This is a genomic window from Rhodococcus sp. As11 (assembly GCF_048957735.1).
Classification (GTDB): domain Bacteria; phylum Actinomycetota; class Actinomycetes; order Mycobacteriales; family Mycobacteriaceae; genus Rhodococcus; species Rhodococcus gordoniae.
On record NZ_JARDJE010000024.1, the window covers coordinates 1 to 57,671 of the forward strand.

General features: G+C 64.9%; 49 protein-coding genes and 8 pseudogenes. 23 read left to right on the forward strand and 34 right to left on the reverse strand.

The features are described 5' to 3' along the window. Window positions 1–1,042 precede the first annotated feature (1,042 nt). From PV766_RS21155 to PV766_RS21195, 9 genes and pseudogenes are all read right to left on the reverse strand, one after another. Window positions 1,043–1,735, reverse strand: coding sequence for an SDR family oxidoreductase (locus tag PV766_RS21155; protein WP_064059567.1), 693 nt, complete (start codon window positions 1,733–1,735; stop codon window positions 1,043–1,045). 123 nt (window positions 1,736–1,858) lie between these two features. Continuing rightward, window positions 1,859–2,182 (reverse strand): putative quinol monooxygenase, encoded by a 324-nt coding sequence (locus PV766_RS21160; protein ID WP_421097804.1) that lies wholly within the window; start codon window positions 2,180–2,182, stop codon window positions 1,859–1,861. Between the two features lie 55 nt (window positions 2,183–2,237). Next, window positions 2,238–3,062: an alpha/beta fold hydrolase gene (locus PV766_RS21165; RefSeq protein WP_421097805.1), complete on the reverse strand. Its 825-nt coding sequence runs from the start codon at window positions 3,060–3,062 to the stop codon at window positions 2,238–2,240. Between the two features lie 160 nt (window positions 3,063–3,222). Next, the gene (locus tag PV766_RS21170; RefSeq protein WP_421097806.1) at window positions 3,223–5,982 is read right to left on the reverse strand and encodes an ATP-binding protein; all 2,760 of its coding nucleotides are present in this window, start codon (window positions 5,980–5,982) and stop codon (window positions 3,223–3,225) included. A 641-nt stretch (window positions 5,983–6,623) separates the two neighbouring features. After that, window positions 6,624–7,640 (reverse strand): low temperature requirement protein A, encoded by a 1,017-nt coding sequence (locus PV766_RS21175; RefSeq protein ID WP_421097845.1) that lies wholly within the window; start codon window positions 7,638–7,640, stop codon window positions 6,624–6,626. A 220-nt stretch (window positions 7,641–7,860) separates the two neighbouring features. Continuing rightward, complete coding sequence (locus PV766_RS21180) at window positions 7,861–8,361, reverse strand: hypothetical protein (RefSeq protein ID WP_421097847.1); 501 nt, start codon at window positions 8,359–8,361, stop codon at window positions 7,861–7,863. Window positions 8,362–8,503: 142 nt separating this feature from the next. Continuing rightward, a pseudogene (locus tag PV766_RS21185) lies at window positions 8,504–8,587 on the reverse strand (short-chain dehydrogenase); the annotation flags it as partial. A gap of 66 nt (window positions 8,588–8,653) precedes the next feature. Further along, complete coding sequence (locus tag PV766_RS21190) at window positions 8,654–10,111, reverse strand: aldehyde dehydrogenase family protein (RefSeq protein WP_420162660.1); 1,458 nt, start codon at window positions 10,109–10,111, stop codon at window positions 8,654–8,656. A gap of 954 nt (window positions 10,112–11,065) precedes the next feature. Continuing rightward, window positions 11,066–11,779: an SDR family oxidoreductase gene (locus PV766_RS21195; protein WP_421097807.1), complete on the reverse strand. Its 714-nt coding sequence runs from the start codon at window positions 11,777–11,779 to the stop codon at window positions 11,066–11,068. Between the two features lie 75 nt (window positions 11,780–11,854). Between PV766_RS21195 and PV766_RS21200 the strand changes: the two genes are divergently transcribed. Then, a complete protein-coding gene (locus tag PV766_RS21200; RefSeq protein ID WP_421097808.1) occupies window positions 11,855–12,730 on the forward strand; it encodes a LysR family transcriptional regulator in 876 nt (291 codons plus the stop codon). A gap of 137 nt (window positions 12,731–12,867) precedes the next feature. On the opposite strand, the pseudogene PV766_RS21205 reads toward PV766_RS21200, so the two are convergent. Next, window positions 12,868–13,749: pseudogene (locus PV766_RS21205) on the reverse strand (IS256 family transposase); the annotation flags it as partial. Window positions 13,750–13,913: 164 nt separating this feature from the next. Between PV766_RS21205 and PV766_RS21210 the strand changes: the two are divergent. After that, a pseudogene (locus PV766_RS21210) lies at window positions 13,914–14,571 on the forward strand (transposase); the annotation flags it as partial. Between the two features lie 17 nt (window positions 14,572–14,588). Here PV766_RS21210 and PV766_RS21215 read toward each other — a convergent pair. Further along, window positions 14,589–15,128, reverse strand: a complete 540-nt coding sequence (locus tag PV766_RS21215; protein ID WP_421097809.1) for a TetR/AcrR family transcriptional regulator — start codon at window positions 15,126–15,128, stop codon at window positions 14,589–14,591. Between the two features lie 97 nt (window positions 15,129–15,225). Between PV766_RS21215 and PV766_RS21220 the strand changes: the two genes are divergently transcribed. From PV766_RS21220 to PV766_RS21235, 4 genes and pseudogenes are all read left to right on the forward strand, one after another. Next, window positions 15,226–15,633 (forward strand): nuclear transport factor 2 family protein, encoded by a 408-nt coding sequence (locus PV766_RS21220; RefSeq protein ID WP_421097810.1) that lies wholly within the window; start codon window positions 15,226–15,228, stop codon window positions 15,631–15,633. A 104-nt stretch (window positions 15,634–15,737) separates the two neighbouring features. Then, window positions 15,738–16,608 (forward strand): annotated as a pseudogene (locus tag PV766_RS21225) (integrase core domain-containing protein). Between the two features lie 155 nt (window positions 16,609–16,763). Further along, window positions 16,764–17,229: pseudogene (locus PV766_RS21230) on the forward strand (ABC transporter ATP-binding protein); the annotation flags it as partial. A gap of 153 nt (window positions 17,230–17,382) precedes the next feature. Continuing rightward, window positions 17,383–18,153 (forward strand): hypothetical protein, encoded by a 771-nt coding sequence (locus PV766_RS21235; RefSeq protein WP_421097811.1) that lies wholly within the window; start codon window positions 17,383–17,385, stop codon window positions 18,151–18,153. 211 nt (window positions 18,154–18,364) lie between these two features. Here PV766_RS21235 and PV766_RS21240 read toward each other — a convergent pair whose 3' ends face one another. From PV766_RS21240 to PV766_RS21260, 5 genes and pseudogenes are all read right to left on the reverse strand, one after another. Continuing rightward, a complete protein-coding gene (locus tag PV766_RS21240; protein WP_421097812.1) occupies window positions 18,365–20,515 on the reverse strand; it encodes an MMPL family transporter in 2,151 nt (716 codons plus the stop codon). Between the two features lie 31 nt (window positions 20,516–20,546). Further along, on the reverse strand, window positions 20,547–20,936 hold the full coding sequence (locus PV766_RS21245; RefSeq protein ID WP_064063769.1) for a DUF3817 domain-containing protein: 390 nt from the start codon (window positions 20,934–20,936) through the stop codon (window positions 20,547–20,549). Beyond that, window positions 20,933–21,397, reverse strand: a complete 465-nt coding sequence (locus PV766_RS21250; protein ID WP_421097813.1) for a DUF2871 domain-containing protein — start codon at window positions 21,395–21,397, stop codon at window positions 20,933–20,935. Before PV766_RS21250 ends, PV766_RS21245 begins: the two co-directional genes overlap by 4 nt. Window positions 21,398–21,566: 169 nt before the next feature. After that, window positions 21,567–22,198 (reverse strand): annotated as a pseudogene (locus PV766_RS21255) (response regulator). Continuing rightward, window positions 22,195–23,367: a sensor histidine kinase gene (locus PV766_RS21260; protein ID WP_064063766.1), complete on the reverse strand. Its 1,173-nt coding sequence runs from the start codon at window positions 23,365–23,367 to the stop codon at window positions 22,195–22,197. Before PV766_RS21260 ends, PV766_RS21255 begins: the two are co-directional and overlap by 4 nt. 34 nt (window positions 23,368–23,401) lie before the next feature. Between PV766_RS21260 and PV766_RS21265 the strand changes: the two are divergent. Together PV766_RS21265 and PV766_RS21270 are read left to right on the forward strand one after the other, a co-directional pair. Next, window positions 23,402–23,915 (forward strand): annotated as a pseudogene (locus PV766_RS21265) (transposase); the annotation flags it as partial. Between the two features lie 193 nt (window positions 23,916–24,108). After that, complete coding sequence (locus PV766_RS21270) at window positions 24,109–24,318, forward strand: hypothetical protein (RefSeq protein WP_255163183.1); 210 nt, start codon at window positions 24,109–24,111, stop codon at window positions 24,316–24,318. On the opposite strand, the gene PV766_RS21275 is transcribed toward PV766_RS21270, so the two are convergent. Continuing rightward, window positions 24,305–25,906, reverse strand: a complete 1,602-nt coding sequence (locus PV766_RS21275; RefSeq protein WP_421097814.1) for a molybdopterin-dependent oxidoreductase — start codon at window positions 25,904–25,906, stop codon at window positions 24,305–24,307. The genes PV766_RS21270 and PV766_RS21275 overlap by 14 nt on opposite strands. 201 nt (window positions 25,907–26,107) lie before the next feature. Here PV766_RS21275 and PV766_RS21280 point away from each other — a divergent pair, with 201 nt between their 5' ends. Then, complete coding sequence (locus tag PV766_RS21280) at window positions 26,108–26,764, forward strand: fasciclin domain-containing protein (protein ID WP_064063804.1); 657 nt, start codon at window positions 26,108–26,110, stop codon at window positions 26,762–26,764. Between the two features lie 217 nt (window positions 26,765–26,981). Here PV766_RS21280 and PV766_RS21285 read toward each other — a convergent pair whose 3' ends face one another. Further along, window positions 26,982–27,869, reverse strand: a complete 888-nt coding sequence (locus tag PV766_RS21285) for an alpha/beta fold hydrolase (protein ID WP_016934036.1) — start codon at window positions 27,867–27,869, stop codon at window positions 26,982–26,984. A gap of 347 nt (window positions 27,870–28,216) precedes the next feature. Between PV766_RS21285 and PV766_RS21290 the strand changes: the two genes are divergently transcribed. Then, on the forward strand, window positions 28,217–28,669 hold the full coding sequence (locus PV766_RS21290; RefSeq protein WP_255163056.1) for a MarR family winged helix-turn-helix transcriptional regulator: 453 nt from the start codon (window positions 28,217–28,219) through the stop codon (window positions 28,667–28,669). A gap of 1,081 nt (window positions 28,670–29,750) precedes the next feature. Here PV766_RS21290 and PV766_RS21295 read toward each other — a convergent pair. Continuing rightward, on the reverse strand, window positions 29,751–30,383 hold the full coding sequence (locus tag PV766_RS21295) for an AMIN-like domain-containing (lipo)protein (RefSeq protein ID WP_245207832.1): 633 nt from the start codon (window positions 30,381–30,383) through the stop codon (window positions 29,751–29,753). A gap of 251 nt (window positions 30,384–30,634) precedes the next feature. On the opposite strand from PV766_RS21295, the gene PV766_RS21300 reads away from it, so the two are divergent. Then, window positions 30,635–31,369, forward strand: coding sequence for a hypothetical protein (locus PV766_RS21300; RefSeq protein ID WP_421097815.1), 735 nt, complete (start codon window positions 30,635–30,637; stop codon window positions 31,367–31,369). Window positions 31,370–31,664: 295 nt separating this feature from the next. On the opposite strand, the gene PV766_RS21305 is transcribed toward PV766_RS21300, so the two are convergent. The 11 genes from PV766_RS21305 to PV766_RS21355 all read right to left on the reverse strand — a co-directional run bounded on the left by PV766_RS21305 (window position 31,665) and on the right by PV766_RS21355 (window position 41,589). Beyond that, window positions 31,665–31,865 (reverse strand): nitroreductase/quinone reductase family protein, encoded by a 201-nt coding sequence (locus PV766_RS21305; protein ID WP_421097816.1) that lies wholly within the window; start codon window positions 31,863–31,865, stop codon window positions 31,665–31,667. Between the two features lie 21 nt (window positions 31,866–31,886). Next, on the reverse strand, window positions 31,887–32,024 hold the full coding sequence (locus PV766_RS21310; RefSeq protein ID WP_421097817.1) for a hypothetical protein: 138 nt from the start codon (window positions 32,022–32,024) through the stop codon (window positions 31,887–31,889). Between the two features lie 255 nt (window positions 32,025–32,279). Then, window positions 32,280–32,627 carry an oligopeptide/dipeptide ABC transporter ATP-binding protein gene (locus PV766_RS21315; RefSeq protein WP_421097818.1) on the reverse strand — a complete coding sequence of 116 codons (348 nt, stop codon included), beginning with the start codon at window positions 32,625–32,627 and terminating at the stop codon, window positions 32,280–32,282. 125 nt (window positions 32,628–32,752) lie between these two features. Beyond that, window positions 32,753–32,881, reverse strand: coding sequence for a hypothetical protein (locus PV766_RS21320; protein WP_421097819.1), 129 nt, complete (start codon window positions 32,879–32,881; stop codon window positions 32,753–32,755). Window positions 32,882–33,180: 299 nt separating this feature from the next. Further along, complete coding sequence (locus tag PV766_RS21325) at window positions 33,181–35,439, reverse strand: NADP-dependent isocitrate dehydrogenase (RefSeq protein WP_421097820.1); 2,259 nt, start codon at window positions 35,437–35,439, stop codon at window positions 33,181–33,183. A gap of 833 nt (window positions 35,440–36,272) precedes the next feature. Then, complete coding sequence (locus tag PV766_RS21330; RefSeq protein ID WP_421097821.1) at window positions 36,273–37,493, reverse strand: pyridoxal phosphate-dependent aminotransferase; 1,221 nt, start codon at window positions 37,491–37,493, stop codon at window positions 36,273–36,275. A 477-nt stretch (window positions 37,494–37,970) separates the two neighbouring features. Beyond that, window positions 37,971–38,108, reverse strand: a complete 138-nt coding sequence (locus tag PV766_RS21335; protein WP_421097822.1) for a hypothetical protein — start codon at window positions 38,106–38,108, stop codon at window positions 37,971–37,973. A gap of 646 nt (window positions 38,109–38,754) precedes the next feature. Continuing rightward, window positions 38,755–38,910, reverse strand: coding sequence for a hypothetical protein (locus tag PV766_RS21340; protein WP_421097823.1), 156 nt, complete (start codon window positions 38,908–38,910; stop codon window positions 38,755–38,757). 413 nt (window positions 38,911–39,323) lie between these two features. Beyond that, entirely contained in the window at window positions 39,324–39,626 is a 303-nt protein-coding gene (locus tag PV766_RS21345; protein ID WP_421097824.1) for a hypothetical protein, read from the reverse strand. Between the two features lie 448 nt (window positions 39,627–40,074). Further along, window positions 40,075–40,467 (reverse strand): hypothetical protein, encoded by a 393-nt coding sequence (locus PV766_RS21350; protein WP_421097825.1) that lies wholly within the window; start codon window positions 40,465–40,467, stop codon window positions 40,075–40,077. A gap of 33 nt (window positions 40,468–40,500) precedes the next feature. Further along, entirely contained in the window at window positions 40,501–41,589 is a 1,089-nt protein-coding gene (locus PV766_RS21355) for a hypothetical protein (protein WP_421097826.1), read from the reverse strand. Window positions 41,590–42,558: 969 nt separating this feature from the next. Here PV766_RS21355 and PV766_RS21360 point away from each other — a divergent pair. Then, complete coding sequence (locus PV766_RS21360) at window positions 42,559–43,509, forward strand: SMI1/KNR4 family protein (protein ID WP_421097827.1); 951 nt, start codon at window positions 42,559–42,561, stop codon at window positions 43,507–43,509. A 301-nt stretch (window positions 43,510–43,810) separates the two neighbouring features. After that, the gene (locus tag PV766_RS21365) at window positions 43,811–44,521 is read left to right on the forward strand and encodes a hypothetical protein (protein ID WP_421097828.1); all 711 of its coding nucleotides are present in this window, start codon (window positions 43,811–43,813) and stop codon (window positions 44,519–44,521) included. Window positions 44,522–44,870: 349 nt separating this feature from the next. On the opposite strand, the gene PV766_RS21370 is transcribed toward PV766_RS21365, so the two are convergent. Further along, window positions 44,871–46,403 carry a hypothetical protein gene (locus PV766_RS21370; protein ID WP_421097829.1) on the reverse strand — a complete coding sequence of 511 codons (1,533 nt, stop codon included), beginning with the start codon at window positions 46,401–46,403 and terminating at the stop codon, window positions 44,871–44,873. A 370-nt stretch (window positions 46,404–46,773) separates the two neighbouring features. Between PV766_RS21370 and PV766_RS21375 the strand changes: the two genes are divergently transcribed. The 3 genes from PV766_RS21375 to PV766_RS21385 all read left to right on the forward strand — a co-directional run bounded on the left by PV766_RS21375 (window position 46,774) and on the right by PV766_RS21385 (window position 48,424). Beyond that, window positions 46,774–47,151: a hypothetical protein gene (locus tag PV766_RS21375; RefSeq protein WP_421097830.1), complete on the forward strand. Its 378-nt coding sequence runs from the start codon at window positions 46,774–46,776 to the stop codon at window positions 47,149–47,151. Window positions 47,152–47,216: 65 nt separating this feature from the next. After that, window positions 47,217–47,843, forward strand: coding sequence for a hypothetical protein (locus PV766_RS21380; protein WP_421097831.1), 627 nt, complete (start codon window positions 47,217–47,219; stop codon window positions 47,841–47,843). Beyond that, entirely contained in the window at window positions 47,840–48,424 is a 585-nt protein-coding gene (locus PV766_RS21385) for a hypothetical protein (RefSeq protein ID WP_421097832.1), read from the forward strand. The genes PV766_RS21380 and PV766_RS21385 overlap by 4 nt, the downstream gene beginning before the upstream one ends. A 224-nt stretch (window positions 48,425–48,648) precedes the next feature. Here PV766_RS21385 and PV766_RS21390 read toward each other — a convergent pair whose 3' ends face one another. Next, window positions 48,649–49,686 (reverse strand): hypothetical protein, encoded by a 1,038-nt coding sequence (locus PV766_RS21390; protein ID WP_421097833.1) that lies wholly within the window; start codon window positions 49,684–49,686, stop codon window positions 48,649–48,651. 69 nt (window positions 49,687–49,755) lie between these two features. Here PV766_RS21390 and PV766_RS21395 point away from each other — a divergent pair, with 69 nt between their 5' ends. The 4 genes and pseudogenes from PV766_RS21395 to PV766_RS21410 form a co-directional block, all read left to right on the forward strand. Then, window positions 49,756–50,115, forward strand: coding sequence for a hypothetical protein (locus PV766_RS21395; protein WP_421097834.1), 360 nt, complete (start codon window positions 49,756–49,758; stop codon window positions 50,113–50,115). Between the two features lie 93 nt (window positions 50,116–50,208). Next, the gene (locus PV766_RS21400) at window positions 50,209–51,318 is read left to right on the forward strand and encodes a transposase (RefSeq protein WP_421097835.1); all 1,110 of its coding nucleotides are present in this window, start codon (window positions 50,209–50,211) and stop codon (window positions 51,316–51,318) included. Between the two features lie 323 nt (window positions 51,319–51,641). Beyond that, window positions 51,642–51,815, forward strand: coding sequence for a hypothetical protein (locus PV766_RS21405; RefSeq protein WP_421097836.1), 174 nt, complete (start codon window positions 51,642–51,644; stop codon window positions 51,813–51,815). 98 nt (window positions 51,816–51,913) lie between these two features. After that, window positions 51,914–53,419: pseudogene (locus PV766_RS21410) on the forward strand (thioesterase domain-containing protein); the annotation flags it as partial. A gap of 289 nt (window positions 53,420–53,708) precedes the next feature. Here PV766_RS21410 and PV766_RS21415 read toward each other — a convergent pair. Then, window positions 53,709–53,945 carry a hypothetical protein gene (locus tag PV766_RS21415; RefSeq protein WP_421097837.1) on the reverse strand — a complete coding sequence of 79 codons (237 nt, stop codon included), beginning with the start codon at window positions 53,943–53,945 and terminating at the stop codon, window positions 53,709–53,711. A gap of 888 nt (window positions 53,946–54,833) precedes the next feature. On the opposite strand from PV766_RS21415, the gene PV766_RS21420 reads away from it, so the two are divergent. Beyond that, window positions 54,834–55,835 (forward strand): hypothetical protein, encoded by a 1,002-nt coding sequence (locus tag PV766_RS21420; protein WP_421097838.1) that lies wholly within the window; start codon window positions 54,834–54,836, stop codon window positions 55,833–55,835. Window positions 55,836–55,872: 37 nt separating this feature from the next. Here the strand turns inward: PV766_RS21420 and PV766_RS21425 are convergent, their stop codons facing one another. Then, entirely contained in the window at window positions 55,873–56,574 is a 702-nt protein-coding gene (locus tag PV766_RS21425; RefSeq protein ID WP_421097839.1) for a hypothetical protein, read from the reverse strand. Here PV766_RS21425 and PV766_RS21430 point away from each other — a divergent pair. After that, window positions 56,564–56,848, forward strand: a complete 285-nt coding sequence (locus PV766_RS21430) for a hypothetical protein (RefSeq protein ID WP_421097840.1) — start codon at window positions 56,564–56,566, stop codon at window positions 56,846–56,848. The two genes, PV766_RS21425 and PV766_RS21430, sit on opposite strands and share 11 nt — an antisense overlap. Before the next feature lie 139 nt (window positions 56,849–56,987). After that, window positions 56,988–57,137: a hypothetical protein gene (locus PV766_RS21435; RefSeq protein ID WP_421097841.1), complete on the forward strand. Its 150-nt coding sequence runs from the start codon at window positions 56,988–56,990 to the stop codon at window positions 57,135–57,137. Window positions 57,138–57,671: the final 534 nt, after the last annotated feature.

A 57,671-nucleotide genomic window follows, 5' to 3' on the forward strand; every position in this document is an offset into this window, starting at 1 on the left:
TCGACTACCGTGAAACCCCGGTCCTCGCTGAGGCCGGAACCAGATAGCCGAGCCTCCGCCGAACTCGGGGCGATTCAATATGCAGATGCACTTTCGTGCGGCATCGAGGTGGGTGGAGCGGGCGGGGGTTTCGCAATCAAACGCCCGCTCCGTCGATCTTGACGGAAGGATGGAGTGAAGTTTTGGCTACGCCGCTGTCAGCAATCGCCATCGGACCTGATTGGATTCGCGCTGCGGGAACCCTGCAATGCACGGTTTCGTGGGACGCGGCGCCTGCCTGTCGGCAAACGATCGTTTGGCGAACACTATTCAGCCAGGCGAGGCGTTAGAAGGCCGGCGGAACCAGGTGGGCGCGAAAGTTACTGGGCGCCAGTTAATTTCCTGGAGCGGCAGGCCCGTCGTGCGGCACCCTGGTCGACATGGGACACCGGCCGGTGTTCTGGCGACGCTGGGGGACCTGGTCGGCAGTCATCGCCAAAAGCTGACCGCCCCAGTGTGCTCACCGGCAGCAATTGGCTGGGGGCGAGTTCTGCTCTCCGTTTCGGCTTCGGCTGTGTCTCGGCTGACCCGTGCGTACGTGCCCGGCCGGGCGGCCCCGGGCCCGTGGGGTCCCTGGGTGCCCTCCGCCCAGCCGGCGTTGAACGCCTCGCCCACGGTCAGTGTCCTCGTACCCTGGTGCACAGCGGTACAGAGTTCAGATCTACGCCAGAGGCAACGCCATTGACTTGACGGGGTGCACTCTGAAGCGCTCGAGGACAACTTGATTCAGCGGTGGCAAACCGCTGAATCGGATCCTGCCCTACAGATGAAGAGCCTTCCTCTCGGGCAGGTAGTCCTGTGAGCTTGTCCTGTCGATGTGGTCCTTCGTCCCGAGTGACGGGTACATCGACAGGCTCGCCGAACGCGCACGGAGGCGGCAAGGAATCAGGCGGGCAGGAGCGATCGATGAGAGGCGCTCAGGAGCTGATGCGGTCCGCGCCCGGGAAGTGCGGTGCGGGTGATGGCGGTTGACAAGCCTGTCCTGGCGTCGGGCCTGCCGCCGTCACCAGGGGAGCACGCCGGTGCGGTCGGTCACCGTGCCGGTGGGCGTGTCGGGCCCAAGGGTGGCGATACGTACTGCCGCTTCGGCGCCCTCCTCGACGCTCTGTCCGATGTGGCCGGTGAACTCGGTCGCGGTCTGGCCGGGGTCCACCGCGTTGAAGTGGACGTCGGGAATCGTCCTGGCATACTGGGTGGTCAGCATGGTGACCGCGCTCTTCGACGAGCCGTACGCGGCGAGCGGGTACTGCGACTCCACCCGTTCCGGATCCTGGGTCAGCGTGAACGAGCCGAGGCCGCTGGTGACGTTGACGACGGACGGAGCGGCCGCTTTCCGCAGCAGGGGCAGGAACGCGTGCGTGACACGCACCAGTCCGAAGACGTTGGTTTCGTAGACGTGGCGGATCTGGTCGGCCGTCATGTCCTCGGGGGCCGTCACTTCACCGAGGATGCCGGCGTTGTTGACGAGGATGTCCAGGTGGCCGATCCGCGCGCGCAGCATCTTGACCGCCGCGTCGACCGACGCGTCGTCGGTCACGTCCAGCTGGACGAAGTCGGCGCCGAGCCGGTTGGCGGCCTTGCGTCCGTTCTCGGCGTCCCTGGCTCCAATCCAGACCGTCTGGCCCGCCTGGACGAGTCTGCGCGCGATCTCGTGGCCGAGGCCCCTGTTGCCGCCGGTTATCAATGTGGTGGTCACGTCGTGTCTCTCCTGTGCGTGTCGTCTGAGCGGGTGGTCCCGCAGAAGCGGTCACCGGGAGCACCCGTGGGGTAGGTTCGCGGTGGTGCGCCCGCCGGTGTCGGTGCCGGCGGGCGTGCGGTGCTAGTGGGCGGGACGGAACGGGCGCAGGAGGCGGATGCCGTCCTCGATGGATCCGTCGATCAGTTCGAGCATCTGCGGGACGAGTTCCCGCATTCGGGGCGCGGCGAGGTGGGCGTCGAGGTGGGCGCGGGTCTCCCAGCGTTCGTAGATGACGAATTCGCAGGGCTTGCCCTCGACTTCGTATGCCTCGTAGTCGATGTTGCCCGGGTCGTTGCGTGAGGGGGTGACGGCGGCGGTGATGAACGCCTTGAGGTCGGCCTCCTTGCCGGCCTTCGCCTTCGCGTCCCAGACGACGGTCACGTAGCTGGTGGGTGTTGCGGTCATGGTGATTCCTTTTCTGTTCCGTGCTGACAGGCTGTGTGTCGGTACCGGGTCGGTGTCAGCTCTCGATGAAGTCGAGGAGGTCGGCGTTGACGGTGTCGGCGTTCACGGTGCACATGCCGTGCGACAGCCCCGCGTAGACCTTCAGACGCGCGTTCTTGACCAGCGTGACCGCTGTCTCGGCGGAGTTGGCGATCGGGACGATTTGGTCGTCGTCGCCGTGCATGATGAGCGTGGGCACGTCGATCGCTCGGAGGTCGTCAGTGAAGTCGGTCTCCGAGAACGCCTGGATCCCCTCGTAGTGCGCCTGCGCACTACCGGTCATTCCCTGACGCCACCAATTCTGGATGACGCCCTGGGAAATATCCGCGCCCGGGCGGTTGAACCCGTAGAACGGCCCGGAGGCGAGGTCGAGGTAGAACTGGGAGCGGTTGGTGGCCACGGCCTCGCGGAAGCCGTCGAAGACCTCGGCCGGCAGCCCTCCTGGGTTCGATTCGGTCCGGACCATGAGCGGCGGCACCGCTCCGATGAGGACGGCCTTGGCGACCCGCCCCGCACCGTGCCTGGCGACGTACCGGGCGACCTCTCCACCACCGGTGGAGTGGCCGACGTGGACGACCTCGCGCAGGCCGAGGTGCGCCACCACGGCGGCGGCGTCCGCCGCATAGTGGTCCATGTCGTGCCCGTCGCCGACCTGGGCGGAGCGCCCGTGCCCGCGGCGGTCGTGGGCGATGACACGGTAGCCCCGCTGGACGAGGAACAGCAGCTGAGCGTCCCAGTCGTCCGAGCTCAGCGGCCAGCCGTGGTGGAACATGACCGGCCGGCCCAAGCCCCAGTCCTTGTAGAAGATTTCGGTTCCGTCGCTGACGGTGACGAACGGCATGGTGCGCTCCTCGTGGTCTCGCCCGGGTACCAGGCGGTTTCGATGTCTCCACGAGGATGGCTCGGCCACCGTACCGACAGCTTCCGTCAGCTGACTGACATCCGGCCGGCGGCTCGCCTACGTCAGTGCCGGGTCAGTGCTGAGACCCGACCGGTAGCTTTCACAGCTGGGTGGCCGAAGGCTCGGGAGGCAGCGTCTCCAGAGCGTCGCGGAGCTCGGCCCGCGACGTGATCCCCAGCTTCGGGAACACACGGTAGAGATGCGACGACACGGTCCGCGGCGAAAGGAACAGACGCGACGCGATCTGCGGATTGGACAGCCCCGTCGCCGCCAGCCTGGCGACCTCCAGCTCCTGGGGGGTGAGGGCCTCACCAGCCTTGCCCCGGCCGGTCCGCGTCATGCCGGTGGCGCGGAGCTCCGCAGCGGCCCGGGCCTCCCACAAACGGGCCCCGAGTTCCTCGAAGCGGTCACGGGCGGCGGCCAGCTGCACCCGGGCGTCACGGTTGAGTCCTTGCCGGCGAAGCGCTTCGCCGTACGCCAGACGAGCATGGCCGACCTCGAAGGGCCACTGCTCGACGCCCGGCAGTCCGAGTGCCTCCTCGAAGCACCTGACCATGTCCTCGGCAGTTGATGTCATCGCTGTGACCACGGCCGAGCTCAACGCGAGCCGCGACGAGAGGTGGCCGACACCGGCGTCGCGCAGCGCGTCCGCGTGCCGTCGCGCCTCCGCGTGCCGCCCGGTGCGCACGGCGGCCTCGACGAGGTCCGGCGCGGACCACACGGCCTCGGGGCTGAACGGCGGCAGCACACCCGGGGCGCAGATCGCTGTGGCGTGCCGGAAGGCCGTCTCGAAGTCGGCGGCGCCGAGGGCCCCCCGGGCGGCCGCCTGGTGGGCGCAGTTCTCCAGCCGTTGCAGTCCCCTGGGCCTCGACCACCCCCAGACTGCTTGACAGTGGCGGCGGCACGCGTCGAGGTCGCCGCGCTGGGCCGCGGTCATTGCGGCGACGTAGTGTCCCACCTGGGCGAACAAGTGGTATCCGGTCTCCTCGGACAGTGCGATGAGCTCGTCCGCGGCGTCGGCCGACGGCTGCCACCGGCCGGCGTACAGGTTGTCCAGGGCGACGAACATCAGGCCCGGCATGCTCGACCCCACCGCGCCGCCGTCGCGTATGACCCGGGACACGGCCTCGCGACAGCCCGGAAGCCGGTCGAGGTACGAGGCGGTCAGGGCGGTGCGGATGACCACGTCGGCGTCACTCTGGTCCCTCAGCCGCGAGATCTCCTCGTCCAGGCGGCGCAGCATGACGTCAGTGACGGAACCGAGGTCGTGGTGGACGCGCCCCAGCGATGCCGCGGCGGCGGGCGATGCCTGGGGGAACCGGTCGAGCACGTCGACGAGCGGCTGCCAGTGCTCGGGCCGGCCCGAGTACTGGCTGGCGAGGGTGAGAGCGAAGAGCGCGGTCTCCAGCTCCTCACGCGGCGGTTCGGGTATCGCTGAGGCCTGCCCGACCGCTTCCATCAGGAGCGCGTGCGCCGTATCGGCGTCGCCTTCCGTGACGAGCACGAGGAAGCCGGCCGCCGCGGCCGCCGAGAGCGACCGGGCCGCGGGATCGCCCTCGACCTCACGCATGATCTTGTGGCTGACATCCAGATGACCCGCGACCCAGGCGGCGACGTAGGCGGCTTTCGACAGGCGGCGCCTGCGGACCTCTCGGTCGGGACTTAGTTCGGCCGCCCGCCGCAGCCTCGCGATCGCGCCGTCGGCGTCACCGCGTCGCAGGCTGCTCCGGGCCGCCGACTCCACGACGGCGGCGACCGTCTCGTCGGGCGCCGTTGTGGCTCTCGCGAGGTGATCGCCGCGCCGCTCGGGCTGGTCGCCCAGCGCGTCGGCCAGTCGGCGGTGAGCGCTGCGCCGCTGCTCGCCGGTGGAACCGTCGACCACCGCGGACCTGACCAGCGGGTGCCTAAAGCGCACCGCGCGGCCGTTCTCCGCGACCATGACCAGGTGGTCACGCTCCGCGGGAGCGAGTTCCTCGAGGCCGCCCGGCCCGCCAGCCGCCTCGAGAACGCCGATGTCGCCGGAGCCTTCGAGAGCTGCGAGCAGCAGTACCTCGCGCGTTCTCTGCGGTAGTCGTCCGACGCGGGCGCCGTACAGAGCGCGCACGTCCCGCCCCGGGCCGCTCGCCCACCCCGCCCCGTGGCCGTGTTGATCGCCGGACGCGTCCGTGGACCCGGCAAACTCGAGCAGAGCCAGGGGGTTTCCCTGTGCCTCGTGCGCCACGGTCGAAAGGACCCGGCGGGGAAGGTGGGCGAAGCGCCGGGACAGCAGTCGCAGGGCGTCCGAGTCGTCCAGCGGCGCGATCTCGAGCTCTGGCAGACCGGTGGATCGGAAGGATTCGTCGGACTCGTCTCGTTGTGCTCCGAGCAGCCCGATGTGGCGACCGCCCAGTCTTCTGGCGACGAAACCCACCGCAGCCTGGCTCGCCTCGTCGAGGGCATGAAGGTCATCGACCACTAGTAGCAACGGCCGCTCCTTCGCGGCCTCGTCGAACAGGGCCAGTGCCGCGTTCAGGACGGCGATCCGGCTCGCCGCGGGACCAACGCCGAGACCGAGGGCGACCTCGAGGGCCTCCCGCGTGGACCGCGGCAGACGACCAAGCTCGTCCGGCAACGAACCGATGAGCTGATGGAGTCCCGCGAAGCTGATGTCAGTCTCGTACTCGACGCCGCTCCCGCGGACGACCCGCACTCCCTTCGCCACCGCCAGCTCGGCGGTCGCGTCCAGGAGTGCAGTCTTCCCGACACCCGGATCACCGGTGAGCAGCAGGGCGGCTCCGTTCGTCCCGGCCATATCCAGGAACGCCGCAAGCTCGGCGAGCTCGCCCTCCCGACCGACCAGTCCGGCCGGGCCGACGCTCATGTCTGCTGCTCTTGACTTCGTCCACATTCGCCGCGTCCTTCGTCGTACCTCGCGAAGCAGTCGAACCATCAGCCGCGCACTTGACCAGCCATTATCGCATCCACTGGCAAAGGGATCGTCAAGCCATTCGCTTCGCCGACACTCGCAGCTCCAAGGCGAAGGTCATGCAGAACACAGCCGGGCGCTGCAGCCTCACCGCAGCGACAGCACGAAGGTCACGCGGATCATCGCGCCGTCGTCCCCCTCCCGGCAAATACCCGGAGGACATGGTCGCCTCCGCCGGCAGCCTTCCCGAAATTTAGCCCGCAGTGCTGATGGAAGGCGTCACCATCGGACGGTGGCCCCAGCGCAGACCCAGCCGGGCACATGGGCGCCGCTGTCGACCGAACAGCAGGAGTGCGCTCGAGGACCGGGAAGGGCTTGTCGGCAACGATCAGGTCTGCCTCGGTGATGGTGACGTGGCCTTGCTAAGGAGCCAGAGGCTCCGTGAGGACGTCGTCCAGGGCCAGGTTCGCGGTGCCGAGCGGGTGCGTCCGCGTCGTCGGCGTGAACAACGTGCCGCCGTCGTTGAGCAGGAGCACCGGGCGCACGGCACGGGCGCCGGCGTTGCCGGCCAGGTTCCCGCGGCGGCGAGGGTTTCCTCACAGAATTGGCACCGCGGCGCTTTCCTCGCCCTTCCCACGCTCCGGGCTCGCCCCGAGCGCCGTCAGCGTCACCCCGGTTGCCACCGCCAGCGCCGCCACCAGCCCCGCCGCGAGCACCGCCCAGTGACCCAGGAACGTACAGACGACCACCAGCAGCGCCGTGGCCGGCAGCACCGACTGCTGGGCGATCCCCATCTTGTAGAAGCGCGAGTGCAGCGCCCACACCGTGAGCAGGAACAGCGCTGTCGGCAGCGTCACCGCCGCCGACGCCGACAGCGTCGAAAGGTGCGCCTTGCCCACCGCCTGCTCCACCGCCACCTCCAAGCCGGCCCCAATCGCGGCACCTGAGACGAAGATCAGGTAGTGGCCGTAGCCCCAGAGGAAGGACTGCCGGTTGGACCGGAGGTGCCCGTGGATGGGGACCGCGAAGTACACCCACCAGGCGGCGAAGATAATCAGCAGTCCGCCGGCGGCGATGGGCACCAACTCACCCAGGTCCTCGTGCTCGTCGATCCCCGACTTCACTGCGACCGTGGCCGCTGCGATGGTCTCGCCGAGCACGATGAGCGTGAGCAGCCCGTACCGTTCGGCGATGTGGTGGGGGTGCCAGGGCGTCGGATGTGCCCGCTCCGCATACAGCGGTACGACCATCTCCACCAGCGCCATCACCAGGAAGACCCATGTGCGGTCTGCCTCCGGCAGGGCCAGTAGCCCCAGCCAGCCGATCTGGCACAGCCCGATGGCGTACCGCAGCGCCATCGTCCGTTCGGGGCCCTGACTCGACCGCGCCACGCGCAGCCACTGCACCGTCATCGCGAGCCGCATGATCACATAGCCCAGAATGACGACTGGGTACGCGTGTTCCTCGAACGCCTGGGAGACGCCCGCCGTCACGACGAGCACGCCGGCTATCTGGATCAGCGTGACGATCCGGTACAGCACGTCGTCATTGTCGTAAGCCGAGGCGAACCACGTGAAGTTCATCCACGCCCACCAGATGGCGAAGAAGATCATCAAGTAGTTGAGGATGCCCTCGCTCGTGTGCCCCCGACCATGGCGTGTACCAATTGGGCGCCTGCCTGGGCTATGGCCACGATGAAGCACAGGTCGAAGAAGAGTTCCAGTGAGGAGACGCCGCGGTGGGTCTCGTCGCGGCCTCGCGCAGTGAGCCTGCGCAGTGGTCTGTGGTGTGCGGGCGCCGCGGGGCACACCGGCGGCGGAGCCGGGCTGCTTGTCATCTGGTGAGCCAAGTTCCGAAACGCCGCTGCAGTCGGGGATTGATCTGCCAGACCATCGCTGCTGCCGCCGCCGGGACGAGTACAGCGAGTCGCACCGGCAGGTACAGATCCTCCAGAACAGGGTTCGTAGCCAGGCCCAGCAGGACGATGGTGGGGTAGATAGCGCACACGGTGAGCAGCCACAGCTTCCAACGCCGGACGTCGGCTGGAACGGTGGGGCCGAGCCGGGGTTCGGCTTTCGCGAACGCGTTCCGGCTCTGCTCCCGGAGCGTGTGCCGGATGTCTGTCATTGCCGGTGGGCTTGGCAGCTCAGGATCGTCGGCACTGTAGGCATGGGAAACAATTCTCTCGTTCATGGACCACTCCAAATCGAAATGCTGCGTCTTGATTCCATCGGTTCCTGCGCAACCGAGGCGATGTTGGCGCTGCGTGATGGGCTGCCCGCGCAACAGCGGCAGCAGTTGCCAGGTGAGCAGCACAGGACTCAGATGGTTCACCGCCAGCCGCTGCTGGTGTCGTGCCGCCACTTCGGCCGCGTCGCTGGGTCTTGGCCGGAATGGACACATCTGCGATGTACTGCTCGGCCTTGAAACGTTGCGCGATCGGCATCGGTTGCTGCGGGTTGCGATCGTGCAGAAGCAACTGGTGCCCGGCTTCCGGAAGCTCCTCTGCCAGAGCGAGACCGAGACCGTTCGTCGCGCCGGTGATGAGAATCGACGGCATGGTGCGGCCTCCTTGTGCGGGGGCCGGGCCCGGAGCCCGGCGGGCGCCGGTCGGGTCATGATCTGATCAGTGAGTGGACTGGGTGTGGTCCTGTTCCACATACACCTTGAGGGCCTGGAACTCCTCAATCGCTCGCGGGCCGCACAGATAGCCGTAACCGCTGCCCTTGACGCCGCCCTCCTCAAAGTCCTCGCTGATGGCTCCCCAGGTGTTGATCCATACAGTGCCGGTGCGGATGCGTCGGGCGATCCGGCGGGCCTTCATCGAGTCCGAGCTGAACACCGAGGCGGCCAGGCCGTAGATGGTGGCGTTCGCCTTGGTCACGGCGTCGTCCTCGTCGTCGAAGATCTCGAACGTCTGGACCGGACCGAAGACCTCTTCCTGCACGATCCGGACGTCGGTGCGGTCGACCTCGATCAGGCTCGGCCGGTAGAACGCACCGGCGGCCAGGGGGCCGTCGGTGACCGCGCCGCCGCGCAGCAGTACCGTGCCGTACGAGGTGGCTTCCTCGACGATCGCGTCCACCCGCTGGGCGGACGCCCTGTCGATCAGCGGGCCGAGCTGGGCATCCTTGTCGTCGCCCGAGCCGAGCCGCACCTGAGCGAGCGCGTTGGTGAGTCGGGTGCGCACCTGGTCGGCGATGTCCCGGTGAACCAGTACACGGGAGCCGGTGCAGCAGAACTGCCCGTTCATCAGCACCAGCGACTGCACCACGGTCGGGATCACGATGTCCAGATCGGCGTCGGGAAGGATTACCATCGGCGCCTTGCCGCCCAGTTCCAGACCGAGCCGCTTGAGCGTAGTGGAGGCCGCGGCCGCGATACGGCGCCCGACCGGCGTGCTGCCGGTGTAGTTGATCACGTCGACCTTGTCCGACGAGACCAGGAACGGGGCCCCGGTGTTGCCGGACTCGGTGAACACGCTGACCACGCCCGCCGGGATCTCCGTGACCGAGGCCAGGACCTGCGCGAAAAGCTCATTGGTCAGCGCCGTCTGAGCCGGAAGCTTGACCACGACGGTGCAGCCGGCGGCCAGCGCCGGGCCCAGCGCCCGCACGGTCAGCATGACGGGAGAGTTCCAGGGAGAGATGATCCCGGCGACACCGAGCGGCTCGGGCACCGAGTGGGTGTACTGGCCAGGTGCTGTCTCGGCGGCGCGCCCGGCGTTCTGGGTGCGCGCAGAGGCCGCCGCGTACCGCAGCCACCCGACCGCACCGCTGACTTCCCACGTGGTCTCACCCAGTAGCTTGCCGTTCTCCCGGGACAACATGGCCGCAACCTCGGGCACCCGGGCCTCGAGGTTGTCGGCCAGTCGACTGAGTGCGGTCGCCCGAAGCGAGGGATTGCGCGACCATTCGGTGGTCTCGAACGCGGCGGCGGCGGCGTCCACCGCGGCCGAGGCCTCCGCCTCGCCACCGTCGTAGAACGAGCCGACGACTGTGCCGTCGGCCGGGTTGATCGATTCCAGAACCGAGTCGGAGCCGGTCCACTGTCCGTTGATCCAGTGCTGCGCGATGGTGTTCATGGTGTGCTCCTCGTGGTCTCGCCCGGGTACCGGGCGGTTTCGATGTCTCCACGAGAATGGCTCGGCCACCGTGCCGACAGCCTCCGTCAGCTGACTGACATCCGGCCGACAGCTCGCTTAGAAGCCGTTGTCTTTCCGAGAATGCAGGCGTGTCTCCGCTGATCAGGTGTGGAGTCGGTGTTTCGCGGCGGGGACGAGGTGTCGTGTCGTCTCTTCGGTGGAGGCGCTGGGATGCCATCAGGAACTGGAACAGGTCCAGGGCCTCGTCGATCGCCTTCTCCTCCATGTTCCGCATCACTGCGGTGAGCATCGCCGTGCGCTTCGGTTCCGCCGCCCGCGCGCTGGGCCACCCCGAACAGCTCGGTGGTGCCGACCGACCAGCTCCATCCGATCATCGATGGAATCCCCGTCGGCACCAACTACTGCGTGCGAGCCTGGCACGTTCATCATCTACGAGCGCTACGAGCAGCGCGAGCCGCTCGACGCTCATCTGGGGGCACCGCGGATGCGAGAACTGCGTCCCGCAGCTGTTCGAATTGATCGACGGTTCCATCGAGGACGGCATCCGGCTGCCGTTCCCGCCCCACCCACTAGAGGCGTCCTCGTCGGAGAGGACTTCCTCCAGATGACGACGGCGATAGCGCCACCACTTCCATCACGAACGTTTCCATCACGAACGTTGCAGGTGTCCCGCCCACTTCTTCGTGGGGCCGACCGCGGGCTGCACACCCGCCGGCCTGCGAGCTGTATGGCGTTCTAGCCGAAGCGGGTCATAGTTTTGTCTCTTAGGGTCCCGGTGGGGAGTGGGCGGGCGTTTGGTCGACCCTGCGTCAGTTCCTTCGAACGATCGGGCGCAGTCCGTGTCGTTGAGTGGGTAGTTCTTCACGTACGTGGCATAGGCGTGGCAACGTGGAATCTCACTTCATCTGATGGTTCGCGACAGCGTGTGGTGCTTCACCACGGCACGATTCCGTTGTCGTCGAAGAATCCTCCGCGTGGTCCGTCATCGGGGAGGGTTGCGAGCTTGATCGCAACAGCGGCGCCCTCCTCGGGCGTCCGCGCAGATTGGTGTCCGGTGAAGTCGGTGGCGACGTAACCCGGGCAGCACGCGTTCACGATGATGCCGGTGTCGGCGAGTTCTCGCGCGTACTGTGCCGTGATGCTGTTGAGCATCGTCTTCGACGGCGCATAGGCGGCCATCTGCGGACCCGCCTGCAGTGCAAGTGACCCCATGTTGCTTGAAACATTCACGATCCGTGGTGCGGGTGATCGACGCAACAACGGGACGAATGCGTTTGTCACTCGTATGACACCGAACACGTTGGTATCCAGAACTGTTTGCAGAACGTCGTGATCGAGGGTGGTCGGATTCTGAGCGCCGGAACTGGTCCGGCCACCGATCCCGGCATTGTTGACGAGAACATCGAGACGATCGAACTTCTCCACGGCTGCGGAGACACTGTCGGCGTCCGTCACATCGAGTACCACCGCCACTGCATCGAGTCCACGCTCTCTCAGCTGTGCCGCAGCGGTGTTGCCTCGCTCCTCGTCGCGTGCACCGATCACGACCTTGAAGCCGAGTCTGCTGAGGCCCTCGGAGATGGCGAAACCGATTCCCTTGTTCGCGCCGGTGACCAGCGCAGTTTTCGTATCGTTCACGACAGCCATGTTCGATGCCCGGGGTGCAGCTGTCCATTACCCTTTCCGGCGATGGTGATACCTACCGGGTATTAAGGTGGTCGAGTGGAGGATCTCGAGACACGTCAGCTGCGCTACTTCCTTGCCGTCGCCGAGGCTCTCCACTTCGGACGAGCCGCGGACAAGCTGCACATCGCTCAACCTCCGTTGTCGAGGGCGATCCGACAGCTCGAACATCAACTCGGAGTTCAGTTGTTCGTGCGTGACCGTCGCGGTGTCTCGCTCACCGAAGCCGGATCTGTGCTCCATCGGGAGGCGCGTATCGCTTTGGATGCAGTCGCCGCTGCCGGGCGGCTGACCGTTCGGGCGTCGAAACCTCTTGTTCTGGCCACGAAAGCAGGGGCGTCTCATGGTCTGCTGCAACGACTACTCGAACAGCATCCCGACCCGATCGATGTTCTGCTGTGTGAAGTTGGCGAACAAGCGGGTTTGCTGCGTGATGGCAGCGCGGACGTGGCGATCATGCATCGTCCTGTCGACGATCTGACCGGCTGTCGATACCGAGACCTCGTCACCGAGGGCCAGGTTGCAATACTCCCCAGCAGACACCCGCTCGCCTCACGGACTGAACTGACTCTGGCAGAGGTCAGCTCGGTGCCTGATCTACCCATGGCGCGGTGGCCACGCTTGGACGGCAGCTACCCCGACGGACCGGGACCCGAAATTCACACGCAATCCGCTTTGGCGCAGTTGGTGTCGCTCGGCAGGACCGTGATTGTCATTCCGGCGTCGAGCAGGGCGTGGCAGTGGCCGGATCACATTTCGGTACCCGTTGTCGACGCACCGCGCATCACAACGGTGCTGGCGTGGCGATTCCATTCAGAAACTATTGCGGCACTTGAGAAAACAGCAAAGGGTCTAGCCGAAATCTCGACCGATCTGTCTCCTTCGACGCGACCGACATTGGTTGCCGGCCCTTGACTGAAGCTTCGCAGATGCCGCACCGGACCCAGAATCCGTTGTAGTCGCGGGAACTTGTGGCTGGCTATGGATCGGCGCCGGCAAGTTGCCCGCCGAACCTGGGTCCGAAGACGCCTGCTCAGTGCCCGTAGGTAGTGTCAGTTTTCCGGTGGATCCGGTTCTGGTGCATCGGTTGAGTTCTCGCCCGGGGTGACCCCGCCTTCGAACGTGATGACGAATTCGTTGAGTGCCGGCTTCCACCTTGCTGCCCAGCGTGCTCTTCCTGCTCTTCCTGTCCCGGTCGGGTCCAGGGCCCGTGTCGCCAGATGCAGGCACTTGATCGCGGCTTGCTCGTTGGGGGAGTGCCCGCGGGCGCGGATCGCACGCCGGTATCTCGCGTTGAGCGACTCGATCGCGTTGGTACTACAGATGACTCGCCTGATTTCCGGGTCGTAGTTGAGGAACGGCACGAACTCGCTCCAGGCGCTGCGCCACAGGCGGACGATCGCCGGGTATCGCGGGCCCCAGTTGGTGACGAACTCGTCGAACCGCTGTTGCCCCGCGGCATCGTTGGCTGCGGCGCAGACCGGCCGCAGTTCCCGCGACATCTCGTCCCAACAGCAGCGTGATGCATAGCGGAAGGCGTTGCGGAGCAGGTGGGTCACGCAGGTCTGGACGAGCGCTAGCTCCCAGACTTCGGTGATCGCCGCGGGTAACCCTTTCAGCCCGTTGCAGACCACGATGCACACGTCCCCGGTGTCGCAATTCTTGATCTCCGTCAGCACGGCGAGCCAGAACTTCCCGCCCTCGCCGCCGTCACCGGCCCACAATCCCCGGGGGTCCCTCCCTGCACGCAGTGCTTGGGGGGCGGATGTCGCGGTGCCCGTCCACGGTCACGCCGATCGCCACATAGACCGGCCGGTTCGTGACCTGGCCGTCGCGGGACCTTGAAGTGGGATGGCATCGATGAATTTCCACCGGATACACCGAATCAACAGTCATGCTGCCCATTCGGTCATCTCGGCGAGCGCCTTGTCGGTGGGGGCGCCTCCCTGCACGCAGGGGAGAGTCCTCTGGGATGACGGGAATCGGTTGAGGCCCTGACCGGCAGGTATGCCGCTTGTCGGTCCCGCACCGAGGATGGGCCACCGCGTAGAGGTGAACGAGTTACCGACCAAAGTGACTCGACACGAAGGACCACACGATCACGCATGAGCATTCTGCACTGCTGGCCCGCCTCGCCGTCATCAAGGACGCCGATGCGGCGTCCGTGTTCGCCGAACTGATCCGCGCCGGCCTGCAAGAACTGATCGAGGCCGAGGTCACCGAAATGCTGGGCGTCGGCCGCTACGAACACACCGAGGGCCGGACCACGCACCGCAACGGGTACCGGCCGAAGACGGGGTCGACGATCTCAAGCTCTGCGCGGGATCGTTCGTCCCGTCGCTGCTCGAACGCCGCCGGCGGATCGACAAGGCCTGCATGCGGTGGTCATGGATGCGTATGTGCACGGCGTCTTGACCCGCAGCGTCGACGACCTCGTCTACCTCGACGCGACCTATTGCAAGGTGCGGGTCGGGGCGCATTTGGTCTCCCATGCCTTGGTGGTGGCGACGGGGTGCCGATCGACGGCGCCCGGGAGGTCCTCGGGGCCGCGGTCGGCGACTCGGAGTCGTTCGAGTTCTGGCGTGAGTTCCTAGTCGGGTTGCGGGGACGGGGTCTGTCGGGAGTGCACCCGGGCGTCTCCGAAGCGCACGCCGGGTTGAAGCTGCTGTGACACAACAGTTCAATGGTCCTTCGTGGCGCGCTGCCGGGTGCACTTCATGCGGAACTTGCAGGATGCATTCAGAACCGCGGCGGCGAGGTAGAAGGGTTCCGCTCACGCCCTCGTCACCCGCATGGCCAGCTCGGCCACGCGGCGTAGTTGCTCCTCATCGGCGCCGTCGCGAGCGTAGGACGACAGGCCCACGAGGAGAGCATGGGTGAAGGCGGCGAGCGTTTCGGCGTCGATGTTTTCTTCCGTGTCGATTGCGACTCTGCGCAGTTGGTCTGCGGTGATCGCGCGGTTCTGGTTGCGATTGCCGGTGAGCTCAGGTGCTGTGTTGACGAGACATCCACGCGGATGTGCTTCGCTGACGTACTCCTGGCAGGCACGGTCGAACATCAACCGCAACACCTCGTGCGGAGTCGTCCCGGCGGTCCCGGCTGTCGTCACCGACGCGGGGTTGGCTTCATAGCGGGCGACGACCTCCTCGAACAGGGTCCGTTTGTCGCCGAACGCGGCGTACAGGCTAGGCGCGGAAATGCCGAGCTCCTGCGTGAGGTCGGCGATGGAGGTCTGCTCGTAGCCGTGCTCCCAGAACAGAAGCATCGCCTTGTCCAATGCGGTGTCTCGATCGAAGTTGCGCGGCCGTCCCATACATTCATTCTATAACGACCACTACAGATGTGCTAGCGTTCTGTATCGACCACTACAGATCGGCGGTCGGCGATCGCCACCAGAGACAGGACACCTGATGACCCCCACCACAACAGACACCACGACCGCCTTCCTCGAGGCCCTCGGAGCGCAGGACCCGGAACAACTGGGCGAGCTGTTCGCGGAGGAAATCGACTGGTTCGTTCCCGGCGACCCGGCGTTAGCACACTGGGTCGGCGCTCGCTCGCGCAAAAGCGAGGTGCCCGACTACTTCCGTGCCCTGTGGGCCGCCCTCGTACCGGGCAAGAGCGTCGTCTCGGTCGAGACTGTCGTCACCGACGGCGAGGATGCCGTCATCTTCGGTGCGTTCGACCACGTCGCAGCTACGACCGGACGCCCGTTCCACACCGACGTCGCGATGCGCTTGACCGTGAAGGCGGGAAAGATCACGCGCATGCACCTGTTCGAGGACACAGCAGCAACCGCAGCGGCGTTCACACCCTAGGTGTACTCGGCCGGGACGTTGGTAGCAGGCGTGTCGGCTTGATGTGAAGAGAACCTCCGAGTGGGGGTGGCTTGTCCAAGGCCCACATCCGCTCGGAGGTTCTCGTGTCCCACCGTAATGCCCGCACGACTTATCTCGGAAGATTGCTCATCATCGGGCGCTACCGAAACGGCTGGCCCAAAGCGCATATCGCCAGCGCAATGGGAATCTCCCGCAAGTGTGTCCACATGGGTGGCCCGCTGCGAGACCGAAAGTGAGAGCGGATTGCGCGACCGGTCCTCGCGGCCGAACTCGGAGTTCCGGCCCGCACCATCTCCCGGGTTCTCCGACGCCACCAGGTGCCCCACCTGGCCGACTGCGACCCGCTGACCGGGCACGTGATCCGGGCGTCGAAGACGACCGCGGTGCGCCACGAACGTCGGCGCCCGGGCGAACTGGTGCACATGGACGTCAAAACGCTCGGTCGGATCACCGACGGCGGCGGCTGGCGGCTGGCGGGCCTACGGTCGACAGAACCGGCCCCGCAACCGCACGACGAAGGTGGGCTTCGATTATGTGCACTCGCTCGTCAACGATCACTCCCGACTCGCGTACTCGGAGATCCTCCCGGACGAAAAGGGTGCCACCTGTGCAGGTTTCCTGATCCGCGCGATCGACTACTTCGCCGGCCACGGCATCACCCGGATCGAACGGTTGATGACCGACAACGCGTGGGCCTACCGGTACTCGCTGCGCACCGTGTGCGCCGAGCACGGCATCCGGCAGCGCTTCATCAAACCCCACGGCCCTTGGCAGAACGGCAAGGTCGAACGTCTGAACCGCCCCCTGCAGAGCGAATGGGCCTACCGGCAGGTGTTCACGTCCAACGCCGAACTGACCGCTGCTCTTGCACCCTGGCTCGAGTACTACAACACTCGACGGCGTCACAGCGCACTCGGAGGACTTCCACCGGTCAGCCGACTGGCACCAACCTGATGGCCGGGTACACCTATGAATCATCGAAGCCACAGGACGATCGCAGCGATGATCAACTCGGACCGGAGGTAGGCAGCCCGTTTGGCGTAGCGGGGAGGCCAGGTCACGGAAGTGTTCGAGCCGATTGATGCAGCGCTCGACTACGTTACGACCTGCGTACTCGACCGGGTCGAACCCAGGCGGGCTTCGTGTTCCAGCAGTCGAACCTGCTCCCCTCGTTGACCGCCGTCGAGCAGCTGCAGATGATGACCCACCTCGCCGGCGGGTCGGTCCGCGACAGCCGAGCGCGCCGCGGACCTGTTGTGCTCGCTCGGTCTCGAGAAGCAGCTCGATCGGCGTCCCCACCAGCTGTCGGGCGGACAGCGCCAGCGTGTCGCGATTGCGCGCGGGCTGATCAACGACCCCTCGGTGTTGCTGGTCGACGAACCGACCTCGGCACTCGACGAGGCCCGTAGCCGCGAGATCGTCGGTCTGCTCGCGGAACTGAGCCGCGACCGGAACGTGGCCACGGTGATGGTCACCCATGACCTGAGTCAGCTGATCCTCGTCGACCGCGCCTATGGAATGCGCAGCGGAGCGCTGCTTCCCACCTACAGCCGTCTTTCCACGCCGGCGTCCTGAGGCGCAGCGGCGACTACCTTCAGGACCATCGGCCCCGCCGCGGCGGGGCCGTGGCCGTCGTTCGTCGAGCACGGAATCGGCGTTCGGGCAATGTAATCGGATTCTCACACGGTGCGCAGTTCGAGGAACCGGCGGCGAACGAAAAAAGGGGTTGTGGCATTGCGAGCGATATTCGAGTCGGCTTTCGACATCACCTATCTACTGACGATCTTCACGCTCGGCGTACTCATCTTGCGCGGCGGGCCTGCGCGCCGGGGCGAGCTGCCGGCGCAACTGGCGGGCTGGACCGCGATCGTTCTCGGCTTCGGCGACTCGTTCCACCTGCTCGCCCGGGTGTGGGCATTGAACACCACCGGCGTCGAGGCCCACCATGTTTCCCTCGGCTACGGCAAGCTGGTCACCGCGCTGACCATGACGGCCTTCTACGTGCTGGTCTATCTGCTCATCCTGCGACGCTGGCCGACCGCACGAGAAACGCGCACCGAAGGCACCTACCGGCCGTTGGGACCGAGCCCGGCGATGAGCATTGTCGTGTATACGGCGGCCATCGTGCACGTGCTACTGGTCCTGTTGCCGCAGAACGACATATTCAGCGCAGACCCGCCGTTGTCGTGGGGGATCATCCGCAACATCCCCTTCCTCGTCCTCGGTGTGGTCATCATTGGCGCGTTGTGGGTCCGTGCTCGGGGCGACGCCTTCTACCGCTTCGCCTGGCCGGCGGTGACTCTCTCGTTCGGGTTCTACCTCCCCGTTGTGCTGTGGGCACAGCAGAACGAGACCGTCGGCCTGTTGATGATCCCGAAGACGCTCGCCTACGTCTGGCTGGTGGTCATGGGCTATCGCGCGTTCGCCCGCAAGCACAACAGCGATCCTGACGACGCGCTGCGCGCTGCTGGTACCACCACCCCGACAGAGCGCGCATAACAAACGCACCGTTTTGTCGCCTCGTCCCTCACGACGCTCGATCGACGGGCAGGGCGGAGGAGGAAGGGCGTCACGAAGCAGTCCCGGCGGAGGTCGACGCCGCATTAGGTTGTTCGAACAGCCCCTCAACTCAGCGGGCTGAGAGGACGGCCAGGGCCCCGCTGAGTGCCCGCGTCCGTCTACGGGGACGCGGGCACTTGGCGGCGGTACCTCACACGTGGGACGGTTCCATCGCCGGCTTCACATTCGCCTCGGTCACGCTCGGCCACAGCGCCTTGTCTCCGAGTAGCCGCATGATCGCGGGAACGAGAAGCGGCCGGACAACGAAGGTGTCGAGCAGGATCCCGATGGCCATCGCGAGACCGAACTGGAACAGTTCCCGGATCGGTTGGGTGGTCAGCACCGCGAAGGTGGCTGCCAAGATGAGTCCTGCAGACGAAATCACCCCGCCTGATCGGGTGAGCGCTACCCGCAGGGCCGCCCGTGGTGGATGCGCCGATAGCTCTTGCCGGTAGCGGCTCATCAGGAAGATGGTGTAGTCGACACCGAGAGCGACCAGGAACACGAAGATGTAGATCGTAACGCGGTTCCCGATCCCCTCGTCCCCGAGCAGCGTGACAGTGATGAAGGTCGTGATCCCGAGTGTCGCGGTGAACGACAACACCAGCGTCCCGATCAGGTACAGAGGCGCGAGCACGGACCGCAGCAGCAGTGCCAGGACGGCGGCGACGATCACGAGGACCAGTGCGGCAACGACCCAGTTGTCGCGATCGAGCGCCGCCCGGATATCGGCGGAGTGAGCTGTTTCGCCGCCGACGAGGACCTGCGCACCGTCGATCCCCGCGCTGTCCGCTGCAGTCCGAGCAGCGGACGCGAGGGTGTCTACGCGGTCCATTGCCTCAGGGCTGTAGGGGTTGTCGGTGAGGGCGACTTGGAATGCTGCCGTTGTCCCGTCAGCGCTGACCGCGGGTTGCTCACCGACTCGGGCCACCCCGTCCACGTCCGACAGGCGGCTGGTGATCTGGTTCCAGTCGGGTGACGGTGTCCCGGGCTGGGTGGTGACGTAGACGGTGGACGGCGCGATCTCCCCGGGTCCGAATGCGTCGGCGATCATGTTCTGACCGGCCTCGGACTGGGTGTCGATGCGGAATCCGCTGATGAAGTCGAAGCTTTCACGATAGCCGGCCAGGCCCGCGGTCATCACGAGAAGACCGAGGAGTGTGGATACCAGCACAGTCTTCGGCGATCGGTCGACCAGATCCGCGATCCGTTCCCAAACCTTGCCACCGGCGCGTCCCGACGCAGTCTGGGTTGTGGAGGGCCAGAACAGTTTTCCTCCGAAGAGCAACATGAGTGCGGGGGTGAAGGTGAAGGCGACCAGCCCCATCGAAGCGACGCCCAGCGCGAGATAGGGGCCGAATCCACGCAGGGCCGGAGAGACCGCTACGAGCAGAGCCAGCATGGCCAGGACGATCGTCGAGACACTCGACAAGATCGCCTCGGACACTCCTCGCAGCGCCCGCATCATGGCGGCGGAGCGATTCGATTCCTCCGCGAGGGCTTCACGGTAGCGGGCGGTGACGATCAGTGCGTAGTCGGTGCCGACACCGAACAGCAGCACGGTCATGATCGACGCGGTCTGCGAACTGATATCGAACCATCCCGCGTCGGCCATCATCGCGCCCACCGTCTCGGCGAGCCGCATCGCGACGCCCACACCGGCCAGCGCGACAACCACGAGGACCGGCGACCGATAGATCACCAGGAGGATGATGGCGACCAGCAGGATCGTTCCGAGGAGAAGGATCTTGTCGCCGCTGCTGAACACCTTGACGGTGTCGGTGGCGATTCCTGCAGGCCCGGTGACCGCCGCATCAGCAGGTCCGGCGGCCTCGCTGACCAGATCGCGCAGCTCACCGACCGTGTTCTGGAACGATTCGTCGGTCGGGTCGCCTGTCAGCGATACGATAATCATCTCACTGTCACCGTCGGTGGTGCGCAGATTGTCGCCGCCAGGGCCGTCGGCGGTGACTCTCGCGGCGATCGCGGGATTGTCGGCTCTCGCACCGTCAATGCTCGTGACGATCCGCTCCACTGCCGCCGCCGTCGTGGCCCCGTCGGCGCCGTGCACGACGACGATCGCCGGGGTGCCCTCATTGCGGGGAAACTCGCGGGCAGCGAGTTCGGCAGCCTGCACGGATTGCGATGACGGGGGCGGATCGTTTGCTCCCGCGTTGTTTTCGACGTCCTCCAAGGCCGGCGCGATGCTTGCGAGGGCGCCCGCGAGGATGATCCACAGCAGCACGACGATGCCGGCCCGACGCCGTGATCCGAAGAGAGTGTTCATAAAGCGTGATGTCATATCAGGGCATCCAAACTCGACTGGAATGCGTTCATCGCACCGACGTCGGATAGTGAGACGGAAAGTCGGAGTAGCGGTCCGCGCCCGGGACGAAGCGCCCGGTACGGGCAGCCCACACTTCGAACGCGATCGTGGCGAACGGCGGCAGAGAAGAAACCAGCGCCAACAGTAGGGTCCGCAGGCGCCATCCGAGCCGGACGTACATTGCGATCGAGAGCACGACGAATGTCACGAACACCGCCCCGTGCAGGGATCCGAAGATGCGGACGCCGACCTCGGTGCTCTCGGCTATCCACTTGAAGTACATGCCGATCAGCAACCCGAGCCAGGTCACTGCTTCCAGCGTCGCCACGATACGGAACGCCCGCACCAGAATGCGGGCATCCGACGTCGCCGTCGGTCGTTGAGGCAGGTCACTCATGCCACTTCCTCCGCATTCGTTGATGTGTCTGCTATCTGGTGAACGTCGCGATGTTGTGGTGTGCGCGCGACTGCGCTTCGAAGTGCGAGGAAGAAGACGACAAAGGCGACGGTCAGCAGGACATGACCGATCCCGGCGATTCCCGAAATCGCGGCCGACGCATCCTTACCGAAGACCTGCATGGTCCCGTGGACGAGCTGCATCGCCACCGTGAGGATCAGGCCGGCGTGAAAGGTGACGGTGAACCAGCGGTAGAGCGGGCTGGCCGAGAGCACCAACAGGCGCTCGAAAATGGCAACAATCAGCAGGAACAGCACCCCGAGAACCAGGAAATGGGTGTGCACGATGGACAGTTGCGTCGGGCCGTCGAAGTCCTGGGCCTTGGTCAGCTCCCGGTAGTACAGGCCCGACGCCAGACCCGCGACGGCGTACCCGAACGCGGAATTGACAAGTATCTTCATACCTTCCATCCGACCGGACTACGCGCCCTGGCACATCGAACGAACGGTGAGATTCATCTACGACTTTCGATAGAGACCGCGTGAAGCAGCGCAGTCCGGAGCCACACGGGCGACACACGCAGCCGATACGGACAGAGACAGCACCCGACTATCGGACCGAGCGGTAGATCTAGTCGATGGTGCCGTCGATGATCCCCCGCGCCCGTGCCTGTGCCACAGCTGCGGTCCGGGATCGCACACCCAGTTTGCCGAAAGTGTTCGTCAGGTGCGTCTTCACCGTGCCCTCGCTGAGGAACATCCGACGCGCTATCTCTCGGTTGGAGAACCCTGCGGCCACAGCCTCCAACACCTGAATCTCACGTGGGGTGAGGGTCGGGCCCGCACGCATCTGCGCCATCAGTTTCGAGGCCACCGACGGTGACAACGCGCTCGCACCCCCTGCTGCCGCGACGATTGCCGTGAAGAGTTCGGCCGGCGCAGTGTCCTTGAGGAGATAGCCGCTGGCGCCGGCCTCGATTGCGCGCAGAATCTCGGCATCGGTGTCGTAGTTCGTCACCACCAGTACCCGCGGAGCGTTCGGTAGAGCCCGGATCCGGCTGGTCGCCTCCACACCGCTCAGTCCGGTGCCGAACCGCAGATCCATGAGAACGAGGTCGATCCCCCCTCCCTGCACAGCGCAACGGCTTGTTGACCCGTGGAGGCTTCGGCGACGATCGAGACTGCATCCGAATGCAGCTCGAGCAGCGCTCGTAGTCCGGCGCGGACGATCGCATGGTCGTCTGCGAGCATCAGCCGGATCATCGGAGCTCCTCCCCTTGCTGTGGAAGCGGAAACGTCACCGACACTGCGGTGTGGCCGGGCTCCGATTCGATGAACCACTGCCCATCGAGCTGCTCGACCCGGGTCCGCATGGCATTGAGCCCGAAGTTGTGTGCGGACGGATCGTCGAGGATCGCGGTATCGAAGCCCCGTCCGTCATCGACCACGTCCAGGTGTACGGCGTCAGCACCATAGCCGAGGGTAACCACCGCGTGGCCGGCATCGGCATGGCGCACCACATTCGAGACCGCGCCCTGGACGAGGCGCACCAGCGCCGACTCCAACGGCATCGGCAAGGACACCGCCTGCCCCTCGACGAGAAGACGCACGTCAACCCTCCCAGCCGCGGCTCGCTCACACACCCTGCCCAACGCGTCGGCGAGCGAACTGCCCGCCAGGTCAGCGGGCGAGAGAGCCGCGATCAGACGTCTCGCGTCCGCCAATCCCGCCGACGCGGTCCGCCGAGCCATGACGATCTTGTCCGCAACACCCGGGGGCAGATCTTCGGCCTCAGCGGCGTGCAACAGCATCTGAATGCTGCTCAGCCCCTGCGCGACGGTGTCGTGAATCTCGCTGGCCAACCGCTCACGTTCGGCCAGTTCGCCCGCGGAGCGCTCGGTCTCCGCCAGCTCCGCGCGAGTGCGATGCAAATCCTCGATCAACTGCTGCCGGCGCTCCGTCTCGTAGAACAGCACCCGAAAACCGAGCCCGACAACGACACCGACCACAGCCCCGAGCAACGACCCGACCAGCGCTCCGCCCCACTGTCCGCGAGTGTGGACGCCGATCAGCACGTTGGCACCAGTGATCACCGCCACCGCAGACACAGCGGGCACGAGCGGCACCTCGGTCATGAAGAGCAGGATGAGCCCGAACGATACGTACGCCGCGTCGGCGCCCAGAAGCGCCATCGCCACCCACACTGCACACAATGATCCCAACCAAGCGAATCGCGCAGCCGGAGCACGCAACGAACTGGCACCTACGATGTGAACGACAACGAACAGCGCAGTCAATGCACCGATCCATCCCGCCGATGCTTCGGAAAGCAGCACCGCACGCAGCAGGACGATCAACGCCAGCACGACAACGAGCACGTGCAGGCCCAGACGAAGTCGTGCGCCCCGTGTGAACGCGGATTCATCAACCATCACCACACACGATAACGACGGCCTTGTTCACCCATCGTCGCGGCCTCTGCGGGACGGACGAAGCTCCTCGGACATCGCTCCCATTCCTGAAGCCGTTCAGATCCAGGTGCCGCGTGACACCGGCTCGTCGTTCGATCCGCAGATCGTCAAGAAACGACAGCGGCGACTGATCGGGGTCGATGAGATCACCTTGTCGCTGTCGGCGAAGGGTCCGACCACCGGGGAGATCTTCGCCCACTTCGACGACGCCTACTGAGCGTCGGTGTCGAAGAACACGATCAGCAAGATCACCGACAAGGAGCTCGACGAGATGGCCGGATGAACCGGGCGGCCGCTCGATCCGGCGTATCCAGTGCTGTTCATCGACGCGATCCACGTCAAGGACCGCTTACGGACAGGTCACCAACCGACCCGTCTACGTGGCAGTCGGGGTGACCGTCGATGGCCACCGCGACATCCTCGGACTGTGGGTCGGTGGCGGCGGCGAGGGAGCCGAATTCCGGCTCGCTACGGAGGCTGTTGCAGAATGCAGAGGTGTCGCCGGTGTCGACAATGGCGGTTGTCTACGAGAATTGGTCATTATCAAGGGATATCGTCCGGTGCAGCGTGATCGGGTGTTCCTTCTTCCGCCGGACATGCGAGAGTGACTTCCTTCGGATCACCTCGTCTTGGACGACGATCGAGCTGCTCGATACCAGTGCGGTCGGTCGGTGTCGCCGGGTCGTTCCCGGCACCGTCGACGTGCTCGAAATCCACGGTCCCGACGACTGGGTGCAGTTGTGCCGGCGGTTTCCGCTCGAGGCCATCGCGCAGAAACGCCCCGGCTGGTACCGCACCACCGGCCGCGACGGACGGTGGGTGCTGCCCGACTGGCGGGCCGTCGCCGAGGTGTACGGCGGAGTGCACCTGAACGTGGCCGGGTATCTCGCCGCTGCGGTCACGTCACGGTGATCTGGCGGGTGTGCCATCCGCTGGCCCCGTCGGGAATCGGCTGTGCGCGTTGCTCGGTCTGGAGCTGTCCGGTGCCGTCGATCGCACGCACCTGCAGCGTGTGATTGCCCGGAAGGGCCGACCATTTCCACGACCATTGCCGCCACGTATCGATCGAGTACTGCGGTGTCAGAGTGGCTTCCGTCCATGGCCCGTCATCGACCCTCACCTGCACTCGCGAAATGCCGCGGTGCTGTGCCCACGCGGTCCCGGCGACCATGACCTCGCCGGCGGGGATTCGTGCGAAGGAGGCCGGGACGTCGATGCGGGAAGCTGTTTTGACGGGGGCCTGCTCGGCCCAGCCGCGCTGAGTCCAGTAGGCCTGTGCCCGGTCGAACCGGGTCACTTCCCAGTCGACGACCCACTTGGTGGCGGAGACGAACCCGTACAGACCCGGTACCACCTGCCGCACCGGATAACCGTGCTCGAACGGCAAGGGTTGCCCGTTCATCGCCACCGCGAGCAGCGCGTCTCGGCCGTCACGCAGAACCGCGATCGGTGTTCCGACAGTGAACCCGTCGGTGCTGGTCGAAAGCAGCATGTCGGCGTCGGCGGACACCCCGGCCTCGTCGAGTAGCTCCGCCATCGGATAACCGACCCAAGTGGCGGTGCCGGCGAGCTCACCACCGACCTCGTTGGACACACAGGTCAGGGTGATGGTCCGTTCGATGGGGGTACGGGCGATCAGGTCGGCCCAGCGCACAGTGATTTCGCGTTCGACCATGCCGTGGATGCGCAAACTCCAGTCGTCGGTGGTGAGCCTCGGGACCTGGAGGGCAGTGTCGATTCGGTAGAAGGCGTCGTTGCCGGTGATGAACGGTGTCGCCCCGGGTATCGCCAGGTCGGTGCCCGCAGCAACTGCCGCGGCGCGATTTCTCGGCACGACGAATGGGACAGTAAATGCGGCGCGGTTGCGCACAGCATCAGCGATCGAGCCTGCGAGGTGACGTCCGGCTGCACCCGCGGCTACCGCCACCGCCGCTGCGGTACCGGCCAGCACCAGGAAGCGTCGACGGGACACGCCCGCCCGCGTCCGTGAGACACCATCGAGTTCTCGAGCGCTGTGAGTGAGCAGCCGCAGCGCGACGAGGCCGGCGACCAACCCCACGATCGTCGGCAGCGCATCGAGGGCGCTCGCCCCGGGGCGAGATACAGCGGCATAAACTCCGGCCAGACCGAGGGCTATGAGCACACCGCTGCCGAAGGGACGACCAGGGCGTTCGACGAGTCCAGCGATGGCTGCAAATACCACGATCAGCACGCTCATTCCGATGAACAGCGCTGCCTTGTCGTCGGTACCGAAAGTGGTGATCGCGAATTCCCGCGCCCACGCCGGACTTCGGTCGACGGTCGTGGAGCCGACTGCGAAGAACGGGGAGGTCGACGGCCCGAACGGAACCGCCATCAGTTCCCCGATACCCAGCGCGACAGCGACGGACAGTATCCCGGCAAGTCCCTTGGCCAGCGCCGTCGATCGCCACGACGAGCGAGGGCTGCCGGTTTCCGAGGGGTCGGAATGCCCTGCGGCAGCATCCTCGTTCGTCGTCATCTGTGCCGTCCTTACTGTCGGGGTCGTGTGGACTTCGGAGCCGCCCGCGAATCGGATGGGTGCGAGTCCCCGAGCATGTTCGAGAAATCTTCTGGAGCGGACCCATCCGCACAGGGATCGGTACCGAAGACCCTTCTGACAGCCGGGACAACAGTGCACAACTCTGGTGGCCCGACCCTTGACCGATCGAAGGTGGATTTCATGATCACGACCCGCGCCGCAGCTGCCGTCAGCCTTACTGCCGTAGCCGTTCTGGGACTGTCGGCTTGTTCGTCGGACGGCGACCAGACGACCACAGCCGACTCGACGACGGCAATGACGGAATCGATGCCGGCGACTGCGACCATGCAGGCCGACTCGGCTTCGGGCCTGGTCGGGCCAGGTTGCTCCGCCTACGCCGAGCAGGTGCCTACCGGCGCCGGGTCGGTCGAAGGCATGGCACAGGATCCGGTGGCCGTCGCCGCTTCGAACAATCCCCTGCTCACCACCCTCACACAAGCAGTGTCGGGCGAACTGAATCCGCAGGTGAATCTCGTCGACACGCTCAACGGCGGTCAGTTCACCGTTTTCGCACCGGTGGACGAGGCTTTCGCCAAGATCGATCCGGCCACTATCGACACACTCGAGACGGACTCCGCTCTTCTGACCACGATCCTGACCTATCACGTAGTGCCGGGCCAGCTCAGCCCCTCTGATGTGGACGGCACACACACCACCGCAGAAGGGTCGACCCTCACGGTCACCGGTAGCGGGGACGACTTGAAGGTCAATGACGCTTCAGTCGTCTGTGGCGGTGTACAAACCGCCAATGCCACGGTCTACCTGATCGATTCGGTCCTGATGCCTCCCACCAACTAGCTTCGTGACACCGGATGGCCCCGGGTTCACAACCCGGGGCCATCCGATCGGACCGTCACCGGAAAGGGTCGTCCCAGCAATCGATTCGACCCGCCGGCAGGACGTTCCGGCTGCGTCGGCGATTGTCGGGTTGGATTCATCGGCATCACTATCTGCTGCGCACCCGGTCGCCGGAACGCCGAGCGACGACGTCGTTCCAGGCGGCCGAAGTCGACGCTCAGGGCTCTCGGCGGAGCAGGAACTCGAGTGCGACACGCTCGAACGCTTCCTTGGCTTCGAGCATTACCCAGTGCCCGCAGTTCGGGAAGATGTGGAGCTCGGCTTTGGGCGCCAATCGAAGTGGAACGAGTGGCATGTCGGGCGGACACTGCCGGTCATCGAGTCCCCAGGTGAACAGTGTCGGGCACTGAACCTTCCGCATCATCGACCAGTACGGCGGTGCGTCGGAGGACTCGAGCGCGCGTTGCTGTTCGATAGCTGCTTGGGATCCGTACATCGCGGCAAGTGTCTTGTGGGACGCAGGGTCTTTCGCGGTCTCCCACCGCTCTTCGATGCGCTCTTCCGTGATGACGGCAGGGTCGTAGACCATGCAGTTGAGCCATCGCACCAGCTTCTCGCGACTGGGTTCGTCGGCGAAGTCGCGCAGCAGCCGAGTGCCTTCGCTGGGCTGCTGGCTGAAGATGTTCGGCCCGACCCCGCCGATAGTGATCAACTTCGAGACCCTGTCGGGGTGCCGCATCGCGACATGGACGCCAACGACACCGCCCATCGAATTGCCGATGATCGCAGCAGATTCGATACCGACGGCATCCATGAACCGTGTCACCGCGGCGGCGGCTGTCGCGATGGGGTAGCCGTCCACCGGGTCACTGATACCGAATCCCGGAAACTCCAGCACGTAGCAGTGGAACTGCTGCGCCAGCGTCGCGAGGTTTCCGCGGTAGTTGCGCCATCCGCTGACGCCGATGCCTGAGCCGTGTAGCAACAACAGAGGCGGACCGTCACCGGCCTCGTGATACCGCAACACCCCTTCATCGGTGACGACTTCTCTCTTGCTCTCCTCGTAGGAAATGTCCTCTGCCTGCGATTCGATCGTCATGGACATCTGGCTCCTCCACTCCGTAATAAACGGGCGAGTCGACGTGGCGCGCCCGAGCCGCGTGGGCGGGCGGACTCTGACTTGTCCTCCGTCGGGCGACACGACGACAGTATCAACTATCTGTCATAGATCAATAGACTTATTCACGGCTCGATGTTGATACGTCTGCACTCACCGCATCACATGTTCGAGAAGTTCATGCTTCGAGAAGTTCATGGGCGGGTAAGATTTGGCCGGCCGGGACTGTCAAGGGCGGCGCCTTGCAGAGGCTCTCGGCCAGCGAATTGGCGTGCGCCGACATGAAGCAGTACTCTGATACATCAAAGTAGGTGTAGACGGAGGAGAAGCGCTCGGTGAGGGATGAGACTGTCGACAACTCGCTGTCCGAGGTGCTCGACGACCGACTCGGCACCCACATTCGGCGAATCTCGCGGCTGATCATTGACGCGAAGGCGGCGGCCCTGCGTCCACTCGACCTCACCGTGCCACAGTATGCGACCCTCCTGTCGATCAGGCACCTCGAGCCGACCTCTGCAGCGCAGCTCGCACGAACTGGGCAGAGCACCCCCCAAGCGACTGCCACGATGTTGGCCACTCTCGAGAGCAAGGGCCTCATCAGTCGGCGACCGTCCCCGATGCATCAGAAGCTCGTAGAGGTACGGCTGACAACGCTCGGCGCGAAGGCCATCGAGGAAGCCGACGACCTCGCGGCAGGCATCGAGGCCGAGCTGCGCGCCGGCATCGGCGAAGACCTGTTCGACAGCGTCCTCAGAATCGAGCAGATCGCGAAGGATCTACTTCAGTAGGTCCCCGTAGTAGGCCCCTCCGCGCACATAGGACAGACAGTGCTGCGATGTAGCACGCGAACCACATCAGGTGCTCCCAGCCCACGGCGCCGGTGAGGAAGCGAACCGCCCGGGTGACCAGGAAAATGGCCGAGGACCTTCGCCGGTTCCGGGCCGAAGATCTGGGATGAGCCCACACCTCGATGAAGGCGCGGCCGCGGCGAATTCGGAAACACCCTCTTCGTCGGCAAGGAAGGCAAGCGATGGACGATCACCTGGGGCGCTCATCCCACTCCTCGCTGCCGGAGCGACCACTGGAGTACTGGATCTCTCCGGACCTGGCGCGGCCGAGCGACCCGGAGGCTCGCTCCCGCCTGCGCGAACTGGCCGACACCCGGGGCGCTGTGACAGCAGCCCGGGAGCGCAGATCGGGACCGGCGCGGTTCTCATTCTCACCGGGGTCTTCATCACCATCCTGGGCGGAGGCGTCGGACCTTCGGCCGCCCTCGGAATCATCGGAGCGGGACTCCTGGTTCTCGATGCTCGGATGCCGCCGCCTTCGATCCCGGCTGCCCAACACGCGACGCACCCTGATCACGCGCGGACCGGGATCGACACGGGGTGGCATCAGCATGATCGCCTTCTTCACCGTCGTCCTCGGCGCGGTATTCGGCTACAGCGTATTCGGCAACGGGGCACGAGGAGGCTCTACTCGAACAGGACCTCCGGACGTGGCGCGATCCTGTCGGCGATGCCACGTACGGGCCTCTCTGACTGCTGCTCGACCCCAGGCCGGCATCGTTGACCGCAAATGTCATGTGCGAGTTGAGGAAACGAAGCGATGTGACGTAGAGGAAATGGACCGACCCGGGTCGGATCGGCGAGTGACCACCGGATACGTCGAACGCCGACGATCGCTGCCCACCACCACCGTGTCATGGCTACAGAACCTACGAGGAGCAACTCGGAAGGTTTCGATGCTGATCGCGTCCCGGACTTTGCACACCTGATCCGGCAGGTTCGGACGACGGGCCGGCAGTCGAACGCACACCGGCCGTCACGAGCCCAGCCGGTACTCGCGTCCCACCCCGGCCTGGGGCGGTTACCGCGACGCCGTGGCGACCGCCACCTCGAGGGTGCCGGCGGCGGGCGCGCTGTCCACGGTGACCACCGGTGTGCCGGTGCGGGTACCGATGAACGTCTGGGCGAGATGGTTGACGCTGGGGTAGCCGAACACCTCGACCACTTCCGAGGTACTCGAAGGGGAAAGGTATACCGGTGCTCCACCGGACCAGACTTCACCGGTGTCGGCGCCACTGAAGTCGACTTGGAGCACGCACCGGCCGGAGACCGGTGCAGAAGCATCCTCCCCCTGGCGGAACGCGACGGCGACGAAACGCGCCGACCATCCGATGGATCCGTCACCACTGAAGGTGAACATCACCCGATCCTCATCGGTACCGACGATGTCGACGGAGTCGAGCACGGGATAGACCACTGCCGGCGGGGTCTCGCCGGGTGCGAACGTGCCGTCTGCAGGCATTCCTGTCGGGCGGGGCGGCGCAGAAATTCCTACCCGCAGAGTCCCGGTGAAGGACTCGACCCGCTCGCAGGACATCCCGGACGCATCGCCGGTTCGCGCGCCGGGTCCAGTGATCTGCTCCCCGGTTGCGCATCCTGCGGCCAGGACCGCGAGCGAGAGGATTACTGCGGCCATACGGACAGGTACCTGCATGATCGCGAGACTCCCTTCGACACCCGTGGGGTATGCAGGGCACCTTAACGTGAAGACCGGGAGGGGAGTTTGCACGCACCGTGATCGGGGCGGCACCTCCCGACCATCGAATCGGTCGCGGTTATCGTCTCGTCGAGGTCGACGCACCGCCTCGAGCTCCCTCTCGAGGTTCTCCATGGCCCTCTCCCCCGATCGAACCGATGGCGGTACATCCCGGTCGGGATCGCTCCGACCTGCGATCGACTCGGCACATGGTTGCGGTGCGGATCGTCGTGGCCCCGCTTGGTGCGCGCCATCACGTCGACGATATTGCGCTGGGCAATGAGTTCCTGGAGCACGCGCACACTCACCCCACATTCCTTCCCCGCCTGGAACAGGGTTGCGCCGAAAACATGCGGGGCGCGCACCCACGCACCAAGATCAGAAATGTTGTCCCATCATCCGATCACAAGGAACCCTCCATGCGATCGATCCTCCGCACCGCCTTTGTCACCGCCGCAGCCGTTCCCCTGGCTGTGGCCGTCCCCGGTCTCGCCGCAGCCGCCGACGCGAGCGAAGTCACCTACGCCTTCGGAGTCGACGACCACAGCGTGACCAATACAGTTACCAACAACACCGGCGGTATCCTGACCTGCGCGACGTCGCTCGCACCCGCGCCCGGCGGGGTCCTTCCCCCAGTGAGTGAAGTCCTCTACGGCACGCAACTCGGCACTTCCAGCGACATCAGACCGGGCGCCACTGTGCACACCGTGATCGATGTTCCCGACGGTTCCTACGTCGCCTTGGCGTCGTGCGTAAATGCCGACGCGACCGCCATGTGGGTCTCCGACTATCCCGGCATCGAAGAAACTCTGGCGCTGTTCCCGTACGAATCGTTCACCGTCGAACAGGCGGCAACAGTGGTCACCGTGCCGGCCGAACTCCCGGCGCTCCCGTCACCCGGCAACGAGCCGGTGCCCAACCCGTTGTTCGGCAGCAGCAACTAACCATCCTCACGCTCCGCGCACGACTGTGGCCTGCACCCCTATATCGGTGCAGGCCACAGTGTTTCCTCAGGGTTCGGAGAACGAGTAGTGCAGCCCGGTGCACACCATTCGACGCGCCGAGGCCGGCAATTCTCAGGAAGCGCTCAGACCTCTCCGTCGAGAGTCGACACGACCAACGGCACAGGCCGGTCCGTCTTGGACTGGAATCCGCCACCAGAGAGTTGTCGACCAGCACCCAGCCCGCAAACTCGTCGTACTCCGCACCTTCGAACACCCTGCCTGCCCCCCGGTAGACCTAGTCCCGGAGCTCGACAACGACCTGCGGATTCACCTTGATGTTGTACCACCAGGCCGGGTACCTGTTCTCCGTGAACGAGCTCACGAACATGATGTCGTCCCGGTACAGAGGCGCCAACGGAACCGGATGCCGCCTCCTGCTCCTGGCTCCCCTGGTAGTGGGCAAGATGAGGTCCCCGCCCGCGTAAGAACCACCCACCTTGCCCGAATTCTCCCGGAACTACTTGATCACATCATCATTCCAATCGGCGATGCCGCCCTGCCCGTCCCAAGCCTGGTTCCACGGCGCATCGGGATCGCAATAGTCGGTGATATCGGCCCGATCCGGCCGACTCGCAGCCGCAAAGGTTCCGCTCATGACCCGAGTGCCGCAAATACAGGACAGTTACCGTCCTGAATACGGTGCTCGACGCGGATGTTCGGCAAGAACCGCTCGATGTCGACAGCGACACGAATCACCCTACGACGCCACGGTGGACACCCCGCTCCGGGAGAAGTGTTGCGCGCCGGGTTCAGTAGGGGCTCTCGGCTACCCGCTCGGTTGTTCCGGCTGGACTGTGTGAATGCCGGTAGGACTGTTCAGTTGTCGGTGACAGCGTTGTCGTACGAATCGTCAGACGTGGTGGCAGGCCACGAAGTGGTTGTCGCCGACCTCGCGCAGCTGTGGTTCCTCGGCCGCGCAGCTGTCGGTCGCGAGGGGGCACCGCGTCCGAAAACGACAGCCCGACGGCGGGTTCAGCGGCGACGGCAGGTCACCTTCGATCTGCCCGACGTCCAACGCGTCTGCGTAATGTCGTTCGGGGTTGGGAATCGAATCCAGCAACAGTCTCGAATATGGATGACGCACAGCATTTTCCATGTTCGAAGCGGGCGATACCTCACAGACCTTCCCGAGGTACGTCACCATCACCCGGTCACTGATGCTCTTCACCACCGCCATGTTGTGGGCGATGAAGATCATCGACAGGTCGAACTCGCTGATGTGGAAACTCCTCGAACCCTCCCAACCGCGTTGAGCCCTCTCGGAACAAGGCGGGACTGGACAACATGGACTCTCCCGAGTCCGCTGCCGGAACGAAGGGCAGGTTACGGGACAACACCGATGCCGACGACCTCGAGATCGTGACCGATGCTCAGCCTTCCGCCGAAGCCCGCCACGCATGCCGCCCAGGTCTCCTCCGGGCGGTTGCCGGGAACCATGTGCGAGAGCACCACCGTCCCGACCCCGCCTGCTGTGCGATCGGGCCGATGTCATCGATGTGTGTGACTGGGTCAGATGCTGGTACAGCCCTTCCAGGGCGGCGGTGCGGTTCGAGGTCGGTCCGGTGTCGCCGGAGAGGACGATCGATCCGTCGTTGATGTCGAACCGTACTACACGAGCAGGTCGACCGACCTTCCGCTTGGGAGGTCGGTCGCCTTTCCCTCTGCCCGTGCATTCTTGGGGCTGCTCGACGACCTGCCGTCACATCGGCCGTGGAGTGACGGACCTTACTCCAAGGATGCAGGTCTACCTGTCACGGTGCGGTTCCGGACTCAGGGTTGACGGCCGCCAGCGCGGTGTTCAAGGCCTGACTCGGCCGCATCACGGCCACGGTCTTATCGCCGTCCGGCTTGTAGTAGCCGCCGATGTCGACCGGCGCGCCCTGCACCTCGATCAGCTCCCGCACGATCGTGTCCTCGTCTCTGGCCAGCGTCTCGGCCAGCGGGGCGAACTGTTCTGCGAGTTCCGGATCACCGGTCTGCGCGGCAAGTTCCTGCGCCCAGTACATCGCGAGGTAGAACTGGCTACCCCTGTTGTCGAGCTCGCCGACCTTGCGTGACGGGCTCTTGTTCGTCTCCAGCAGCTTGCCGGTCGCTGCATCGAGCGTGTTTGCCAGGATCTTGGCGCGCTCGTTGCCGGTCTTGATGCCGAGGTCCTCCAGGCTTACGGCCAACGCCAGAAACTCCCCGAGCGAATCCCAGCGCAGGTGGTTCTCCTCCACCAATTGCTTGACGTGCTTGGGCGCCGACCCGCCGGCGCCCGTCTCGTAAAGGCCGCCGCCCGCCATCAGCGGCACAATCGACAGCATCTTGGCGCTCGTACCGAGTTCGAGGATCGGGAACAGGTCGGTAAGGTAGTCACGCAGGATGTTGCCGGTCGCGGCGATAGTGTCCATCCCGCGGATCAGCCGCTCCAGCGTGTATCGCATCGAACGCACCTGCGACATGATCTGGATGTCCAAGCCGTCGGTGTCATGATCCTGCAGGTACAGCTCGACCTTCTTGATCAACTCGTTCTCGTGAGGGCGGTACGGGTCGAGCCAGAACAGAACCGGCATACCGGAGTTGCGTGCCCGGGTGACAGCGAGCTTGACCCAGTCGCGGACCGGCGCGTCCTTGACAGTGCACATGCGCCAGATGTCACCCGCCTCGACATGCTGCGTGAGCAGCACCTCACCGGTGTCGACATCGACGAAGTTGGCTTCGCCCTCCTCCGGAACTTCGAAAGTCTTGTCGTGCGAGCCGTACTCCTCGGCCTTCTGCGCCATGAGCCCGACGTTGGGGACGGTACCCATGGTCGTCGGGTCGAACGCGCCGTTCGTCTTACAGAAGTTGATGATCTCCTGGTAGATGCGCGCGAAAGTCGACTCCGGCATGACCGCTTTCACGTCCTTGGGTCTTCCGTCGGCGCCGTACATCTTGCCGCCCGAGCGGATCATCGCGGGCATCGAGGCATCCACGATGACATCGCTGGGTGAATGGAAGTTCGAGATGCCACGGGCGGAATCGACCATGGCCAACTCGGGACGGTGCTCATGGCAGTTGTGCAGGTCCTGCTTGATTTCGTCGCGCTGCGTGCTGGGCAGCGTCTCGATCTTGTCGTACAGGTCGCCGAGACCATTGTTGACGTTGACGCCCAGTTCGTCGAACAGCTTCTGATGCTTGGCGAAGGCGTCCTTGTAAAAGGTCTTCACCGCGTGGCCGAAGACGATGGGGTGCGAGACCTTCATCATCGTCGCCTTGACATGGAGGGAGAACATCACGCCCGTCTTTCGCGCATCCTCCATCTGCTCCTCGTAGAAGTCGAGCAACGCCGTCTTGCTCATGAACATGCTGTCCATGATGTCGCCCTTACCCAGGTCCACCTCGGGCTTGAGGACGATCGTCTCACCGCCCTCGGTCACCAGCTCCATCCGGACCTTGCGCGGCCGGTCCAGCGTCATCGACTTCTCGCCGTGGTAGAAGTCGCCGTGCCGCATGTGCGCGACGTGGCTGCGTGAGGCCATCGACCACTCGCCCATGCTGTGCGGGTGCTTACGGGCGTACTCTTTCACCGCCCGAGGTGCGCGCCGATCGGAGTTGCCCTCTCGCAGGACCGGGTTGACCGCACTGCCGAGAATCTTGCCGTAGCGCTCCCGGATTGCACGCTCCTCGTCCGTCTTCGGGGCGTTCGGGAAGTCCGGGACCTGGTAGCCCTTGCCCTGCAGTTCCTTGATGGCGGCCAAGAGCTGCGGCACAGACGCGCTGATGTTGGGCAGTTTGATGATGTTGGTCTCGGCCAGTTGCGTCAGTCGCCCCAGCTCGGCAAGGTTGTCCGGGACGCGCTGTTCTTCCGTAAGGCTGTCGGGGAACTCGGCCAGGATTCGCGCTGGCACCGAGATGTCGCTGGACTCGATCTCGATGCCCGCGGCACCGGCGAAGGTACGCACGATCGGCAGGAAGGCGTAGGTCGCGAGCAACGGTGCCTCGTCGGTCAACGTGTAGATGATGGTCGACTGCTTATCGGCGCTCATTTTTGTCTCGTCTCCCACGTCTGTTCGGTCCGCATCACGAAGTGCTCCGTGCGGTAGTGCATCGGCTTTCAGGCTACGTGCGAGAACACAAGAACCATATTTACCCGCCGGTAGCGCGACTCCGCCCCCAGGCTCCGACGGCCTGCTGGACGCTCTACCGTGAACGTCATGGCCGCTCGCGACCAAGAACGCGCCGTCCAGCGGGATCGGCTCGAGTGCCGACGATGCGTCGGCCCCGGTGCTGCATCGGGGAGCAGGCCGCGACCCGGACACCGGAGTGTGGATCTCCGATGCCGGGGTCGCCGAACCACCTACACCCCCGTGCTTCCGGCGATGCTCCGGCCACTGAGACCACCCGCGCGGCATCCTGGTCCACTGCCGGCGGTGCCGTGGCTGCACGCGTAGCGGGCGCCCCGAGGAGCCTCCCGTCCCTGCCCGGCCTTTCCTCCACGCACGAGAGTCTGCGCGTGCTCCACCTCGGTATGCCGAGTCGAGTCGGTGACGTCGATCATCGGTGTCACCCCGGGCTCTTGTGCTGAGGCACTCCCTGAACCGAAGCGGTTGTTCCACGGACGAGCACATTCTTCGATCACGTCGTCGGCCACCTCCGTCTTTCCGGTGAGAATGACACCGAACTGTTCGACAACATGATGGCGACCATGGAGGGCTCTTCCATCGAAGCCGGCCCATACATGTCAGAGGCCGGCTGACGGGGTAGCGTCAACCGACCGGAAGTTCTGCGGCCAGCGCAGGCGGGCCGAGCGTCGATCGCAACATCCCCTGCCGGAGGAACGACGACCATAGACCCGTGGCCCTTCCTCCCAGCCGGAAGGCTATTGCCGATAGTGGCTCAAGAAGTTACCGAGGCGATCGAGCGCCGTACCGAGTTCATCGACCCTCGGCAGAGTCACCAGCCGAAAGTGGTCGGGCTTGGACCAGTTGAATGCCCGGCCGTGACTGATGAGGATCTTTTCCGAGCTGAGGAGGTCCAGGGCGAACTTCTCGTCGTCGACGATGCCGAATCGATCGGTATCAAGGCGCGGAAACAGGTATAGCGCGCCTTTTGCTTGCTCACAACTGACACCGTCGATCTCGTTGAGCATCCGGTGAGCGAGGTTGCGCTGTTCGGTCAACCGCCCCTTCGGCAGAAGCAGGTCGTTGATGGATTGATAGCCGCCGAGCGCCGTCTGAATGGCATGCTGCGCCGGGACATTGGCACACATCCGCATATTGGCGAGGAGCTTGATACCCTCGATGAAACTGAAGGCGCGGTGACGTGGACCGGTAATGGCCAACCAGCCCGCGCGGAACCCGCACACCCGGTAGGCCTTGGACAGCCCCGAGTAGGTCAAACACAGGACGTCGCTGCCGGTCAATGAAGCCAGATTGGTTACGTCCTGGTTGTCGTAGACGATTTTCTCGTAGATTTCGTCCGCGAACAGTACGAGGTCATGTCTGCGTGCGATGTCGGCGAATCGTTGGAGCACTGCCGGCGAATAGACGGCACCTGTGGGATTGTTCGGATTGATCACGACGATGCCCCGGGTGCGGTCGGTGATGCGCGCCTCGAGGTCTTCGAAATCCGGAGCCCAGGCGCTGGCCTCATCCGTCAAGTAGTGCACCGGTGTTCCGCCCGCAAGCGCCACGGAGGCAGTCCACAGCGGATAGTCCGGTGCTGGAATGAGGATCTCGTCCCCAGGATCGCACATCGCTTGGAGGGTCATCGTAATCAGCTCGGAAACGCCGTTTCCGAGGTAGACATCGTCTACGTCGAGTGCAGTAATGCCCCTGCTTTGGTAATACTGCACCACCGCAGTCCGGGCGGAGAACAACCCGCGTGAGTCGCAGTATCCCTGAGAGGTGGGGAGATTCCGGATCATCGCCATCATGATCTCGTCGGGAGCTTCGAACCCGAACGGCGCCGGGTTACCCACGTTCAGCCTGAGGATAGTGTGACCCTCGGCTTCGAGTTCTTCCGTCTTGTCCAGGATGCGTCCGCGGATGTCGTATCGCACCTGTTCGAGTTTGCGAGCCTGGTTGATGGGGCTACTCATTGAAGGGCGCTCTCCCAGGTTGTCTTGGCATTGGCGTCAACTCACCCTTCCGGTCGGGCATTTCTTGTAGGCCGCGGTTCGATCGCCGAGCCCCTCGAGACCCAGCGCTGACGCGAACCGGTATCCGCTTCGAAAGCTCTCGCAGTGAACCGTCCCGAGGCCAGTTGCATGACAGCGAATCCAACTTATCAGACCGGTCGTTCTGTTTTCATCCTGTTTTCGACCCGTCGACATGGGTGACGGCGGTGCTGGCACCGGTAGCGGTGTCGACGGTACTTCTGCCTTGTTCCGGTCCTTGTTGCTATGGCGGGAGCATCGGCAACACCCTGGTCCCCACCGGGATAGGACTGCGACCAGGAAATCGAGTACCGACCCGAACTCGAGTGGTGAGCGCCAGGCAGGTAGGGGACCACGCCGTCGACGTGGATGCAGCGATATCGCCGCGCGGGATCCGGATCAGCGTCGGGTCCGGTGCGTTCATCCGACCGCCGCGAACCGCTGGGCCGCGGCGAGGACCTTCGGGCCGACGTCGGGGAGGTCTCCTTCGCGCAGCAGCAGCGCCGGCGGACGGTCGTCGAGGATCGGGTTCAGGCCGTGGAACCAGGTCTGGGCCACGGCGGCGGGGCGGGGCCCGGGAAACTCTTCGGACTACCCTGCACCCCACCGAGATTCCAGGGTAAAAAGGGGACCGCGTCCGCCCCCGGAGGGATGGGGACGGACGCGGATGCGGTCGGTGAGCGGGTTCAGAGCACGATGCCCAGGGCTGCAAGCAGGCCGCCGAGGGTCAGGGCGAGAGATCCGAGAAGCATGTGTATTCCTCCTGTGCAGTGTGGGATCGAATGTGCATCCTGTGTCGGACGCTGGTCCAGGAATACCCGTCGCAGCGCTTTCGACACATGAGCTTTATCAAAATGTGCTTGTTATCGGACAGTGACCTCGGTGCGGTCGGCGCCGACATCACCCGGGCTGATCGGAGAACATCCGACGCCCAGCGCGATCACGAGCTCCGGCCCGGGTGAAAGGAGGGGGCAGCACGAACTGGTCTCCGGTGCCGACGACTTCGGGCCGGTGCGCTGGTTCACCACCCATACCAGCTCGATGCGCTTGTTCGACAGTGGCTGAACCGAGGGTCACGGCAGCACACAATGACCACCGAGCAGGCTCGGGCGTGCGAATGCCAAGGGGGTTATCGCCCCAACGCCAAGTGAACGAGCCGACACGACCACCAGGCCATGCGGTAACGGATGCCGAAGGGTGTGGGTCAACACACCGGATCGTCGGTGTCGTTGCTGAGGGAAGCGCTCAGCAACGGGAGCTGCACGGTGCCGGTATACGGCGCCGACGATCCCAGATCCGATTCACGCTCGGAATACAGGTGGATGTTGACGTAGTCCGGATCGTTCGTCCGTCGTGACACCGCATCCCGGGCGTGGCCTTCGAGACGTTCCGAGTGGTGATCGACGCTCAGGCAACTGTTGGGACCGATCGCGTTCGTGCCACCGGTCGACTGTCCTCGACCGCATCTTCGGGCAGCAGTGGCCGGGCGGCATCCAGGGCCACATCCTCGGCCACCGCATCAGCGAACACCACATCAGCGCTCCACAATTCGTGCCCGTCACGATCACCCCGATCGGAGTAATCCTCGAGGCACAGCACGGTGTCGGCGGCGAACCGGAACGCGTACCCCCGACCGAAGGTGAACTCCCCAGGCGGGAGGTGCACTCGGACAGTGGCACCGCCTCGAAGCGTCCCTGGTACCAGGACAGAGTCGAGGCGCTCACCTGGGGCCGAAGGCGGTGCGCAGATAACTGCACAGTCTCGACGCCGACGCTACCGGTGTCCCTGGGCGACGTCGTCGTCGATCGCCTGTTCCCAGCTGCGGTATCCGCTGGCCACCTCCGCGCAGGTCTGCGCGATCATCACCGCGAAATCCTCCCGCTGGGCGAATGTGGCGGCTTCGCCGTCGAGTCCGTAACCGGTACCGTCGGCGCGGGCACCGAGCTCACACACCAGCGCATCGCTCACCCCCGCTGCTTTCAGTCGGGCCTCGACACTGCTGTCCGACGTCTCGACGGGCAGTCCTTCGTCGTCGCCACCCGGTTGCCGCTTCTGCGGTGCGGTTTCCGAGGTCACCGTCGCGCCGGCTGATGTCGGGGTTTCGGGCAGAGACCGGGGTTGGTGTCGTCACGCGTACCACAGGACACGAGCCCCATCGTCAGTACGCCACGCGCAATCCGGGAAGCCGAACGCATTAATATCACGGCGCCCTCTGAGGTAATGCGCTTTCGAATCATTCACCAGGAACCCCCTGACAAACGCGACAATGACGTGTGTGATCGTATCGATAACACATGACGCCTTATTCATGCATATCCACACGTATTCGTGGTTGTCTCTCGCAGACGAAGGATCGGGCATTCCGCGAGGTGATCGACATGGCCTCGGAGGCCGAGCTGCAATGGTCGACCGTCAGTTGACATAAGGAGATCTGCCACGGTGGAAGCTGAGTCACCGTGGCAGATCTCCTCAGGGGCAGTGGAGTTTTCGGGAAGAACCCTCCGATCTTCCCGGTGGACTCCGGTCAGACCACGGTGTCGATCAGGTCCGCGCTACCGGTCGACAGGGTCTGCAGAACGACGTTGAAGTTCTCGATGAAGGCATTCAGGATCTCGGTCATCGTCTTCTCCTCGTGTCGATTCGAACCCGGCCCGATTCGTTCCGGGTCGCCCGGACTTTCCCGGGCTGATATCTGGCTACCCGTCGAAACAGAGGAATAACCCCCCTCCTGCAGAAAATAAGTGATCCGGTTCACAATCACCAGGGTCGATATCTTCCCCGTCCCGATTCCTTCTTCGTCGGTCCCTGCGACGATGTTCTTCGCGCTGGTAGAGATCCCCTGCAGCGGCTCGGACCCGAGCGGGGGCATGCGGCGATCTGTGTCGCGGCCACCTTGTCGGTCCCCGGTTGTGATCATGCGAGCCGGTGCTCCGTCGCGGCAAGCAGAGTGTCACCGCCGCGGACACCAGTGATCTCGCTGCGCGCATCGACCAGTCGAACAGCGACTCGGCCAGGGGTCCGTGCGTGGATGCCATTTACGAGCAGCTTCTTTACAACGCCGTCTCCTGAGCCGGGTTGATTCACCGGGTCGGCCGAACCTCACCGGATCGACCCCGGGCCGGCGTTGGTCGTTAGGCCGCGCACGGCGATCCTGGAGGACCCGTTCGGCGATGTCGAACGGGTCGGTCGGCGCGATCTCCGCTGCGAGTGTGGCGTCAATGAAGTCGGAGATCCATGGGACCGTGTCGAGGTCGGCGCGGGCGCTCGACAGGCGCACGCAGGCGGCGGCGAACTGCTCGTGGACGTCAGCGGTTTGCTCGATGAGCCAGTCGATCAACGGCCGATCCAGATGTAGCCAGGGCTGCGCCGAGTCGTTCTCCCGGTGCTTGTCGGTCAGCGGGGCACCACCGAAGGACCGCCTGTCCTCAAGCGCGGCGAGTCCGAGGTCGGAGTCGAGGTCCACAGCGACCGGGACGCCGTGCCTGTCGCGGACCCAAATTTTCGAGTAGTCCGGCTGGGGCACCGGATCGGGTTCGTGTTCTGTCTTGTCGCCGATCGGCCATGCGCGGTCGGTCTTGCGCAGGGTTGTTACCACGAGGGTGTCACCGGTGTTCAGGCTGGGCCACAGTTCGATCAAATAGTCCTCGGGGGGTTCGGTGACCTCGGTGGAGGTGGCGATGTCCCGACCGCGGACGCTGGCTCGCAAACCGTAGGTGCCCGCCGGGAACGCAGTGATTCCGTCGGCAGGCTCTCCGTCGAGGGTGAAGACCCCAATGGCCTCGCTGGAGGTGATCGTGGTGTCTTCGACGGCCTCCCACTCGCCCCCGGGCGCTGCAGGTGGCTGGTCGAGCAAACGTAGGGTCACTCGGGCCGGGCCGTAGGTGATGCCGGTGAAGGTGGTGGCAAAGCCGGGACCTACTTCGAGCAGGCTTCCCCGAGTGCGGGTGTCGAGGGTGTCGACTTCAGCCGACCCGATGGTGAACTGGGAATGATTGACCTGGACGGTGCCTGTCGAGGTCAGCGAACGCGAAGTGGCCATACACGTATATACCCTTGCTCGTGCACCATCTGCGACCGAACATCGCCTCGTGCTGCCAGGTAGGTCGGATACATCGAATTCGTGAGGATCTGTCCCGCCATGATGGACCTCGAACGAAATAATAGAAGGAACAGATCGAAATATTTTCGTAAGGACAGATTCGCCACTGTGAACGAACTGCGTTCATTAGCGCCGAAGATCTTCGCCGTCGGCATCATTGACACGTCTCTCCGCCGAGCCAGGCCCCGTCAATCTATAGCGGCGTGTTTGACTAGTCTTCGCTGCATCTCAACAGTTGTTGTCGAGATGCGGCGAAGATTAGCGAGATGAGCGGGCAGACTAACTGGGCCGACCGCAGCTTCATAAGGCTTCTGAGCTGCGGTTTCCCGGAATGACACCTTGACCGGCTCTCTCGTCTCACCGGGCCTCTGTCAATCTGTAGCGGCGTGTCCTGTCAATCTTCACTGCATCTCCACATTGTTGTCGGGATACAGCTGTCGAGATGCACCGAAGATGAGCGAGATGGGCGGGCAGATTAACTGGGCCGACCGCAGCTTCATAAGGCTTCTGAGCTGCGGTTTCCCGGAATGAAACCTTGACCGGCTCTCTCGTCTCACCGAGTCTCTGTCAGTCTGTAGCGGCGTGTCCTGTCAATCTTCACTGCATCTCGACAGCGGGTGTCGAGATGCAGTGAAGATTGACAGGCTCGACCGCCTAGATTAACAACGATCGGTCAGGGCGAAACCGGCGTCACCTGCGGCTTACCTGTAACGGCGACCGTTAGCGGCGCCGACATTCTGTCAAAGTAGCCTGTCAATCTAGCCCTCCCGTCCTACATTCGACAGAACCGCAGCTGGTCTGGTGAGACGAGAAAACCGGCGCTGGTGTCGGCTGATTCTTTGAGGCCTGTACCGCGGTCATGTGCTGGTCACCGCATGCCTCCAGCCGGACCGAAGGAGACTCGATCACATGACGACGCACTGGCGGATCACCATCAGCTCAGTCCAAGAAGGTGATTGTCGCCGAGGACTCGTGACTCTGAAAGGCAGCACATCGAGCAGCGCCCTGCCGGATGTCATCGGTGATGCCGCAGACCGTGCACATGCCTGGGCCGACAAGTTCGGCAGGACCATCGCCGGTGGCGCGACTCTTCAACTCGACGGCGAGGACGAAGATGACGATTACTACAAGATCGAAGGTCTCGACGGTTCACTGTCGGTCGACGAGATCGTAGAGCGCGCAGTCCGAGAGAGGGTGCATCGCCGATCCCAGGAGGAGCAATCGCCTCCCCGATCAGAGCGATCGGTCCGGACACCGGTTGGGGTGGCTTCTCGCTACGGGGCCGAGTCCGCGGGTTTCGCGGCAGTGTGGCAGGCATTGCGAGACTTGGTCGCCGATGTCTCGATCGTCAGTGGTGCACCCCTGGATGACGTTACGAAAGTGGAGAGCGCGACGGGGGTCCGATGGACTGCCGACCTGCGGACACTGTTCACGCAGCACAGCGGTGGCTTCGAGCTGGTTCCTGCTTTCGAGTTGGTGGGTCTGGGTCGTGTGCTCGAGGTGCGGCAGATGTTCTTCGACGCTGAGGAATTCGTAGTCGAACAGAATGCCGATCTTCCTCCGGTTGCCGCAGATGCCGAGCGTCCGGCGGGATCACCAGCGGATCGCTTCGTTCCGCAGTTCATTCCGATCGCCGAAGACAACACCGGTGCTGTGTTGGTTGTGGACACGCGCCGCGGCGAGCTGAGCGGCTGCGTCATCGAGTTCAGCACCAGCGTGGGGGGCTCCGAGGCGTTGTGGCCGTCGCTCGGAGCGCTGGTAAGTGATGTGATCACCACACTGACTACAAACGGAGCCTTGTTGCAAGGGAAGTATCGGCCAGAGGTCGGGGCCGGTCTTACGTGGTCACGAATGACGTGAACGCGTAGTGGTGTTCGGCCAGTACGTTTCCAGGGTTGAACTCCACCATGATCACTACCTCGATGCACCTGCGAACATTACGAGCATCGTTGCCTCGCCCATAACTCGTCAATCTGCAGCGGTGTGGCATGTCAGTCTTCGCTGGATCTCGACAGGATTTTGCGAAGCTGTGGATAGATATGAGTCGGCTCTATTCGACACGAGCGCCGGTGATTGCGCCCGGGCACAGCGAGACTGTTTACTCGAGTGCGGTGGCCTCGCGTCCGACGGCTTCGCCCGTCGGTTCCCCCAGTACGCGGGTATGCATGTGCAACTTGTGAATGTCGAAGGTCGGGTGCTCGAGGGATTCCTCTACAGAGGATTGGCGCTCGCGGAAGCGGACAGTATGCGGCGGATGCCGCCGGTGCACCGCGACTTGTTCGACGACTTTCTGTACAACGCGACCATTGTCGCCGTCGGCGAGGGAGACTGGGCCCGGTTTCCCATCGCGTGTATGGGATATCTGTCCGCGATCGGCGGCGATCTGCATCGCCCACCGCCGTTGATTCCACCCGATGTCGTCGCTACCGTCGCCGACATCTTGTCCCGGTTCCGGCAGGGCAAGCCCAAGGACCCGCTGGTGGCAGGATTGGGGCGCATCACCGAGCCTCAGTACCAGCTCGCGCAGCGACTGTTCTACGAGCTCGGCGGGGACCTCGGAGACGGCCTCTACGCCGCCGGGCTGAGGGTGTACAGCAAGATGATGTCGGCGCGCATCAGCGACGGCTTCGTCCATCCTGCTGTCGGCGGGCACATGTGGAGTGATGTTCCCGCTGGTCCGCCACATCTGCCTGACAGTGGCCGCGATGTCACGATCTTGGACACCATCGCCGCGCTCAGCAAAGCATGGCGCACTTCGCCGGCTGATCGTCCGGCGATCGAACGTTCGATTGTCGACCACGCCCACACCCTCGGCTGGAGAAACGACAACCCGCGAATCGGTACGGTATCCACTGAAACCGACACTGGCTGACAGATCGCTCGATGCGTCGCCCAAATCGACGGCCGTCGGTAACTCGCCGCTTACCGGTCAGTCTACAGCGGCATGTTCTGTCAATCTTCGCTGCATCTCCACAGCGGGTGTCGAAATGCAGCGAAGATTGACGAGATAGGCCGGGCGGATTAACTACGCCCCGAGGCTTATACGCGGCCGACACGCACTTTCCCGGGTGTTGTAAATAGGCCAACGGCTTGGCGTAGGAGCGGAAGCCTGCCGAACGGCTGGTCTGCCATGCGCGGCACGGTGTGAAGGATTCTACGGACGCGGCCGTACCGGTATCGGGCTGCGTGCGTACACAAACCTGCGGTTCGTGGTTGTTCAGCTACTGGAGGCGGGAGCGGTCGAGGAGTTCGGCGACATCGAGCAGCTCCGGCGGGCTCATGTGTTGGTGCGGCAAGGCGTGCACGCCCGCAGCGGTGACCCACACGGTGCCGGCTCCGTCGATGGTGACGTCCGGGTGGGGACTGCGGATCGGGGTGCTCGAGATCGGCTCCCAGGTGACCGGATCGAGGCGGGTGAACAGCCAGTATTGGTGGTGATCGGCGGGATACACGGCCGGTCCCGGCAGTGGCCACCACCGCCCACGGCCGGAACCGTCCGGGGGATGGCCGACGATCCAGAGCAGGTCATCGATCTGTCCGCCGCCGAGGACATGATCAGGCAGCGAGTTCGGCTGGGCGAGGGTGAGATCGTCGAGTATCCGGTATGCGGAGGTGCCGTCGACGATCGTCGGTGGAAGGCCCGTCAGAAATGGCCGATAGGACATCCCCGCGGTCTCCAGCGGCGGACCGACGGTCACGGCGGCGTGCAGATCGACCCGGACCAGGCGCGCCGCTCCGAGCGCGCCGGTGCTCGGGTCACGCCGGCGAAACAGCAGGACAAACCCACCTTCGCAGGTCGTCATCGATTCGAGGTCGCCCCACTGCTCGGCAGGGTGCCTCACCAGGTCCTGTCCCGGGCGAGCGAGGATCAGCTCGGCGGTGCCGCGGTCCGGGACCGCCACGGCGAGCAGGGTCTGGGCCTGGGCTGCGCCGTCTCGAATCGGTGTGTCGGTGATCGCCTCGACGGTGCCGCCACGGGTGCAGTGGAAGATTCCGTCCCAGCCGCCCACCCAGCAGCCGTCGGCGTGGGCCCATACCGAGCGGGTGCGATCGGCCGGCGGAGCATCGAAGATCTGCCCGGGCACGATGTACTCGCGCACGCGCCGGTCGGCGTCGAGATGCACGACTAGGGGCAGTTCACGGTCGGCGACCCACAGGTCCGACTCGTGCGCGGATATCGCGGCGGGGATCACGCTCGGCCGCAGCGGCGGTGGCGGCACATCGGTCAGGTCGAGATCCACCAGCACGCCCACCTCGTGAGTGCGTTCGATCTGCGGGTCGGCGCCGGTGGGCCGGGGAACCTGGGCGAACGATCGTGGGGACGTGGTGACCTGCCGATAGCGACGGGTGCCGGACACCGGCCGAAACGGCGAGTGCGGCTGATCGACCTCGCGCCGGTACCGATCGGATGCGACACGAATACGCCTGACCCGCCCGCGGATCCGCCCGGTAGTGGCATAGGACAGATCACCGATCAACCGGCCGGTGACCTCGACCTGACCGAGCACCGGACGACGGGTGTACCAGGTCGCCGTCCAACCCACACCGCGCAGCAACACCGTCCAGTCCCACCACTGCCGCCCGTCCCCGGGCCGCTGCAACGCGGGCTTTCCCGAATGCAGGGGCTCGGCCACAGCGCGAAGCGTGACAATCGACGGATCCGCCGGATCGGCGGGCGTCTCCTCGAACAACAGCGGAAACACCGCGATGGCACCGACTTCCGGGGGCGGTGTCTCCCCGTCTTCGATCGACACAGCAGTCACCAACACCGGCAGCTGAGTCTGCGGACACCACACCTGGTCAGGCACTGTCACCCTGACAGCGTGCCCGACACGCTGCCGCCGCGCACGATCGGCGATGCGGTCGACCGAGCCGTGCATTCTGTACGAGTACTGCCGACACCCCCCGGGATCTGTCAATGTGCAGCAGCGTGTCCCGCCAGTCTTCGCTGAATCTCCACAGTAGGTTCCAGGATTCGTGTCAGTTTCCACGTTTCATGTCACTCGGGTGGGCACTGTAAAGGTGCCCCGGACCAGCGAGATTGAAGACAGGGTACGCCCAAGATCGCGGTCGAGCTCAACAGAAGCGTCCTGATCGAAGCCGACAGCCGGAAGAATCCGCACCATGAGCGTTCCCGATGCTGCCGAACTCGACCGACTCTTCGCGTTGTGGAAGGGCGCCCTGTGGAAAGCACAAGGCATCACTGCCAGCGAGGCCGAGAACAACCGGAAGCTCTACCGGTACAGGATCACGAGCATCGACCGGCTCGACGCGAACTCGCTGGAAGTCCACCTCGAGTTCGCGCCGAACGCGGTCTACGGCATCGAGCACCTTCCCGGATCCAAGGCCAGCATCGTGATACCACTGGTGACACGCGGTGAGGTCAACGCACCACCGGGGATGGCTCACTTGCTGACCGAGTTCATCGCTTCCGGTGAGATCCGACCCGATAACTTCATCGGGACCGATACGGACGGCACTCCCCGCGTCCTGTGGAATTGACACCAGGACATGCCCGGTGAGCGTCGCCGGAACGACCGGCTTCTGCGAGCGTCGACGAGGTGGCGATGACACACGAGATCACCATGCAGAGTCTGCGTGTGCTTGTCCCGGCAGACCTGATTCTCGACGGAATGGTGGAGTTCCCGCAGGTCGGTGACCATGTGGAGTACGCCTTGACCTTCGTCGAGCTGGAGCCGGGGATTCTTCCCGAGATGCGCAACGACCTCACCGCCCGAGTGGAGGTGCGCGGTGACGGACGACTGTCCCGGGAATGGGTCGATCCGGCCGGACGGACGCATCCGGGAACCTATTCGCTGCTGCTGCACGGCCGGGGCTGGGGTGCAGCTCTGCACTCGAGCACGCTGTATCGCGGCACCGTGCAGGTGACCGGCTCGTTGTCGGCCGACTTCCCCGCGCTGGTGCCGGAACAGGCCCGCGTGCGCGCCGCGGTGACCGGTCGCCGGCTGGTCAGTTATACGAGCTGGCCGGATGCGAACGGCCACTACAGCGGGGGCGGGATCCATACCTTCGGGCCTGTCCGGGAGGGGCAGAACGGCTTCGCGACGGGCACGGTGCCCGAGTCGCCGATCCCGGAGGGTTCCAGTGGTTGGGTCAATCTGATTCCACCACCGGAGGGGCCATGGACCCGGGAAGTCGGTGTTCTCGTCGAACTTCGAATAATCGCCGGGTGAGCTTCGAACTGTGCAACGATGCATCGGCCGCCGATTGGCTCGTCGAGCAGAGACTTCCGTGGTACCGATTGGCAGGTCGCGGCCCGGTCGGATATCCGAGCTATGCGCGGGTGAGGTTCATCCCCGATCCGAGCTTTCCCGGACAGAAGACGAGTGACGTCGATTTCGATCAGAACGCATTGTCGGAGAAGGATCAGATCGCCGTGGCACTGGAGGTTCTGTCTCGATACACAACCACACCAGACGAGTGCTACTTCTGCCTGTGGGAAGGGTGGGGCACCACCACCATCAACTCGGCGCCCAACTTTGCGATTCCCAATCGCGTCTACTGGTTGTTCCGCGGGACGCTGGCGGACTACGCACACTGGAATAGTGACGACCTTGCGCGGTGGCCGTATGGCGACTGTCCTGATCCTGCCTTCATCTGGCCGGCGGACCGTGCCTGGTGCATCACCAACGATGTCGATCCGCACTTCGCCACGATCGGCGCCGGCGCGAACGCAATCGACCGCATTGTGGCCGACCAGCGAATCGACGCTGTACTCGACGATCCTGCACGTGAGCCGCCGTATTGGGAGTAGCCAAACCCCGGGCCGGTTCGCGTCCCTCGAGGGAATCTGACCAGGCCCAGTTCGGGAGGGTCGACCGAGTCCGTGTTCTCCGTTCGGGGCGGACTCGAAAAGCATTGAGCGGTCGAGGAATTTCGGGGCGGAGCGAAGTGCCCAGCAGCACGCACGGCAACGAGCAGGCTGATCGAAGCCAATCGGCCATCATGGCGCCGGATTCGCAGGGGCCAGCGTGGTGTTCATGTTGCTGATCTCGGCATCCAGGGTGTGTCGCCTGTGCGGTGCCATTCGACGGGTCGGCCGTCGACTTTAACCAGGCGCGGGTCGAGCCAGAAGGTGGCGTCGGGATCCCATCCGGCCAGGACACTGGCCCCGGTGTGGGCGGATAGCGGGAGCGCCAGCCCGGGGGTGGTGAGATACCCGAGGACGGTCAGGTGCACCGCGTCGTGGTCGGCGCTTACCGCTGCCCAGTCCGGCAGGTACCACTGCAGATGTTTGCCGGTGGTCTCGTACCAGTCGGAGCGACGCGACGCCGCCACTGCGAGGGGATACGCGTCGACGAGTCGAGTCCAGGCGTCGGGGCCGGTGATCTCGTAGACCCGCGCCGCGTCGTCGACATGCACCGGCCACACCCGGGCGTGCCGACCGTCGGAGATGTCGTCTTCGGCGAGCAGCAACTCCACCGCACCCAGATTCTCCCGTGCGCGGCTGGTGACCCGGACTCTGCTCGGGACCGGGGTCGACCACCACTCGCCGCTGATCGGGCGCTCGGGTTCGGCGTTCAGAAAGCGCCGGAACCGAGCCTCGTCGGCGAGGACATGCCGTCGCCAGGCGATCAGGTCGGCGTCGTGGTCCTGGTTGTTCCAGAACGTCTCGGACCATTCCTCGGTGGAGGTGTAGCGTTTCTGCACTGCTCGTTGGCATGTCGGAGCCATCGGCGTGCTCCACCACCGGGCGTGCTCGCAGGCCAGCACCGCCTCGACGATCGGGCTCAAGACCGCGACGATAGCCGGATCAGCGAACCAGAGGTCCTCCTCGTCCGGGGGTTGCCAGTACCGAGCGAAATCTGTTGCCCGGCCCAACGCATCGAGCACGTCGAGCTCGGACAACTGCGCGACGGTTTCAGCATCGACGGCGGCCAGGACGTCGAAGGCATCTGCCTGGGTGAGGGGTTCGAGATAGTTGCCTGCTCGCTCATCGGTACTGCACGCATAGCCGAGGTGGGCGGCGAACCGCCGGCCCCGGGGTGCGGCCAGCACGTGCCGGGCGGTATCCATGCCGACGAACCTACCGCCACGTCCACCAGGACAGACCCGCCTCGAGACAGTGAAACGCTAGGGTGCGATATGCCGGAAATCGCGCGCCGGCGGCGCGCCCAGCCGCCCCCGCCGCACATCGTCTACCAGGCCCTGATCGACCCCGACCGTGATCCGAGGCGTCCGTGGTTGATTCTGCACGAGGACGAACAACGCCCCGAGGTCGTCGAGACGGTCGAGCCGGATCTGGTGGTATGGACCTCGATCTGGCCGTGGCGCCGCGACGCACGGATCCGGTTCGAGCTCTCCGGATCACAGCGCAGCGACACCACCTTGTGCTGGATACTCACGGTCGACGACCCGATACCGGACAACGAGACGATCCTGCGGATGCGCAAACGGGTGAACGTGCTCATCAACGCACGTCTGCGCTCTACGTTCGGTCAGTAGCTGCCGCTCCTACCCGAGATGGAACCGATCAGGGCGGCTGCTCACCCGTTTGGCGTCGGAGAGGGTGCAGTCCTCGTGCGCTACCGTGCCTTGATGAACCAATCCGGCGTGGCCGTCGCGGATCATCACCAGTTCGTCCTGGGATCTGTGACCGCGGAAACCTACGAACCGTCGGAGACCGGCAGCGTCATCGAGATCGGGCAGAACTTCGTCACGGTCCTGACCGGCATCGCCTACGGTCCGGTGTCGTTGACCGTCGAGGTCTGCGACAACGAGCCGGATTTCCACGCTGACCGATGCGGGTGGGAGGTCGTCGAGGAAGCCACGGTGAAGGTGACCAAGGCATTCGCCGTGATCACCCTGAGTGGGGAGAAGCTACCCGACTTCGGCCGGCTGCCTATCGGCCGCGGGTCGTATCGGTTCCGGGTGTCCGGTCGCGGTCGGGACACGCACTGGGCTCTCGAGGTCGACGAGCCCACCGAGGAGTACCTGGTGCAGGTATGGCGGGTGAATCGGCCCCACGGGATGGTTCGGCTTCACAAAACGGACAGTGCCTGGGAGCAGGAGATCGTCGAACATCCGACCCGCCAGTGGTGGGACCCCGATCCGGCCGCCGACGCAACCATCTACTTGAGGGTCGGCTACGAGAAGATGGCCGAGGCGGCGAAGCAGGAGGCCATCCGGTGGGGTGGGAGACCGCCGTCCGAGAAACTGAGCCGGTGCCCCCACGCGATCGACCTCGCCGGTGTCGATCGCGCGCTTGCGGACGCGATTGCGAGGGCTCGCGAGCCGAAACTTCGGCGCATTACCGTCTGGGCTGTCCGACGAGCCTTCACCATCGCCGGCATCGCCGACAGGGATTGGATCGCGCCGGCACTCGACGCGCTCGACGACGGCAACCGGACGTTGCCGCCCCCGTTCGGCCGCGACGAACCTGAGCAGCTGTGGCAGGCGTTCCAGGACGACCCCACCATCGACACCACAATCCCGGAGAACGGTCCGGCTCCGGCGCCGGTCATCGCGATGTACGCGGTGCGAGATGCCTCCGAATCATTTGCATTCGATCCGCTGCGGGGCACATTCCAGAGTCTTCAAACTGCCGCACGCACCGACGGCGGGAACTACACCGCGCTGATCCGCGACCTCCGAAAGGAGTTCTTCCCGAAGCTGATGCCCGCCGACCGGTACGAGAGATGGATCTGATCATTTGCCCGCCGCTGCGCCCCGAGGACCATGCCGTTCTCACCGCTCAGAACCGTGCCACCTATCGCCGAAGATCACACGGATGGCTGAATCGCGGGATGTTCCGTAAACGATCGTTTTCGGAACCTCGGCGCGAAGGTGCAGCCGGGATCGTGTCTGTGACTTTCAGCGTTAGGTGGCACGGTTCTGAGGGATGAAAGTGGCAGGGATGTCCGGGACCTGTGTCAGTTTCAGAAGTCGACTGCGCGGCGTCCTGGGCGTACAGGGTGGTGTGACGAGGTCTTCTGATCGTCTTCTGTCAGCAGTGATCTGCACTATCTTCGATGCCTGCGCTGGGAGCGCCGATGGTGCTGGTGACTGCGGAGGGGAAGGCGATCACCGATTCTGGCGAATTTGCGTCCTGGTTTGCGCACTGCGGTCGTCGTGTAATGATCGTCGAGTTTGAATCCACGGGGGACATCAGTCGGATTCTGTTGCTTGTTGCGCACATGGGTTGATGCTGCACCGCGCTGAGAAGCAGTGCGTCACGGGAGGGAACGACAGCATGACGGACAGACACCTCACCACAGAGGACCATGAGACTCCGGGGCGACTCGGGACATGCGTTCCGCTACCGGATGGCCGCTATGCGTGGGGCCTGCCAGCTTCGGTCGTCTCCAGTTTCGAAGATCTCGCCATTGCAGCTGGGGAGCAGGTGCTTCCACAGGTCACGCTCGTTACGTCCGCTACCTACGCCGAGGTGCCGTCCGATGGGAGTCTGACGGTGACGATGCTGCGGCACGTGGGCGGCGCGGCGATCCAGGTGCATTCTCGTTCCGAGGACACCGACTCGGAAGTCGTCAATGCAGCGGGATTCGCACTGCTGTACGAGGCGGTCGTGTCATCCGGCGAGACAGTTCCGGAACCGATTGCGCCACTGTCGAAACGGCGGCAAGCTGAACCCGGGTCCGAGCAAGTCGCCCAACCGGCCACAGACTCCGCTCAAGTAGTCGACGAAGCGCCTACCGAATCCAGTACTGTCGCCGTACCTCCACGCGACGCCGCCGAACGGCTTGCCTTCGCAACGTGGGCAGTGATCACCGGCAAGTCCGCCAAGAGCATCTTCGCGACGCTGCCGATCCTGGACGACCAGACCGCCGCGAAGATGGCGGCACGGCTGACCGAGCGGGCCGGCGGTGAGATCACCGTCGACGATGTCCTGGACGCCGAGACGATCGAGCAGTTGGCGGAGACGGTGCGCCAGCATCTTGAGGACGGTCTGAAGATCGACGGTCTGGTCCGGACGCTGCGCCCGCGGGCCGAGGGTTCGGATGCGGTGCCAGTGTTCGTGTTCCATCCGGCCGGTGGATCGACGGTGGCGTACGAGCCGCTGCTCAAGCGGCTGCCGGCGCACACACCGATGTACGGTCTCGAGCGGGTCGAGGGGCCACTCACGGAACGCGCCAAGGAGTACATACCCCTGCTGCGGGAGATCCAGGGCGACGGCCCGTACGTGCTGTACGGCTGGTCCTTCGGTGGGGCGCTGGCGTACGCGGTAGCGAAGCAACTCCGGCGCGAGGGTGCCGACGTCCGGATCGTGGGGCTGATCGACACCGTGATGGCCGGAGAGAAAGTTGAGGACACACCGGATGAGATCCGGGCCCGCTGGCAGCGCTACGCGAAGTTCGCGAAGAAGACGTACGGCGTCGACGCACCGCTGCCGTTCGACCAGCTCGCGACGGCCGGTAGCGACGAGGAACAGATCAAGATCCTCATGAACCTACTCGAGCTGAGCGGCGCCAAAATTCCAGCCGGCATCATCGAGCACCAGCGCACGTCATGGCTCGACAATGGAGCTGTCCGGAACACCGACCTCGAAACCTACGACCGCGACGTCGTGCTCTACATGGCCGACACCTACCTCGACGACCAGATTGCACTCGAGCCCGCGTTCGGGGTTCGTCAGCCCGACGGCGGCTGGGGTGACGCAGTCGAGAAGCTCGAAATCGTTCACGTGCACTGCGACCACATCCAGATCGTCGACGAACCTTATATCCGGAAGGTGGGAGCCGACCTGACGAGCAAGTTGACCGCCATCGAAGAAACCCTGACGAGACGATGAGTCGCCGGTAGCCCAAGACTGAAGCTGTCAGCTGGGACAGCGGTATTCGCCACTCCACGAAATCTCACCGTTTCTGCCACCGATCGGCGATTCCTCTGCGATGCCGGAGCTCGCGAGTCGAGGACGAGGCCCTTCATCGATGGGCAGCTGATCATGAACACCCGCTGCTGAAATCTGTGCAGTCAACTTCTGAAACTGACAACCTGGTCCGGGAAGGAAGCCCGAAGAATCACGCGTGGAGTTGACCAGCGCGATCGAATCGACCGGACGAGGTGGGCACGGCCTTGGTTCAGATCGCCTGCCGCAACGCCAGGAAGGTACCCAAGGTGGACGGCGCGCCGAGAGTGTTGCTGTATCCGGGCACGGCGCGGGAGTGATCGTCGAGAACCACCGTCAACCACGGCCGCACCGGGGTGCCGGCCGGCTCGAGGACCAGCACATCGAGCAGGGTGTGGTCGATCTGCCACATCCGGTTCGGGGCGTCGGCGGTGCGCCGGTAGACCGGCTCGTAGCGGTCCCGCCACACCGCCGTGCCCTCGTGGGCAATAGTCAGCAGTTCGGGGTCAAGGCCTCGGACAATGGCGTAGACGGTGCTGTAGGACGGGGTGGGGCACCCTGCTGTTCAGCCACGGTGCGTACTCGACGGTGGAGCCCGGCGATGCTCGGCGCCGGGCGGGTCAGGGCCAGCCCTTCGATCAGCTGCACCATCTCGGCACGGGTGGTGCGGCCGCCATCATCGATCCTCTAGGCGCCCACCCGATCGATCATTCATCGGGACGCGTCACCTGAATCGACGCTATGCCCCGCCCCCAATTCGGCGACAGCACCCGCCAAGCCCTACCGGAACCTTAAGCCGCCTTCTCGGATGTGTGGGCGTCTGACCAGTATGAAGTCGGCACCGTCAGCAATACCGGCATTGCTTGCATTACTTGTGCACATTGCTTCGGCGAGTACCCTCATGCAGCTACGGCTACAGGTCTTCGAGCACGGCGAGCAAGGCAACTTTCAGGCGGCGCACGTGGGGTAACTACCCGCGCGTGCGACCGCCTCCGTCAGCGGCGCGAATTCGGTTCTCCAACCGGTGCCTCGGAGCGACAACCCGCGGACGGTACGACACCGACGAGCTCTACCAGCGCGAATACCTGTACGAAGTAACCGGGCTACCGTCCACCGGTGATCTGCCGTTAATCGCCGAATGGCCCAAGATCGGACTCGGACCCGTGACCACGCACCTGGTGCTTCCGAGCCCAGCGGATCTTGCCGAGGCGATCATCGCTCTGCCGTAGAAGAACTCGACGAGCGCTGGCCGATGACCAGAACGTATGTGTCAGGCATGTTTCTGGTCGCAGTCGGTGGCCTCTGCCAGCGCGTGTCTGTGTCCCGAGGTGGCGCGAGTGTCGCTTAGTGTCGAACGATGACGACGTGGATCGAAGTTCTGCGGGCACTGACCACGGGTCCCGATCTGCCTGTGCGGGGAACGATCCGCGCGGTGCACGCGGATGGGCACACCGAGCAATTCGTCTCCGTCGGGCGCAAGCTTCGGGTGATGGTCGGTGACGCCCACCGTGTTTGGCGTCACGGTGCACGCCTGCGCGTCGAACGGAAGGACGGAACCCCGGTCTTTGTTACCGACGGGGTGACTGCGTGGGACTTCACCCGCGATCCGCAGCGGCCGCGGATAGGTCCGGTCGGTCAGGTGCAGTATCTGGGCACCAGTCAGTTTCTGCTGCGGCGGCGCAGCGCGGCCGAATGGGCCGGTGACGATTTCGCCCAGCCGACGGGTCCGGTCGAGGAGGTCGAGTTCGCGGGCCGGCGCTGCTGGACGGTGGAGTTGGCGCCGCCGCTGCGCAAGCCGTACCCGATGCGGATCTGGGTGGATATCGAGACCGGGCAGATGCTGGGCGAACAGATCGAGCAGGCGGGGTTGGGCGCGCACTTCGTCGACCTCGTCGTCGGCGAACCGGTCGACGACACCCTGTTCGGGTGGGACGGGCCGGTACTCACTGCCGAGCAGGAACAGCAGATGTACCGCGAACGCCAGTTCGCCCTCGAACGCGACCAGCGACACTGGTTCACCACCGCCATCACCGAGGTGCCGCTGCGCACGCGGGTGCCGATGGATTTCACCCCCGACCAGGTACCGTCACATGATCCGCAAACGGGGGCGTTCGACGCGATGAACGACCTGACGATTCTCTCGCGTCGGCCCCGCAGCGCCGAGGGATGGGAACCGTCGTGGGGCACACGCTTCTACATCTGGTCGACCCCCGACTGGGACTGGGCAGCCGGGGTGATCCACGGCGACCTCGACGACGACACCATCGCCGATCTTCACCGCATGCTTCACCCCAACAAACCCGTCGACCGGCAACGCCGCATCGACAAGGGCCCACGATCCCAGCGACATCGTAGATAACCCCACGACGCGCTCCGCTCGCTCGGATGACCTCGAGCTATTCGGTGCGTAGCCGTGCAGCAACGTCGAGTTCGACGAGTGTGCCGGCCGGATCGAGCAGATACACGTCCCGAGCGGTGGCCACCCACACCCTTCCCTGCTCGTCGACCGTCACCGCCGGCTCCGGATCGTCGATCGCCGCCGCCGCCGCGACGACCCGATACGTGGCGGGATCGAGCAGCACCAGCAGCAACCGTCCGTGCTCGCGGGCCGGCACCTCGTCCGGGCTGTCGAACGGCCACCCGCCGGTCTTCCCGGTGCCGTCGGGACGGTGGGTGGTCATCCACAGATACCCACCGGCTCCACCGAATGTCAGCGGCCGACCCGGGAGAGCGGCCACAGGCATGCTCGTCAGATCCGCACCGATCGACACCGCCACACCGCGGCGATCGTAGATGGCCATCCGGTCACCGGTGGAGCCGACACGAACAGGAAACGACAACGGCATCTGCGGTCCGTCGGTGACCGTGCCGTCGAGATCGATGCGCACCATACGATAGATCCGCGGGAATGGCGCCGCCCCGTCCTCGGGCACGGCCGGCACCACCGCCACGAACCCTTCCGAGGTAGCCGCCACCCATCGTGCGGTCGGCAACTCCACCCTCAGCGGTTCGGTGCCGGGACGCAGCAGAAACACGCCCTCGCCCGCGGTGAGCAGCACCGAGCCACGCCGCGGCCGCTGCCATACGGTGGCCCACATCGATTCGGTACACCTCGAGGGCGCCGGCCGCATCGGGGGTGCAGCGCAGTACCGTCTGTTCGGCGACGACCCAGCAGCCCGCCGCGTCGGCAACTACCCGCCCCCGTGGCGGCGAAAAGGCCGTGGTGGCGATGGAAAGGGGCAGAAGATGCTCGGTCGTAACCGCAGCGCCGGCCGGGTCGTCGAGCTGCAGCAGGACCGGCAGTTGCCGGTCGAGCACCCACAACACCCGGCCGCCGCTGCTGATGACACCGGGACGCACCCGCGGGCGTAGCGGGGCGGGTTCGGCGGCACCGAGATCCAGCTCGATCATCACCCCCAGCTGACGCTCGACAGGATGGTCGGCGTGCGCGGGGTCCGGTGGGTCGGGGCGCTCGAACCGCCGCGGCGAGGCCTCGATGTCGGTGTACCGGATGTCCTCGTCCGCTACCGCTGCCCAGCTGCGGGTGTGGGGATCGAAGGTGGTCTCGCCGGTCATCAACTGCACCCGCCGCACCAACCCGCGGGCGGTGCCGCTGCCGAGCTCGGTATGGGCGAAGAACATCCCGGTGACCTCGACATGATCGATCAGCGGCCGCAGGGTTCGGCACACTGCGCTCCATCCGTCGCCGTGCAGCATGATCGTCCACCACCACTACCCGTCGCGGTCGACGATTGGGGGCGCGTCCGCCTGGATCGGTTGCGCCCCGCCTCGCACCGTGCAGGTCCGCGCATCGGCCGGATCCGGTGTGTACTGGTGAAACTGCAACGCCACCGACACTGTGTTCCCCACCTTCGGGGGCACGATCGATCCGTCCTCGATCACCCACCCACGAACGCATCGGGCCGTGACCACCGAGGTGATCACGCCACCGAGAACAGCGCCCGCAGGCACGCCCATCAGAAACCCGGCTGCGTGGGAGAATCCGACGCCGCGCCCATAGAGCGGACCATACTGACTGTCGACGACAACCCCTCGCTGCGACACCGACGACCCAGCGGACCAGGGCGGTCGGCGAGAAGGTTCGCTCCCCTGCCTCCATCACCATTGCGGCGGCACCCCGGAAACAGGACGCCATCTTGCAGATAACGCATGAATGCCCGAGAAGAATGTGCCC

Coding starts and splice junctions, on each gene's coding strand:
- PV766_RS21420 (WP_421097838.1), top strand. CDS start 54,834: ATGACGACGTGGATCGAAGTTCTGCGGGCACTGACCACGGGTCCCGAT.
- PV766_RS21360 (WP_421097827.1), top strand. CDS start 42,559: ATGACGACGCACTGGCGGATCACCATCAGCTCAGTCCAAGAAGGTGAT.
- PV766_RS21295 (WP_245207832.1), bottom strand. CDS start 30,383: ATGCAGGTACCTGTCCGTATGGCCGCAGTAATCCTCTCGCTCGCGGTC.
- PV766_RS21365 (WP_421097828.1), top strand. CDS start 43,811: ATGCATGTGCAACTTGTGAATGTCGAAGGTCGGGTGCTCGAGGGATTC.
- PV766_RS21170 (WP_421097806.1), bottom strand. CDS start 5,982: ATGAGCGTCGGCCCGGCCGGACTGGTCGGTCGGGAGGGCGAGCTCGCC.
- PV766_RS21190 (WP_420162660.1), bottom strand. CDS start 10,111: ATGAACACCATCGCGCAGCACTGGATCAACGGACAGTGGACCGGCTCC.
- PV766_RS21355 (WP_421097826.1), bottom strand. CDS start 41,589: ATGGCCACTTCGCGTTCGCTGACCTCGACAGGCACCGTCCAGGTCAAT.
- PV766_RS21380 (WP_421097831.1), top strand. CDS start 47,217: ATGACACACGAGATCACCATGCAGAGTCTGCGTGTGCTTGTCCCGGCA.
- PV766_RS21325 (WP_421097820.1), bottom strand. CDS start 35,439: ATGAGCGCCGATAAGCAGTCGACCATCATCTACACGTTGACCGACGAG.
- PV766_RS21175 (WP_421097845.1), bottom strand. CDS start 7,640: ATGATCTTCTTCGCCATCTGGTGGGCGTGGATGAACTTCACGTGGTTC.
- PV766_RS21315 (WP_421097818.1), bottom strand. CDS start 32,627: ATGATCTTCATCGCCCACAACATGGCGGTGGTGAAGAGCATCAGTGAC.
- PV766_RS21400 (WP_421097835.1), top strand. CDS start 50,209: ATGAACCAATCCGGCGTGGCCGTCGCGGATCATCACCAGTTCGTCCTG.
- PV766_RS21310 (WP_421097817.1), bottom strand. CDS start 32,024: ATGAGCGGAACCTTTGCGGCTGCGAGTCGGCCGGATCGGGCCGATATC.
- PV766_RS21280 (WP_064063804.1), top strand. CDS start 26,108: ATGATCACGACCCGCGCCGCAGCTGCCGTCAGCCTTACTGCCGTAGCC.
- PV766_RS21330 (WP_421097821.1), bottom strand. CDS start 37,493: ATGAGTAGCCCCATCAACCAGGCTCGCAAACTCGAACAGGTGCGATAC.
- PV766_RS21165 (WP_421097805.1), bottom strand. CDS start 3,062: ATGCCGTTCGTCACCGTCAGCGACGGAACCGAAATCTTCTACAAGGAC.
- PV766_RS21405 (WP_421097836.1), top strand. CDS start 51,642: ATGCCTGCGCTGGGAGCGCCGATGGTGCTGGTGACTGCGGAGGGGAAG.
- PV766_RS21275 (WP_421097814.1), bottom strand. CDS start 25,906: ATGACGACGAACGAGGATGCTGCCGCAGGGCATTCCGACCCCTCGGAA.
- PV766_RS21160 (WP_421097804.1), bottom strand. CDS start 2,182: ATGACCGCAACACCCACCAGCTACGTGACCGTCGTCTGGGACGCGAAG.
- PV766_RS21375 (WP_421097830.1), top strand. CDS start 46,774: ATGAGCGTTCCCGATGCTGCCGAACTCGACCGACTCTTCGCGTTGTGG.
- PV766_RS21195 (WP_421097807.1), bottom strand. CDS start 11,779: ATGGCTGTCGTGAACGATACGAAAACTGCGCTGGTCACCGGCGCGAAC.
- PV766_RS21245 (WP_064063769.1), bottom strand. CDS start 20,936: ATGAGTGACCTGCCTCAACGACCGACGGCGACGTCGGATGCCCGCATT.
- PV766_RS21435 (WP_421097841.1), top strand. CDS start 56,988: ATGTCCTCGTCCGCTACCGCTGCCCAGCTGCGGGTGTGGGGATCGAAG.
- PV766_RS21390 (WP_421097833.1), bottom strand. CDS start 49,686: ATGGATACCGCCCGGCACGTGCTGGCCGCACCCCGGGGCCGGCGGTTC.
- PV766_RS21425 (WP_421097839.1), bottom strand. CDS start 56,574: ATGTGGGCCACCGTATGGCAGCGGCCGCGGCGTGGCTCGGTGCTGCTC.
- PV766_RS21285 (WP_016934036.1), bottom strand. CDS start 27,869: ATGTCCATGACGATCGAATCGCAGGCAGAGGACATTTCCTACGAGGAG.
- PV766_RS21220 (WP_421097810.1), top strand. CDS start 15,226: ATGACCCCCACCACAACAGACACCACGACCGCCTTCCTCGAGGCCCTC.
- PV766_RS21300 (WP_421097815.1), top strand. CDS start 30,635: ATGGTTGCGGTGCGGATCGTCGTGGCCCCGCTTGGTGCGCGCCATCAC.
- PV766_RS21260 (WP_064063766.1), bottom strand. CDS start 23,367: ATGGTTGATGAATCCGCGTTCACACGGGGCGCACGACTTCGTCTGGGC.
- PV766_RS21215 (WP_421097809.1), bottom strand. CDS start 15,128: ATGGGACGGCCGCGCAACTTCGATCGAGACACCGCATTGGACAAGGCG.
- PV766_RS21350 (WP_421097825.1), bottom strand. CDS start 40,467: ATGATCACAACCGGGGACCGACAAGGTGGCCGCGACACAGATCGCCGC.
- PV766_RS21395 (WP_421097834.1), top strand. CDS start 49,756: ATGCCGGAAATCGCGCGCCGGCGGCGCGCCCAGCCGCCCCCGCCGCAC.
- PV766_RS21240 (WP_421097812.1), bottom strand. CDS start 20,515: ATGACATCACGCTTTATGAACACTCTCTTCGGATCACGGCGTCGGGCC.
- PV766_RS21250 (WP_421097813.1), bottom strand. CDS start 21,397: ATGAAGATACTTGTCAATTCCGCGTTCGGGTACGCCGTCGCGGGTCTG.